Origin of the sequence: Streptococcus gwangjuense (assembly GCF_003627155.1) — a bacterium.
GTDB lineage: Bacteria > Bacillota > Bacilli > Lactobacillales > Streptococcaceae > Streptococcus > Streptococcus gwangjuensis.
This window is the reverse complement of sequence record NZ_CP032621.1, coordinates 173,014-230,272: the sequence shown is the minus strand read 5'-3', so window position 1 is coordinate 230,272 and position 57,259 is coordinate 173,014. Positions and strand designations below refer to the sequence as shown.

At 42.6% G+C, this 57,259-nt stretch carries 59 protein-coding genes and 1 riboswitch (2 of these 60 running past the window's edge); of the genes, 14 read left to right on the top strand and 45 right to left on the bottom strand.

What is annotated here, in order from left to right; genetic code table 11:
* The 17 genes from rsmB to D7D53_RS00960 all read right to left on the bottom strand — a co-directional run.
* Positions 1-104, bottom strand: the beginning of a protein-coding gene (rsmB, locus tag D7D53_RS01040) for a 16S rRNA (cytosine(967)-C(5))-methyltransferase RsmB (RefSeq protein WP_162927857.1). 1,210 nt of this gene lie to the left of the window's left edge; only the first 104 of its 1,314 coding nucleotides appear in the window; its start codon is at positions 102-104; its stop codon lies off the left edge, out of view.
* Positions 97-1,032 (bottom strand): methionyl-tRNA formyltransferase, encoded by a 936-nt coding sequence (gene fmt / locus D7D53_RS01035; RefSeq protein ID WP_120769854.1) that lies wholly within the window; start codon positions 1,030-1,032, stop codon positions 97-99. The genes rsmB and fmt overlap by 8 nt, the downstream gene beginning before the upstream one ends.
* A 12-nt stretch (positions 1,033-1,044) precedes the next feature.
* Entirely contained in the window at positions 1,045-3,441 is a 2,397-nt protein-coding gene (locus tag D7D53_RS01030) for a primosomal protein N' (RefSeq protein WP_120769853.1), read from the bottom strand.
* 65 nt (positions 3,442-3,506) lie between these two features.
* A complete protein-coding gene (gene rpoZ, locus D7D53_RS01025; protein WP_000979235.1) occupies positions 3,507-3,821 on the bottom strand; it encodes a DNA-directed RNA polymerase subunit omega in 315 nt (104 codons plus the stop codon).
* Positions 3,822-3,845: 24 nt separating this feature from the next.
* Positions 3,846-4,472 carry a guanylate kinase gene (gene gmk, locus D7D53_RS01020; RefSeq protein WP_000775041.1) on the bottom strand — a complete coding sequence of 209 codons (627 nt, stop codon included), beginning with the start codon at positions 4,470-4,472 and terminating at the stop codon, positions 3,846-3,848.
* Positions 4,473-4,601: 129 nt separating this feature from the next.
* Positions 4,602-6,215, bottom strand: a complete 1,614-nt coding sequence (locus tag D7D53_RS01015) for a ribonuclease Y (protein ID WP_120769852.1) — start codon at positions 6,213-6,215, stop codon at positions 4,602-4,604.
* Positions 6,216-6,417: 202 nt separating this feature from the next.
* The gene (locus D7D53_RS01010; RefSeq protein ID WP_120769851.1) at positions 6,418-7,515 is read right to left on the bottom strand and encodes a nucleotidyltransferase; all 1,098 of its coding nucleotides are present in this window, start codon (positions 7,513-7,515) and stop codon (positions 6,418-6,420) included.
* A 9-nt stretch (positions 7,516-7,524) separates the two neighbouring features.
* Positions 7,525-8,265 (bottom strand): class I SAM-dependent DNA methyltransferase, encoded by a 741-nt coding sequence (locus D7D53_RS01005; RefSeq protein WP_281268646.1) that lies wholly within the window; start codon positions 8,263-8,265, stop codon positions 7,525-7,527.
* Between the two features lie 108 nt (positions 8,266-8,373).
* Positions 8,374-8,727 (bottom strand): ribosome silencing factor, encoded by a 354-nt coding sequence (gene rsfS / locus D7D53_RS01000; protein WP_120769850.1) that lies wholly within the window; start codon positions 8,725-8,727, stop codon positions 8,374-8,376.
* Between the two features lie 12 nt (positions 8,728-8,739).
* The gene (locus D7D53_RS00995; RefSeq protein WP_120769849.1) at positions 8,740-9,240 is read right to left on the bottom strand and encodes a cysteine hydrolase family protein; all 501 of its coding nucleotides are present in this window, start codon (positions 9,238-9,240) and stop codon (positions 8,740-8,742) included.
* Positions 9,241-9,834, bottom strand: coding sequence for a bis(5'-nucleosyl)-tetraphosphatase (symmetrical) YqeK (gene yqeK, locus D7D53_RS00990; RefSeq protein WP_120769848.1), 594 nt, complete (start codon positions 9,832-9,834; stop codon positions 9,241-9,243).
* A complete protein-coding gene (locus D7D53_RS00985; RefSeq protein ID WP_120769847.1) occupies positions 9,834-10,463 on the bottom strand; it encodes a nicotinate-nucleotide adenylyltransferase in 630 nt (209 codons plus the stop codon). Before D7D53_RS00985 ends, yqeK begins: the two co-directional genes overlap by 1 nt.
* A gap of 49 nt (positions 10,464-10,512) precedes the next feature.
* On the bottom strand, positions 10,513-10,824 hold the full coding sequence (yhbY, locus tag D7D53_RS00980) for a ribosome assembly RNA-binding protein YhbY (RefSeq protein ID WP_000060169.1): 312 nt from the start codon (positions 10,822-10,824) through the stop codon (positions 10,513-10,515).
* A 214-nt stretch (positions 10,825-11,038) separates the two neighbouring features.
* A complete protein-coding gene (gene yqeH / locus D7D53_RS00975; RefSeq protein ID WP_120769846.1) occupies positions 11,039-12,145 on the bottom strand; it encodes a ribosome biogenesis GTPase YqeH in 1,107 nt (368 codons plus the stop codon).
* Positions 12,146-12,147: 2 nt separating this feature from the next.
* Positions 12,148-12,675 (bottom strand): YqeG family HAD IIIA-type phosphatase, encoded by a 528-nt coding sequence (locus tag D7D53_RS00970; protein ID WP_000963748.1) that lies wholly within the window; start codon positions 12,673-12,675, stop codon positions 12,148-12,150.
* Between the two features lie 14 nt (positions 12,676-12,689).
* A complete protein-coding gene (locus D7D53_RS00965) occupies positions 12,690-13,598 on the bottom strand; it encodes a magnesium transporter CorA family protein (protein WP_120769845.1) in 909 nt (302 codons plus the stop codon).
* A 51-nt stretch (positions 13,599-13,649) separates the two neighbouring features.
* Positions 13,650-14,216, bottom strand: a complete 567-nt coding sequence (locus D7D53_RS00960) for a mechanosensitive ion channel family protein (RefSeq protein ID WP_061650891.1) — start codon at positions 14,214-14,216, stop codon at positions 13,650-13,652.
* Between the two features lie 151 nt (positions 14,217-14,367).
* On the opposite strand from D7D53_RS00960, the gene sstT reads away from it, so the two are divergent.
* Positions 14,368-15,573: a serine/threonine transporter SstT gene (sstT, locus tag D7D53_RS00955; protein ID WP_120769844.1), complete on the top strand. Its 1,206-nt coding sequence runs from the start codon at positions 14,368-14,370 to the stop codon at positions 15,571-15,573.
* Between the two features lie 67 nt (positions 15,574-15,640).
* Complete coding sequence (locus D7D53_RS00950) at positions 15,641-16,594, top strand: aromatic acid exporter family protein (RefSeq protein ID WP_120769843.1); 954 nt, start codon at positions 15,641-15,643, stop codon at positions 16,592-16,594.
* A 289-nt stretch (positions 16,595-16,883) separates the two neighbouring features.
* Here the strand turns inward: D7D53_RS00950 and D7D53_RS00945 are convergent, their stop codons facing one another.
* Complete coding sequence (locus D7D53_RS00945) at positions 16,884-18,428, bottom strand: peptide chain release factor 3 (RefSeq protein ID WP_120769842.1); 1,545 nt, start codon at positions 18,426-18,428, stop codon at positions 16,884-16,886.
* A 298-nt stretch (positions 18,429-18,726) separates the two neighbouring features.
* Positions 18,727-18,801: a hypothetical protein gene (locus D7D53_RS10110; RefSeq protein WP_232610068.1), complete on the bottom strand. Its 75-nt coding sequence runs from the start codon at positions 18,799-18,801 to the stop codon at positions 18,727-18,729.
* A 293-nt stretch (positions 18,802-19,094) separates the two neighbouring features.
* Here D7D53_RS10110 and gatC point away from each other — a divergent pair, with 293 nt between their 5' ends.
* The 6 genes from gatC to nusB all read left to right on the top strand — a co-directional run bounded on the left by gatC (position 19,095) and on the right by nusB (position 23,823).
* Complete coding sequence (gene gatC, locus D7D53_RS00940; protein WP_000705419.1) at positions 19,095-19,397, top strand: Asp-tRNA(Asn)/Glu-tRNA(Gln) amidotransferase subunit GatC; 303 nt, start codon at positions 19,095-19,097, stop codon at positions 19,395-19,397.
* Positions 19,397-20,863, top strand: a complete 1,467-nt coding sequence (gene gatA, locus D7D53_RS00935; protein ID WP_120769841.1) for an Asp-tRNA(Asn)/Glu-tRNA(Gln) amidotransferase subunit GatA — start codon at positions 19,397-19,399, stop codon at positions 20,861-20,863. Before gatC ends, gatA begins: the two co-directional genes overlap by 1 nt.
* Positions 20,863-22,305, top strand: coding sequence for an Asp-tRNA(Asn)/Glu-tRNA(Gln) amidotransferase subunit GatB (gene gatB / locus D7D53_RS00930; RefSeq protein ID WP_120769840.1), 1,443 nt, complete (start codon positions 20,863-20,865; stop codon positions 22,303-22,305). Before gatA ends, gatB begins: the two co-directional genes overlap by 1 nt.
* Before the next feature lie 128 nt (positions 22,306-22,433).
* On the top strand, positions 22,434-22,994 hold the full coding sequence (gene efp, locus D7D53_RS00925) for an elongation factor P (protein WP_000568643.1): 561 nt from the start codon (positions 22,434-22,436) through the stop codon (positions 22,992-22,994).
* A gap of 21 nt (positions 22,995-23,015) precedes the next feature.
* Positions 23,016-23,405 (top strand): Asp23/Gls24 family envelope stress response protein, encoded by a 390-nt coding sequence (locus tag D7D53_RS00920; protein WP_000510575.1) that lies wholly within the window; start codon positions 23,016-23,018, stop codon positions 23,403-23,405.
* The gene (nusB, locus tag D7D53_RS00915) at positions 23,398-23,823 is read left to right on the top strand and encodes a transcription antitermination factor NusB (protein ID WP_000203638.1); all 426 of its coding nucleotides are present in this window, start codon (positions 23,398-23,400) and stop codon (positions 23,821-23,823) included. The genes D7D53_RS00920 and nusB overlap by 8 nt, the downstream gene beginning before the upstream one ends.
* A gap of 112 nt (positions 23,824-23,935) precedes the next feature.
* Here the strand turns inward: nusB and D7D53_RS00910 are convergent, their stop codons facing one another.
* The 13 genes from D7D53_RS00910 to D7D53_RS00850 form a co-directional block, all read right to left on the bottom strand.
* Positions 23,936-24,703 carry an acetyl-CoA carboxylase carboxyl transferase subunit alpha gene (locus tag D7D53_RS00910; protein WP_049487035.1) on the bottom strand — a complete coding sequence of 256 codons (768 nt, stop codon included), beginning with the start codon at positions 24,701-24,703 and terminating at the stop codon, positions 23,936-23,938.
* On the bottom strand, positions 24,700-25,566 hold the full coding sequence (gene accD, locus D7D53_RS00905; protein WP_120769839.1) for an acetyl-CoA carboxylase, carboxyltransferase subunit beta: 867 nt from the start codon (positions 25,564-25,566) through the stop codon (positions 24,700-24,702). The genes D7D53_RS00910 and accD overlap by 4 nt, the downstream gene beginning before the upstream one ends.
* Positions 25,567-25,602: 36 nt before the next feature.
* Complete coding sequence (gene accC, locus D7D53_RS00900) at positions 25,603-26,970, bottom strand: acetyl-CoA carboxylase biotin carboxylase subunit (RefSeq protein ID WP_120769838.1); 1,368 nt, start codon at positions 26,968-26,970, stop codon at positions 25,603-25,605.
* Positions 26,971-26,981: 11 nt separating this feature from the next.
* Complete coding sequence (fabZ, locus tag D7D53_RS00895; RefSeq protein ID WP_120769837.1) at positions 26,982-27,404, bottom strand: 3-hydroxyacyl-ACP dehydratase FabZ; 423 nt, start codon at positions 27,402-27,404, stop codon at positions 26,982-26,984.
* Positions 27,401-27,886, bottom strand: a complete 486-nt coding sequence (gene accB / locus D7D53_RS00890; protein WP_049492973.1) for an acetyl-CoA carboxylase biotin carboxyl carrier protein — start codon at positions 27,884-27,886, stop codon at positions 27,401-27,403. Before accB ends, fabZ begins: the two co-directional genes overlap by 4 nt.
* 2 nt (positions 27,887-27,888) lie before the next feature.
* On the bottom strand, positions 27,889-29,124 hold the full coding sequence (gene fabF, locus D7D53_RS00885) for a beta-ketoacyl-ACP synthase II (protein ID WP_120769836.1): 1,236 nt from the start codon (positions 29,122-29,124) through the stop codon (positions 27,889-27,891).
* A 21-nt stretch (positions 29,125-29,145) separates the two neighbouring features.
* Positions 29,146-29,877: a 3-oxoacyl-[acyl-carrier-protein] reductase gene (gene fabG, locus D7D53_RS00880; protein ID WP_120769835.1), complete on the bottom strand. Its 732-nt coding sequence runs from the start codon at positions 29,875-29,877 to the stop codon at positions 29,146-29,148.
* A 40-nt stretch (positions 29,878-29,917) separates the two neighbouring features.
* Complete coding sequence (fabD, locus tag D7D53_RS00875) at positions 29,918-30,841, bottom strand: ACP S-malonyltransferase (RefSeq protein WP_120769834.1); 924 nt, start codon at positions 30,839-30,841, stop codon at positions 29,918-29,920.
* A complete protein-coding gene (fabK, locus tag D7D53_RS00870) occupies positions 30,834-31,808 on the bottom strand; it encodes an enoyl-[acyl-carrier-protein] reductase FabK (protein WP_120769833.1) in 975 nt (324 codons plus the stop codon). Before fabK ends, fabD begins: the two co-directional genes overlap by 8 nt.
* Positions 31,809-31,925: 117 nt before the next feature.
* Positions 31,926-32,150 (bottom strand): acyl carrier protein, encoded by a 225-nt coding sequence (locus D7D53_RS00865; protein ID WP_000257838.1) that lies wholly within the window; start codon positions 32,148-32,150, stop codon positions 31,926-31,928.
* Between the two features lie 59 nt (positions 32,151-32,209).
* The gene (locus D7D53_RS00860) at positions 32,210-33,184 is read right to left on the bottom strand and encodes a beta-ketoacyl-ACP synthase III (RefSeq protein ID WP_120769832.1); all 975 of its coding nucleotides are present in this window, start codon (positions 33,182-33,184) and stop codon (positions 32,210-32,212) included.
* The gene (gene fabT, locus D7D53_RS00855; RefSeq protein WP_000386356.1) at positions 33,184-33,618 is read right to left on the bottom strand and encodes a fatty acid biosynthesis transcriptional regulator FabT; all 435 of its coding nucleotides are present in this window, start codon (positions 33,616-33,618) and stop codon (positions 33,184-33,186) included. Before fabT ends, D7D53_RS00860 begins: the two co-directional genes overlap by 1 nt.
* Positions 33,619-33,711: 93 nt before the next feature.
* Positions 33,712-34,497, bottom strand: a complete 786-nt coding sequence (locus tag D7D53_RS00850; protein ID WP_120769831.1) for an enoyl-CoA hydratase — start codon at positions 34,495-34,497, stop codon at positions 33,712-33,714.
* Positions 34,498-34,706: 209 nt separating this feature from the next.
* Here D7D53_RS00850 and D7D53_RS00840 point away from each other — a divergent pair, with 209 nt between their 5' ends.
* The 3 genes from D7D53_RS00840 to serS all read left to right on the top strand — a co-directional run bounded on the left by D7D53_RS00840 (position 34,707) and on the right by serS (position 37,933).
* Positions 34,707-36,071, top strand: coding sequence for an aspartate kinase (locus D7D53_RS00840; protein ID WP_084864830.1), 1,365 nt, complete (start codon positions 34,707-34,709; stop codon positions 36,069-36,071).
* A 2-nt stretch (positions 36,072-36,073) separates the two neighbouring features.
* Entirely contained in the window at positions 36,074-36,445 is a 372-nt protein-coding gene (locus D7D53_RS00835) for a DUF956 family protein (RefSeq protein ID WP_000079350.1), read from the top strand.
* 213 nt (positions 36,446-36,658) lie between these two features.
* The gene (serS, locus tag D7D53_RS00830) at positions 36,659-37,933 is read left to right on the top strand and encodes a serine--tRNA ligase (RefSeq protein WP_120769829.1); all 1,275 of its coding nucleotides are present in this window, start codon (positions 36,659-36,661) and stop codon (positions 37,931-37,933) included.
* Positions 37,934-37,957: 24 nt separating this feature from the next.
* Here serS and D7D53_RS00825 read toward each other — a convergent pair whose 3' ends face one another.
* From D7D53_RS00825 to zapA, 8 genes are all read right to left on the bottom strand, one after another.
* A complete protein-coding gene (locus D7D53_RS00825) occupies positions 37,958-38,857 on the bottom strand; it encodes a TDT family transporter (protein WP_120769828.1) in 900 nt (299 codons plus the stop codon).
* Between the two features lie 110 nt (positions 38,858-38,967).
* Positions 38,968-39,516: a carboxymuconolactone decarboxylase family protein gene (locus D7D53_RS00820; protein WP_004256949.1), complete on the bottom strand. Its 549-nt coding sequence runs from the start codon at positions 39,514-39,516 to the stop codon at positions 38,968-38,970.
* A gap of 131 nt (positions 39,517-39,647) precedes the next feature.
* Entirely contained in the window at positions 39,648-40,970 is a 1,323-nt protein-coding gene (locus tag D7D53_RS00815) for an alanine/glycine:cation symporter family protein (protein ID WP_049487020.1), read from the bottom strand.
* Positions 40,971-41,060: 90 nt separating this feature from the next.
* Positions 41,061-41,149: riboswitch (glycine riboswitch) on the bottom strand.
* Between the two features lie 192 nt (positions 41,150-41,341).
* Positions 41,342-43,984: a DEAD/DEAH box helicase family protein gene (locus D7D53_RS00810; protein ID WP_120769827.1), complete on the bottom strand. Its 2,643-nt coding sequence runs from the start codon at positions 43,982-43,984 to the stop codon at positions 41,342-41,344.
* A gap of 3 nt (positions 43,985-43,987) precedes the next feature.
* Complete coding sequence (locus tag D7D53_RS00805) at positions 43,988-45,847, bottom strand: DNA methyltransferase (RefSeq protein ID WP_042751663.1); 1,860 nt, start codon at positions 45,845-45,847, stop codon at positions 43,988-43,990.
* Positions 45,848-46,031: 184 nt separating this feature from the next.
* Positions 46,032-48,368 (bottom strand): endonuclease MutS2, encoded by a 2,337-nt coding sequence (locus D7D53_RS00800; RefSeq protein WP_120769826.1) that lies wholly within the window; start codon positions 48,366-48,368, stop codon positions 46,032-46,034.
* 103 nt (positions 48,369-48,471) lie between these two features.
* Positions 48,472-49,020 carry a CvpA family protein gene (locus D7D53_RS00795; protein WP_049493013.1) on the bottom strand — a complete coding sequence of 183 codons (549 nt, stop codon included), beginning with the start codon at positions 49,018-49,020 and terminating at the stop codon, positions 48,472-48,474.
* Positions 49,017-49,319, bottom strand: coding sequence for a cell division protein ZapA (gene zapA, locus D7D53_RS00790; protein ID WP_120769825.1), 303 nt, complete (start codon positions 49,317-49,319; stop codon positions 49,017-49,019). Before zapA ends, D7D53_RS00795 begins: the two co-directional genes overlap by 4 nt.
* An 86-nt stretch (positions 49,320-49,405) precedes the next feature.
* Here zapA and rnhC point away from each other — a divergent pair, with 86 nt between their 5' ends.
* The 3 genes from rnhC (at position 49,406) to recD2 (ending at position 53,385) form a co-directional block, all read left to right on the top strand.
* Entirely contained in the window at positions 49,406-50,287 is an 882-nt protein-coding gene (rnhC, locus tag D7D53_RS00785; RefSeq protein ID WP_120769824.1) for a ribonuclease HIII, read from the top strand.
* A 3-nt stretch (positions 50,288-50,290) separates the two neighbouring features.
* Positions 50,291-50,905 carry a signal peptidase I gene (gene lepB / locus D7D53_RS00780; protein ID WP_120769823.1) on the top strand — a complete coding sequence of 205 codons (615 nt, stop codon included), beginning with the start codon at positions 50,291-50,293 and terminating at the stop codon, positions 50,903-50,905.
* Between the two features lie 113 nt (positions 50,906-51,018).
* Positions 51,019-53,385, top strand: a complete 2,367-nt coding sequence (gene recD2 / locus D7D53_RS00775; protein ID WP_120769822.1) for an SF1B family DNA helicase RecD2 — start codon at positions 51,019-51,021, stop codon at positions 53,383-53,385.
* Between the two features lie 152 nt (positions 53,386-53,537).
* Here recD2 and tig read toward each other — a convergent pair whose 3' ends face one another.
* From tig to liaF, 5 genes are all read right to left on the bottom strand, one after another.
* On the bottom strand, positions 53,538-54,821 hold the full coding sequence (gene tig / locus D7D53_RS00770) for a trigger factor (RefSeq protein ID WP_120769821.1): 1,284 nt from the start codon (positions 54,819-54,821) through the stop codon (positions 53,538-53,540).
* A gap of 92 nt (positions 54,822-54,913) precedes the next feature.
* Entirely contained in the window at positions 54,914-55,570 is a 657-nt protein-coding gene (locus D7D53_RS00765) for a DNA alkylation repair protein (protein ID WP_120769820.1), read from the bottom strand.
* Complete coding sequence (locus tag D7D53_RS00760; protein ID WP_120769819.1) at positions 55,571-56,203, bottom strand: response regulator transcription factor; 633 nt, start codon at positions 56,201-56,203, stop codon at positions 55,571-55,573.
* Positions 56,204-56,216: 13 nt separating this feature from the next.
* On the bottom strand, positions 56,217-57,212 hold the full coding sequence (locus tag D7D53_RS00755) for an envelope stress sensor histidine kinase LiaS (protein WP_120769818.1): 996 nt from the start codon (positions 57,210-57,212) through the stop codon (positions 56,217-56,219).
* Positions 57,209-57,259: the 3' portion of a cell wall-active antibiotics response protein LiaF gene (gene liaF, locus D7D53_RS00750; RefSeq protein WP_120769817.1), read on the bottom strand. Its footprint extends 648 nt past the window's final position; the window shows 51 of its 699 coding nt (coding positions 649-699); the start codon falls outside the window, past its right edge; it ends in the stop codon at positions 57,209-57,211. The genes D7D53_RS00755 and liaF overlap by 4 nt, the downstream gene beginning before the upstream one ends.

Sequence of the window (57,259 nt, the reverse complement as noted above, 5' to 3'; positions counted from 1 at the left end):
CCCTTGAGATGCTTATTTAAGGCGATGTTTGAGTATGCTTGATTGATAAAAACATCCTCTAATACTGCTAGAGCTAAACTTCTAGCCGTTTCTACTTTAGTCACCAAATCGTTCTCCTACAGTCAATGTCCGTCCAACTCCGTTGAGGAAGGAAGCAATGTCCATCTTAGGTTTACCAGCTGGCTGCACTTGTTTGAGGGATAGAGCCCCTTCTGCCGTTGCGACAATCAATTCTTTCTTACCAATAGAAAGGATCTCACCTGGATTTCCCTTACCTTCCACTAGTAGTGCTTCATAAATCTTAAAGCGGTCGCCCTTAAGGAAAGTATGGGCAACAGGCCACGGATTCATCCCACGGATTTGGTTGAAAAGTTGACGATTGGTTTTATTCCAGTCCAGTTTTTCTTCTTCTGGCTTGATATTTGGAGAAAAGGTAACTTGGCTTGATTCCTGCGGTTCAGGTTTGATGTCACCAGCAATGTAGGCAGGCAAAGTGTCCAAAAGCAAATCGCGACCAACAAGAGCTAATTTCTCAAACAAGGTTCCAACATTGTCCTCATCCGTAATCGGAATACTACGACGAGAAATCATATCCCCTGCATCCATTTCCTTAACCATCTCCATAATGGTCACACCAGCTTCCTCATCCCCTTGAATCAAGGCATAATGGATAGGCGCACCACCACGGTGTTTTGGAAGAAGAGAAGCGTGAACGTTAACAGCAAAGTCCATGCTATCAAGGAGTCTACTTGGGAGAAACTGCCCAAAAGCAGCAGTCACAATTCCATCTGCTCCTAGTTTCATAATCTCTTCCATCTCTGGACTTCCAGATAATTTTTCAGGTTGGTAGATAGGAAGACCTTCTTCCTTGGCAGCCTGCTTGACTGATGTTTCTTGGATCACTTTTTTACGGCCTACAGCACGGTCTGGCTGGGTTACAACAGCTAGAACCTCATAACGGTCATCTGTCAAAAGCCCTTTTAAAACTGTTGCTGAAAAGTCGGGTGTCCCCATAAAGATTAATTTTGTCATATCTTCTCCTTCTTATAAAAATTGCTGTGGCTCATGGTCAATGCTGAGACGGAGCTCACTATTTTCCCGTTCTTGAGTCAGGGCCAAGACCTGATTGAGGGTCGGCCCCAGCTCATTTTCTAAACGGTATTTAATTAAAATCTGGTAATGATAGAGGTTGTGGGTACGAGCAATCGGTTTTGGCGTCGGTCCAAGGATGTTACTGGTTTCAGACAAACCTGACCGCAAAATGTTCATGACTTCATAGGCACGTTTGACCACCTCTTCTTCTTTCTTGTGAGAAAGGGTAATGCCAATGGTGAAATAGTAAGGTGGATAGCCTAGTTGTCGTCTGATACCCATTTCATAGGTATAAAAGCCTTCGTAATCCTGATCTTTGGCAAAACGAATGGCATAGTGCTCAGGATTGTAAGACTGGATCAAGACCTGCCCAGCTTTTTCCGCACGACCTGCACGGCCTGCCACCTGAGTCAAGAGCTGGAAGGTTCTCTCAGAAGAACGGAAATCTGGTAGATTCAATGCCGTATCCGCATTGAGAACTCCGACTAAGGTCACATTGGGAAAATCCAATCCCTTGGCAATCATCTGAGTACCCAGTAAAATATCTGCTTCTCCTCGCCCAAACTGGTCAAGAAGAGCTTGGTGACTACCTTTCTTACGAGTCGTGTCCACATCCATCCGCAAAACGCGGGCCTGCGGGAAGAGTTCTGCCAGCTCATCATAAGCCTTCTGTGTCCCCGTCCCGTAGTAACGAATACTTCGACTCTTACAGTTAGGACAGACCTGAGGAATGTCCTTTGAAAAACCACAATAATGGCAGTTCATGGTCTTGGTATCCATGTGCAAGGTCAAGGAAATGTCACAGTTGGGACAAGTATCTACCGTCCCACACTCCCGACACATGACAAAGCTAGAATAACCACGGCGATTGAGCATGAGAACCACCTGCTCTTTTTTAGCCAGACGGTCCTGAATCGCTTCTAGCAAAGGTGGCGTAAAGTTTGACGTCTCATTTTGTCCGATATAGTCTCGAAAGTCAATCACTTGAACCTCAGGGATTGTAGCCAAAGGATTGGCACGTTGGGTTAGACGTAAGTGTTGATAGACACCTTTGCCAGCACGCGCCCGGCTCTCTAAGCTCGGCGTTGCAGACCCAAGCACCAGAGCCGCTTGATTATACTGGGCCCGTAAAATAGCCACTTCTCTGGCATGGTAACGAGGATTACTATCCTGCTTATAAGTTGCTTCATGCTCTTCATCGATAATCATGACACCTAGATTTTTCAGCGGAGCAAAAATGGCCGATCTGGCACCAACAACAACTTGAGCGTCTCCGCGCTCCACCTTGCGCCATTCATCATACTTTTCACCATTGGACAGGCCTGAGTGAAGAATGGCCACCTTGTCCCCAAAACGTGATATAAAACGCTCCGTCATCTGTGGAGTCAAGGAAATCTCAGGCACCAGCAAAATAGCTGTTTTTCCCTTATCCAAGGCCCCTTGGATAATCTGTAAATAAACCTCGGTCTTCCCACTTCCTGTAATCCCTTGAAGGAGGAAGGGAGGTTGATGACTGTCAATCGCACTCACAACCGCATCACGCGCCTGTCTTTGCTCTGGATTCAATTCCAAAGGCTGACTTGCTTCAATCCCTTCAAAATAAGCAGCCGAGCGTTGCACTTCCTTTTGGACTATGGTCACAGCACCTTGTTCCACAAAGAAATTGACTTGCTCCCGCGAATAGGACTCTAACAAACTAGCCAAGGAAGCACTCTCAGGATGAGAAAGCAAATAGTCTCTCAGTTCTAACTTTTTCTTGGCGCGTGTAGAAATCTCTACACTTTCTAATTGAGCAAGGTCTACCTCATACCAAGACTGGGTCTTGACCTTCTTTTGATCGACTGCCTGATACTCCAAAGCAAGCAGGCCTTTTCTAGTCAAACGCATCATTTCGGCCTGTTTGGAGATGTCTAGAGAGGAAAAGGCAAGTGAATCTTCTGAACCAAACAGACGCTCTCTGTCTTCCTGACTCAGACCTTCCAGAGGATAGAGAATCTTGTCATAGCTAGAATTTAGAAATCCTGGCAACATAGCCTTAAGTATAGAGATTTTGTAAGAAAAGACAGACTTACGGAGCTCCTCAGCCAGCCAGAGTTGTTCTTGCGTCAGAACAGGGGAAAAATCCAACACCTCGGCAATATCTTTTAAATCTTGCTCCATCTCCGCTTCATCTGATTGGGAGTCCAAACCAAGAACAATCCCTTGAATCAGGCGATTCCCCTTACCAAAGGGCACATGAACCCGCATCCCAACTTCCAGCATTCCCAGAAATTCCTCTGGAATCCTGTAACTATAGGGCTGGTCCGTCTGCATCAAGGGCACATCTACAATAATCTTGGCAATCGCCATCTTCTCACCTCCTCCTTGTCAGTATATTCTTGCAATAGAAAAAATAAGATTGAGTCCCCCCAACCTTAAATTTTTTCACCATCTTCTTTTTCTTTAGCGATTTGCTCTTTGATTTTCTTTTCTTCTTCTTCTTTGCGGCGTTTTTCTTCTTCGATACGGCGACGCACTGCTTCACGTTTTCCTTCTGGATCTGGGTGAATTGTAACGTTTCCTGATTCGATTTCTTCTAAAGCGCGAAGAGTTGATTTTTCAGATTTGAAACCTTGAGTTGCAGGCGCACCTGCTTCCAATTCGTGGGCACGTTTTGCTTCCAAGATTACGAGTGAATATTTTGATGGAACCTTGTCGAGCAAGGTATCAATAGAGGGTTTTAACATCATTTGCTTGTACCTATTTTCTAAATTTTATCGGGTAGTTGGAGATTTTGGTAACATCTCCTGATAATGACCAATGACACGATCCACACGAAAGTGCTCTGCTTCGATCACACGTTTGACACGCTCAGCAGCTAGGGGCACCTGATCGTTGACAATCGCATAATCATACTCACGCATGAGGGCAATTTCTTCCTTGGCCTTTTCGATTCGTTGGGCAATCACTTCTGCACTGTCTGTTCCACGACCTACCAAACGATCTTGCAATTCATCCAAATCTGGTGGTGTCAGGAAGATAAAGACAGCATCTGGAACCTTTTTCTTGACCTGAAGAGCACCCTGAACCTCAATTTCAAGGAAGACATCGATTCCCTTGTCCAAGGTTTCATTAACATAGGTCAGAGGAGTTCCATAGTAGTTGCCGACATATTCTGCGTATTCCAACATCTGTCCTTGACGAATCAGCTCTTCAAACTCTTCTCGAGTACGGAAGAAATAGTCAACACCGTCCACTTCTCCAGGACGTTGTGCGCGTGTCGTCATCGATACAGAGTATTGAAATTGGTTTTCAGAACTCTCAAAAATCTCTCTTCTAACCGTTCCTTTTCCAACCCCTGAAGGACCAGAAAATACGATTAGTAAGCCTCGGTCTGCCATTGTGTCTCCTTTTAGTCAGTCTGTGAAATTACATTTCTCTAGAATAACGGCAAAAAGCCAGATTATCCTTTACAGTCTTTCTATCTAGTGTAACAAAAAAGCAGTAATTTTTCAACTGCTCTTTCTTATTTATTTGGCATAATCTACTGCACGAAGCTCGCGAATCACGGTTACCTTGATATTTCCTGGGTAATCGAGATTGTTTTCAATTTTCTCACGAACTTTGTGAGCCAAGATTGTGACTTTGTCGTCCTTGATTTGTCCTGGATTGACCATGATACGGATTTCACGTCCTGCTTGAAGGGCAAAGCTATTTTGTACCCCTTCAAAGCCGTTCGCAATTTCTTCCAAATCATGAAGACGCTTGATGTAGCTTTCAAGAGACTCACTACGAGCACCTGGACGTGCCGCACTCAAGGCATCTGCTGCAGCAACGATTACTGCAATCACGCTTTCTGGTTCGACATCACCGTGGTGACTAGCAATCGTATTGACCACAACTGGATGTTCCTTGTACTTACGAGCCAATTCCATACCAATTTCAACGTGACTACCTTCAACCTCGCGGTCAATAGCTTTCCCGATATCGTGAAGGAATCCAGCACGACGGGCAAGAGCCGCATTTTCACCAAGTTCACTCGCCATGATACCAGCCAACTTAGCAACCTCAATCGAATGACGCAAGACATTTTGTCCATAAGAAGTACGGAACTGCAAACGTCCCATAATCTTCATCAAGTCTGGATGAAGGTTTGGCGCACCAATCTCATAGGCAGCAGCCTCACCATATTCACGGATTTTATTGTCAATCTCTTGACGGTTTTTCTCAACTAACTCTTCGATACGAGCTGGATGAATACGACCATCCTTGAGCAACATTTCCATAGTCATACGGGCAATCTCGCGACGAATCGGATCAAAACCTGACAAGGTCACCACTTCTGGTGTATCGTCGATAATCACATCGACCCCTGTCAAACTTTCAAAGGTACGAATGTTACGACCTTCACGACCAATAATGCGTCCCTTCATAGTATCGTCTGGCAGATGAACCGTTGAGTTTGTTGACTCCGCCACATACTCACCAGCAATACGTTGCATAGCTTGAACCAGGATGTCCTTGGCCATTTTGTCAGAACGTTCCTTGACCTCTTGCTCAGCTTCGCGAATACGGCTGGCAATCTCCTTGGTCAAGTTCTCCTCTGTCTGTGCCAAGATAATATCTCGTGCTTCTGCCTGAGACAGGGCACCAATACGCTCTAGTTCTGCTTCTTTTTGTCTTTCGACTTCCTCTAATTGCTCTTCACGCGCATCAAGGTTTTTCGCTCTATCAGAAATACTTTGTTCTTTTTGTTCAAGTGTTTGTTCCTTACTCGTCAAATTGTCGTCCTTACGGTCGAGGCTAGTAGCTCTCTCTGTCAAGCGACTTTCGATTTGTTTGAGTTCTTGACGTTCTGACTTAAATTCAGCGTCCACTTCTTCACGGTATTTTCTGGCTTCTTCTTTGGCCTCCAATAGTGCTTCTTTTTTAAGAGACTTACTTTCACGTTTGGCTTCATTAACAAGTAAATCCGCTTCACGTTCAGCTTGTCCACGTAAATTAGTTGCTTCTTGTTCAGCATTTAAAAGCATCAACTCTGCAGCTTCCTGAGATGATTTCATCTTAGCTGAGATGCTGACATATCCAATGACTAAACCAATGATGACGGCAAAAACAGCAATCGCAAGCGACATGATCTCCATGTTTTTACCTCATTTTATTGTTATTCCGAATGACATACATTCTTTTACATTCTACCATAAAAAAGTGATTTTCACAAACCTAAAATAGAATATGTTTTGGGGAATTTGGAGTTTATTTTACTAAAATATATCTGTGCAATCCTTATTTCTTAGAAATAGTTGCTTAGTAGAGATTTGAGAAAAAGCCTACTTCGCAGTAGACTTAGTTCTTTTCTATTCTAATCGGTACTCTTCCAAAATTCTGTTCTGCTATACTTGGATTTCCTAGTTGGTAAATCTGGTCTGCCTTTTGAGTCATGACATCCCAAGGTTCTTTGCCAATTCGGCTGACTAGACTGACCTGACCTTTCAAAGACTTGAGATGCTGTCTGCCTTTTTCGGTAAAACCAAGGATATGAATGGCTTCTGGCAAGTTACCTTCTCTAGCTTGCACCAAGATATAGGTTAAGAGACGTCTAATACGCGCCTTAGTGTAGCGTTTGGTCGCAACCACCTCGACCAATTCTTCCACAGACTGGGCTGTCTTGATAGCTTCCTTAATGCGCACAGCCATTTCTTGATTGACCTGATAGATCGTTGTTAAGTCTGGATTTGACAAGATTTGATAGCGGAGCATAGGAAAGTAGTCTTCCCAGCTCACCTTACTGGCCTGCTCAAAGAGGGCAACAGAAGGCATAAAGCGTTCTAAGAAATCTTTGTCCCTCTGGTGCTGACGCAGAGCTGTCGCAGAGGCAAAGTCCACATCCTTATCCACAGAATGATAACCCGCCCCCTGACGCTGAATCGGATGCAGCCTGATGTTTCGTCCTGCAACTGCCTTGGCATAGGCCAGAGCAAGGACATGATTGGGTGTATTGCCTGAAAAATCAAGACCTGCAAATTCCTTCCACATGGCCTGAGTTTTCTGGGGATAGGAAAGAGAATCAGGCAGATTTTCCACAAATTTCTCCATCTCAGCACCTTTCTCTGTGTATAAGTCAGCGATTTTCTGGTAATCCAGAACTTCCTCCGTCCCAAAGGCTAAGTTATCAATCCCTAACTGAGCTAAGATATCCACAGCACCTTGACCAAAGAAATCTGCTGCCTGAACACTGACTAAAAAGGGCAATTCTACTACCAAATCTGCGCCATTTTCCAGAGCCATCTGGGCCCGTGTCCACTTGTCAACGATAGCAGGCTCTCCTCGCTGCATAAAATTACCAGACATGGCAACAATTTTCAGCCCCTCAGCCTGATCCAGCATGTATTTATGCCCATTATGAAAAGGATTAAACTCCGCGATAATACCTGTTATGGTCATGCTAATCTCCTACTTCTGCGCCACAAAAAACCAACGGGCACTGGTTTCTGTTGGTTCTTTGTCCTCAAAGTCGGCATAGAGTTTGAAGGACTTGAAACCAGCCTGTTCCAGCAAAATATCATAGGTCAGAACCTCATAAGTCCGCTCCTCATGCACTTCATCGTGGCGACTAAAGGAACCATCCGCTTCCTTGATAAAGAAGGTCAACTCATGCACGATGGAGTGAGGCGCCGCATCCTCGTAGGTATCCCAGAGCATGGCGAACTCTTCCGCATTTTCATGGTAAGAATAGCCTGGAAAAACCTCATCAGTCTGGTAGGTTGAATGCACATCAAAGATAAAGACACCATCTTCGTTGAGGGCATTATAGACTTCCTTAAAGACGTCTCCTACTTCCACTTCATCCTGCATGTAGCAGATTGAGTCCGAATAACAAGTGACAAAATCATATTGACCTGCCTTGGACAAATCCAGCATATTGCCTTCCATAAAATCAATCTTTTGCTTTGCGGAAGCAGCTCTCTTCTCCGCAATCTTCAACATATCCGCGCTCAAGTCGAGTCCTGTCACATCAAAACCAGCTTGAGAAAAACGGACAGACTGGATACCTGTTCCACAAGCCAATTCCAAGAGTTTCTTTCTCTCCTTTGTCTTAGGCAAATGACGCATAGAAAAATCTGTCCATTTATCATATAAACTATCGTCCATGACCGCATCATAGACCGCTGCAAAGGTTTCATAAGTTGCCATAATCATGATACCAAGAGCCTCCATGGCAAACACCACTCGCCCTTTACCTTTCAATCAATTTTCTAAAATAAGCAAAGAAACCCAGTTGACTACAACTGAGTTCACCTTCTAAGCAAGAGCTTCTGAAATATCTACTGACTCTGCCTCATGCCATAGCTTCTCTAGGTTATAGTGGGCACGCATTTCTTCTGAGAAGATATGCACAACGACAGCACCGAGGTCCAGCAAAACCCAGCCTCCAGTTGCATCTCCTTCGATATGACTTCCTTTAAAGCCTGCTTGAGCTACTTTTTCACGGATATTGTCAGCGATAGCGTCCAACTGACGGCTATTCATCGAGCTAGTGATAACAAAGTAGTCCGTCACGCTGGTCAAATCTTGTACGTCAAGTGCGAGGATATCCTCCGCACGTTTCTCATCAGCCGCTTTCACGACTAGTTCTAGTAATTCTTTTTCGTTCATTTAGTCCTCTTTCTAGAAAATATGTTTGTAATCTAGGACATCTGCAAAGCGCCCCTCCCAAATGCCCTCATAAAATTCATTTATCGTTTCTGCTGGAATGTCTTTCCCATCAAACGTTGTGCAAGTTCCTTCTGGAATAATAATCTGATAGCCATATTCAAAGGCAACCTTGACAGAGGTATCCACACAATATTCTGTCTGCATACCACATAAAACTAATTTTTCAATCCCCTGTTTATCCAAGTATTCTTTTAAACCAGTTTCTTTGAAAATACTGTTATACTTCTTCTGAAAGACCTTTTCATTAGGTTTTCGACTTAAAAGCTCAGATAACTGCCAATCTTCTGATGTTTGAGCTTCAGCGTTCTCAATATGTTGAACATAGACAATTTCAATATTCTTGCTTCTAGCCTGGTTTTGTAAATAAGAAATTTTTTCCAATAGACTATTTGTCTGAAAACCAGTTTCCACTAAAATATTCTGAACATCAATGATTATAAAAGCCGTCTTCATTTAGTCCTCTTTCAAATAGTGCACAAAGGCGTTATAGGTTTCAAGGGTTTGGGGATAGATGGGGAATCCCTGATGAGCTAGATGCTCCACAGTACGAGCTGTTTCATAGGCCACCGCCTTATTAAGCGATAGACTTGCAATCTCACGCGCCTGGTCCACTCCCGGAAAGGCACGATTGTGCTCGATATAGTCTGCTACATAGACGACCTTGTCTAAGTCTGTCATCTGGTCAGCCCCGACTGTATGGATTTCAATGGCTCGCAGGATTTCTGAATCATGCAAATCCAAATCTTCCTGAATCTTGTAGATACCAACCATACCATGCCAAACATTATTACCCCAGTTTTTGAGGTCAGGGTCTAGTTGATAACGGTCAATCAAGTCTAGAAATTCCTGATCTGACAGCTTTTTAGCATAGTCGTGGAGAAGTCCTGCAAGACCAGCTTTCTCGGCATCAACCCCAAATCTCTCGGCTAGCTCTATGGCTGCACTCTCCACCCCCAAACAATGGGTTAAACGTTTTTCGGGTAGAAGCTCTGCCATTTTTTCCAACAAAGCCTCACGAGAGCAGTTGATATAGTCTTGATAGGCCATCAGTAGAGATCCTCCTTCTCGATGTAATCTAGCACCGGCTGAGGTAGGAGAAAGTTGGGTTTTCGACCTTGGGCAAGGAAATCACGCACCATGCTGGACGAAATATCCATGAGAGGCACATCCACCCAGATAACAGGATAGGAAGTCCCTGCCTTGTAGCGTGGACGCTGAACCCCTACAAACTGAACCATGTCGACCAGCTCATCAATTCGATACCACTTAGGCAGATAGTCCACCATGTCAGCACCGATGATAAAGTAATAGTCTGTATCTGGATGTTGCTCTGTTAAGATTTTCATGGTGTCGTAGGTGTAAGAAATACCCTTGCGCTCTAACTCGATGGTTTCAATGGCTAGGCCTTCAATCCCCTCAATCGCCAACTCAAGCATCTTGAGACGATGGTGCTCAGGGATGGTTTCCTTTTTATCTACATGAGGAGGTTGGTACTCAGGCATGAGCAACACCTGATCCAATCCCAACTGTTGCCGTACTTGGTCCGCAACAATGAGATGGGCATTGTGAATAGGGTTAAAATTCCCCCCTAAAATCCCGACTTGCTTGCGTTTTTTCTCCTTGATTTCTGGCTCCAACTCTACCTTGGTAAAGGGAGTCAATAATTCGATTGCCATAGGCTAGTCTCCTTTATTTCTCTGTAAAAACAGTTGTCTGGAGTAGGTTTTAGATTTCTTTGACTTTTTTAGAAATCTTGCGATTCTCTTTCTTGCTAGATTGTTTAAACAAAATCAAGATGCGTCCGATTTTTTGGACTGTATCCACACCGATTTCTTCTTCCAAGATTTCAGCTACTTCGTGGATGTTTTCATCTGTATTCTGCAAGAGCGTTACTTTGATTAATTCACGAGCGTCAAGAGCTTGACGAACGCTGGTTTTGATTTGGTCGTTAAGTCCATTTTTCCCGATTTGGATGATGGGTTTGAGGGTGTGTGCCTGGCTGTTGAGGAAGGCACGTTGTTTTGATGTTAATGACATAATTTCTTTAAAAGAGTTTCTTTTTATACTTTTCTGAAGTGGTGACGGACGTCAGCAAAGTCCTTCGGACTTTCATGACTAAAATTTGAGCCTAAGGTCTCAAATTTTCCGCAGTTGGTACAATCACTTGTACCAACTAACACCACAGCGAAAAGTATTCTCTATGGGGCTCGCCTTGCTCGCCCGAATTCAGACAACCCTTTCCTTTCTTTGTTTAAATAATTGCTTTTCGTGTGACTACTGCGACGCCTTCTGGTGCCCAGACGGCGACTTTGGCGGTGCCTGTTACGCGGATCCAGCCGAGTCCAGAGATGACTAGGTCTGTCTTGTCCTTGATGGTAAAGACATGTTGGACTAGTTTTGGAAAATCTTCTTTTTCCTTGCTATTTGGTGGTGTCAGAAGTGTTCCGACGTGCTTATCGTAAAAGGCACTAGCGCCTTCTAACTTGGTACGATGGAGTTTGAGTTCATTATCAAAGAAGGCTGTGAAACCTTGCTTCTCACCTGCAATGAAGTCAAAGCGTCCCAAACCGCCTAAAAACAGGGTTTGCTCAGGGTTAAGTTGATAGGTTTTTGGCTTGATTTCCTTTTTAGGGCTGACATACTTGAGGTTTTTAGCCGTCAAGTAGTGGGCCATCTGGTGGCGGTGGATGATTCCCGGCGTATCGTAGATATAAGAGCCGTCATCAAGCGGAATCTCAATCTTGTCCAAGGTTGTCCCTGGGAAACGCGAAGTCGTAATGACATTCTGATCACCCGTGATTTCTTGGATAATAGCATTGATAAGGGTTGATTTTCCAACGTTGGTTACGCCGACCACATAGACATCACGGCCCTTACGATAGTGTTCAATCTTGTCAATGACTTCCTTAATGGCTTGCTTATTTTGTGCCGAAGTTAGGACGACATCGACTGGACGAAGACCTTCTTCGTGGGCACGTTCCATGAGCCACTGGCTAATCTTGCCCGGTTTAACAGACTTGGGTAGAATATCTTTTTTATTTCCCACTAAGAGGACATCATTACCCGATACAAAACGTGGTAAGCCTGGGATGACAGAGCCATTAAAGTCAAAGATATCAATGACATTGACCACCAAGGCATCACTGTCTCCCACCTCGTGCAAGAGCTTGAGGAAATCATCGTCCGTCAACTTGACATCCGTGATTTCATTGTAGTGGCGGAGACGGAAACAGCGTTGGCAATAGACTTCGCCAGTCTCCAAACCTTTTTCGAGTGCTGACTGGGGAGTAAATCCAAGACCAGCCTTGTCTGTCGTCTGAATGGTTGCTCCACAACCAATACAGAGAATTTCTTCCATAATTAAATTCCTTTTTTATATGTAATCGGTCCGTACTTTTCAGTGATTTTTCGCATGACACGACGCTCACGAGCTCGGTTAATTTGAGTTTTGATCGAGTCATGTTGTACCAAGGGTTTGACTAAAATCGAGCGAATGCCAGCACGGTGGGCTGCTCGAATATCTGTCATGAGCTGGTCACCGACCATGACCACTTCGCTTTTCTCATAGTGAAATTCCTTCATGGCACGGTCAATCCCAAATGTGAAGGGCTTCAGAGCCCAATAAACATAATCAATTCCAAACTTCTCAACTGCACGTTGAACTCGTTTTTTGGTGTTATTTGAGACCACGATGATGCGAATACCCGCGTCCCGAAGATCATGTAGCCATTGCTTCATCTCTGGCGTCCCATCAGGGTTATTCCAAGCGATGAGAGTATTGTCCAAATCGACCAAAACAGCCTTGATTCCCTGCGCCTGCAGGCTTGGAACTGTCAGATCATAAACTGCTTCCACAGCAAAATCTGGCATGTAATTTTCAATCGCCATTCTGGCTCCTTTTCTTAACTTTTTTTCGCAATTTTCCTTAATAACAATGACAAGACAATCCACAATCCTGCACTGGCTAAACTGATGTAGAGCCAAGCATGGGGCTCATCTGTTAAAGGTAGGGGAACATTCATTCCGAAAAAGCCTGTCACGACTGCCAAAACCGCTAGCAAGACTGAGATGATAGTCAAGGTTGTCAAATTATCATTCAGGTTGTTGTTTAGGATGTTGTTGTAAGATGCTGATAGTTGTTGGAGAACTTGAGAAATCAAGTCTGTCATGGATACCAATTGATGAGCCTCAATCATAGCATCATCAAACTGTTCTCTCTCAATCTCGTTAAAACTGCGATAGAGGGCATGCCCTTGAATATGCTCCAGCAACATGCGATTTTGCTTTGCAGCCGCAGTGAGGTAAACCATACCAGTCTCCAAGTCGGAAAGGGCAAAGAGGTTTTTCTTGGTCGTCCTCTGGCGCAAGAGGCCATTGACTTCATCCTTACTCTTGTCCATCTGCTCGATGACAGGATAGTAGGCATTGCTGATGATTTCCAGACTAGCAAAGAGAAACTTGTAAATCGAAAGCGTGTCATGACTCTCCAGATAACGGGTCATCTGTTCAATGACATAGGCGTTCTTGGTATTACTAATGGTAATCAGGCGTCGATGTTCCACTATAAAGGTCATGGGAAAGGCTTCGTAATATGCCTTATCCTTTTTCAAGTTCAAGACATTGTAGATAAAGGTCACAGTCCCATTTTCACGGTGATAATCCATATGGGCACGCTCATTTCTATCCAGTGCGTATTCAATGGTTTCCTTATCCAAACCGTAGATTTCAGAAAGGTCCTCTAGTTTTTTCAACTTGTCCAAATCTAGGTTAATCCAGGCGCAACCATTGCCCAACTGTTTTTCTAAAAACATCTTCTCTCCTTTACCAAACTCTTTCTATTGTACCATAAATCTGCTAAAATTTCAGGCCTGGTCTGTCCGAGAGAAATTGCTGACGACGGTGATATTCCGATTGGGAACGAAGTGCAGAACCTGGTCTTCTCCTCTGAGTTGCGTTGTTCGAATGCCGACACTGACAACCTTGCCCGATACAGTAATAGGACCATTTGTCAAAACAACTTCATCTCCTACATCCAGTTGACGTTCAAAGAGGATGAAAAAGCCATTGATGACATCAGACAGAAAACCTTGGGCTCCCATCCCAATAGCCACCCCAGCAATCCCAGCTCCAGCAAGCAAACTAGAAACTGGCAAACCCAAAATAGACAAGATACAATAAAGCAAAAAGAAATAAAGGGTATAATTAAACACATTCTCTAATAAACGTGAAATGGTTTTCTGACGCCCGACATCATGACGAGACATTTTTAGAGAAGGTTTGACAATTCTCTGCACCATTGTATGAAGCAGTTTTTTAGCTATATAGAAGAGTAAAAATAGGAATAACAGAGAAAGTAACTTGGTTAAGATATTCTCAATAATCGTTGTTATATCAAGCTTATTGAGGTAGGTTTGAAAAAATTCTTGCATAGAAAACTCCTTTCATTTATTATACCATACTTTCACAAGTGATGAATCTCCATAAATATTCAAAAATAATAGCCGAAATAGACAGAAAATTCTTGATTTTAGCTCATATTTATACTATAATCATAAACATTACACAACAAAGGAGATTGTTATGAAAAAAATCATTCATGCTTGGAATAAGGCAAGCCTAATCAAACGGATTTTGATTGGTATGCTTATTGGAGGAACCCTAGGTCTGACACTTCCTAACATTTCAGGAATTGGTCTACTCGGAGATCTCTTTGTTGGCGGTCTAAAAGCCATCGCACCTATTCTAGTCTTTGCCCTCGTTGCTAACGCCCTTTCCCAACATCAAAAGGGACAAGATAGCAACATGAAAACGGTTATCTTCCTTTACTTGGTAGGAACCTTTGCAGCGGCACTTGTTGCTGTCTTAGCAAGTTTCATCGTCCCTATTGAAATTGCCTTGAATAGTGCCAATACAGAAATTACACCACCAGATGGGATTGGCCAGGTTCTCAGCAACCTCTTGCTCAAACTGGTTGACAATCCAGTCAATGCCCTTGTCACAGCCAACTACATCGGTATCCTATCTTGGGCAGTTGTTTTCGGGATTGCTATGAGAGAGGCCAGCAAAAATAGTAAAGAATTGCTGAAAACTATGGCTGATGTAACTTCTAAGATTGTCGAATGGATCATCAACCTAGCTCCATTTGGAATCCTTGGCCTTGTCTTCAAAACCATCTCCGATAAGGGAATCGGCAGTTTAGCTAACTATGGAATCTTGCTTGCCCTCTTGGTGACAACTATGCTCTTTGTGGCTCTGGTAGTCAATCCACTAATAGCCTTCCTCTTTATGAAGAGAAACCCTTATCCCCTCGTTTGGAAATGTTTGCGTGTCAGCGGTGTGACAGCCTTCTTCACTCGTAGTTCTGCGGCTAACATCCCTGTCAATATGAAACTTTGCCAGGATCTCGGACTAGATCCAGATACCTATTCAGTTTCTATCCCACTTGGTTCTACTATCAACATGGCCGGGGCAGCGATTACCATTAACGTTCTAACCCTTGCTGCAGTAAATACTTTGGGAATTCCTGTTGACTTTGCAACAGCCTTTGTCCTTAGTGTAGTAGCAGCCATCTCAGCCTGTGGAGCTTCTGGTATTGCCGGAGGATCCCTCCTTCTTATCCCAGTTGCTTGTAGCCTTTTTGGTATTTCAAACGATATTGCCATGCAAGTTGTTGGGGTTGGATTTGTGATTGGTGTCATCCAAGACTCATGTGAAACAGCCCTCAACTCTTCTACAGACGTCCTCTTTACTGCCGTTGCCGAATACGCAGCAGCCCGTAAGAAATAACTCATAAAGACAAGCCTGCTCAGGTCTTGTCTTTTCCGCTTTTATTCGAACTTACTAGGAAATCCATATGTCTATTAGCCAACGTACGACCAAGCTCATCTTAGCTACCTGTCTTGCCTGCCTTCTTGCTTATTTTCTCAATCTCTCCTCAGCTGTCTCGGCTGGAATCATCGCCCTCTTGAGCCTATCCGATACCCGTAGAAGTACCTTAAAACTAGCCCGCAATCGCCTCTTTTCCATGCTTCTAGCTTTGGTTATCGGAGTTCTGGCTTTTCACTTGAGCGGATTTCATATCTGGAGCCTTGGCCTCTATCTGGCTCTTTATGTTCCCCTAGCCTATAGGATGGGCTGGGAAATTGGCATCACACCAAGTAGCGTGTTGGTTAGCCATCTCTTGGTACAAAAATCAACCTCTCCAGACCTTTTAGTCAATGAATTCCTTCTCTTTGCAATCGGTACAGGATTTGCCTTACTTGTCAATCTCTACATGCCTTCACGAGAAGAGGAAATTCATCATTACCACACATTGGTAGAAGAAAAGTTAAAAGATATTCTCCAGCGCTTCAAATATTATTTATCCAGAGGGGATGGACGCAACCGAGCACAGTTGGTTGAAGAATTGGACACCCTTTTGGAAGAAGCCCTCAGACTGGTCTATTTGGATCACTCAGACCACCTCTTTCACCAGACTGATTACCATATTCACTACTTTGAGATGAGACAGCGACAAAGTCGCATCCTGCGAAACATGGCCCAGCAAATCAACACCTGTCGCCTAGCTGCCAGTGAAAGCCTGATTTTAGCCCAACTCTTTTCAAAAATTGCAGGTCAACTGAGCCAGACCAATCCTGCTTCTGATTTACTAGATGAAATCGAACGCTATCTGGAAGTCTTCCGTAACCGCAGTCTGCCTAAGACCAGAGAAGAATTTGAAACCCGCGCCACGCTCCTACAACTCCTACGTGAAGCAAAAACCTTCATCCAAGTAAAAGTTAATTTTTACCAAAAATATGGACAGTAAAAAAGAAAACTTCAGAACAATCACAAAAGGTGAATATCTGAAGTTTTCTTTTATTTATAAGTTATTACCATAAAGGTTAATAGTAAAACGAATAAGGTCTAATATTCAACATCTCTTTATAGAAGGCTAAGGTAAAACCCTACATACTTTGCTATCTTATTATTCACGACACTGAGTTTTGCAAATCGATTCCATTTGCCAAACGTAGTTAGTGAAGCGTTTAGGTAGACCGCCATAGCGGTTACCGTCAAATGACAGCAACTTTATGTTGCTAGTCATTTGTAACGATTTACATTTTTTCTTCCAACTCTACGTCTGGATACTTATCCGCAAACCAGCGGAGGGCAAAGTCATTTTCAAAGAGGAAGACTGGTTGGTCAAAACGGTCTTTTGCCAAGATATTGCGACTTGATGACATCCGTTCATCCAAGTCCTCTGGCTTAATCCAACGAACTGTCTTTTTACCCATTGGGCTCATGACCACTTCTGCATTGTACTCGCCTTCCATACGATGTTTGAAGACTTCAAACTGGAGCTGACCGACTGCCCCCAGCATGTACTCGCCTGTTTGATAATTCTTATAAAGCTGAATGGCACCTTCTTGCACCAGTTGCTCAATCCCCTTGTGAAAAGATTTTTGCTTCATGACATTCTTAGCAGAAACTTTCATGAAAATCTCAGGTGTAAAGGTTGGCAGTGGTTCAAATTCAAACTTGTTTTTTCCAACCGTCAAGGTATCCCCAACCTGATAAGTACCTGTATCGTAAACCCCGATAATATCACCTGCCACGGCATTGGTCACATTCTCACGACTTTCTGCCATAAACTGAGTAACATTAGATAGTTTGGCACCCTTACCAGTACGAGGTAGGTTAACACTCATGCCACGCTCAAATTCGCCCGATACAATACGAACAAAGGCAATACGGTCACGGTGACGAGGGTCCATGTTGGCTTGGATTTTAAAGACAAATCCTGAGAAATCCTTGTCGTAAGGATCCACAATTTCTCCATCTGTTTTCTTGTGTCCATGTGGTTCTGGAGCAAACTTAAGGAAGGTTTCAAGGAAGGTCTGCACACCAAAGTTTGTGAGGGCCGAACCAAAGAAGACTGGTGTCAATTCTCCAGCCAGAATAGCTTCCTCTGAAAACTCATTCCCAGCTTCATTTAATAGTTCAATATCATCCTTAACTTGTTCGTAGAAAGGATTGCTGCCAAAAAGCTTGTCCCCAGCTTCAAGACTGGCAAAACGCTCATCCCCTTTATAGAGCTCCAAGCGTTGGTTATAAAGGTCATAGAGCCCTTCAAAGGCTTTCCCCATCCCGATAGGCCAGTTCATTGGGTAGCTAGCAATTCCTAGAACTTCTTCCAACTCTTGCAAAAGGTCTAGCGGCTCACGACCGTCACGGTCCAGCTTGTTCATAAAGGTAAAGACAGGAATGCCGCGGTGTTTGACAACCTCAAACAATTTCTTGGTTTGGGCCTCGATACCCTTGGCAGAGTCCACAACCATGACCGCAGCATCCACCGCCATCAAGGTACGATAGGTATCTTCTGAAAAGTCCTCGTGCCCTGGTGTGTCGAGGATATTGACGCGCTTACCATCGTAGTCAAACTGCATCACAGATGAAGTAACCGAAATCCCACGTTGCTTCTCGATATCCATCCAGTCAGACTTGGCAAAAGTCCCTGTTTTCTTCCCTTTTACCGTACCAGCCTCACGAATCTCTCCCCCAAAGTAGAGCAACTGCTCAGTAATGGTTGTTTTCCCCGCGTCCGGGTGAGAGATGATAGCAAAGGTACGACGTTTCTTAATTTCTTCTTGAATATTCATAAGTTCTCTTTCTTTGATTATCTATTTTTCTTGTTTCAATAGCTAAGAATGATTTTTACATTGGATTTTACCATTCCTTTCAACACTCCATTATATCGGATTTTAGCATTTTTTTCAATTTCTATTTTATATCAGAAACTGCTAAAGCATAACAATTCCACTTGCAATTTTTAAAATAAATGTTACAATGAATATAGAAAAAGGTGTTGCGTCAACAACACCCCACAGAGCCGTTTAAGACGGTGGCTGTAATTACATAACTAAAAAATAGCTCGTTAACTCGCCAAAGTTAGGACGGCTATTTTTTTGTCTCTTTTACCAATTCAAGGATGAACTTCAGGAGCGTGATAACAAAGTTACCAGCTACAAACATGAGTGTCAAAACCTCAAAGGGTGACAAATCTGGTTACTCCTTTCTACTAAGATTTTACGGGTTCTGCACATAAGCATCACCATCCTTTCGATTTCGTAACCACCGTCTTCACTTCTCTGTTACACCATTGTACCATATAATTCCCCCTTTGAAATCCTCTTTTCAAATTAATCACCATTAAGACACATTCTCTAGCCTCCACCTGTCTTTTTTCACCTTTCCCTCCCTTATTTATAGGAAAATATGGTAAAATAGAACAGACTAAAAATCATCATTTCACGAAAGGATGCAAGATGAAAATTACGCAAGAAGAGGTAACACACGTTGCCAATCTTTCAAAATTAAGATTCTCTGAAGAAGAAACTGCTGCCTTTGCTACGACCTTGTCTAAGATTGTTGACATGGTTGAATTGCTGGGCGAAGTCGACACAACTGGTGTCGCACCTACTACAACTATGGCTGACCGCAAGACCGTACTCCGCCCTGATGTGGCCGAAGAAGGAACAGACCGTGATCGCTTGTTTAAAAACGTACCTGAAAAAGATAACTACTATATCAAGGTACCAGCTATCCTAGACGATGGAGGAGATGCCTAATGACTTTTAACAATAAAACCATTGAAGACTTACATAATCTCCTTGTCTCTAAGGAAATTTCAGCAACTGAATTAACACAAGCTACGCTTGAAGATATCAACTCTCGCGAAACAGCTATCAACGCTTTCGTCACAATCGCTGAGGAGCAAGCCCTTGCGCAAGCTAAGGCTATTGATGAAGCTGGAATTGACGCTGATAATGTCCTTTCAGGAATTCCACTTGCAGTTAAGGATAATATCTCTACAGATGGTATCCTCACAACTGCTGCCTCAAAAATGCTCTACAACTACGAGCCAATCTTTGATGCGACAGCCGTTGCCAATGCAAAAGCCAAGGGTATGATTGTCGTCGGAAAGACCAACATGGACGAGTTTGCCATGGGTGGATCAGGTGAGACTTCTTACTACGGTGCCACTAAAAATGCTTGGGACCAGACCAAGGTTCCTGGTGGTTCATCAAGTGGTTCCGCTGCAGCTGTAGCCTCAGGACAAGTCCGCTTGTCACTTGGTTCTGATACTGGTGGTTCTATCCGCCAACCTGCTGCCTTCAACGGGATTGTTGGTCTTAAACCAACCTACGGAACAGTTTCACGTTTTGGTCTCATTGCCTTTGGTAGCTCATTAGACCAGATTGGACCTTTTGCACCAACTGTTAAGGAAAACGCCCTCTTGCTCAACGCTATTGCTAGCGAAGATGCCAAAGACTCTACTTCTGCTCCTGTTCGCATTGCCGACTTTACTTCAAAAATCGGTCAAGACATCAAGGGCATGAAAATCGCTTTGCCTAAAGAATATCTTGGCGAAGGAATTGACCCAGAGGTTAAAGAAACCATCCTGAATGCGGCCAAACATTTTGAAAAACTTGGTGCTATCGTTGAAGAAGTCAGCCTTCCTCACTCTAAATACGGTGTTGCGGTCTACTACATCATCGCTTCATCTGAGGCTTCATCAAACTTACAACGCTTTGACGGTATCCGTTATGGTTACCGCGCAGAGGATGCAACCAATCTTGATGAAATCTATGTAAACAGCCGTAGCCAAGGTTTCGGTGAAGAGGTGAAACGTCGTATCATGCTAGGTACTTTCAGCCTTTCATCAGGTTACTATGATGCCTACTACAAGAAGGCTGGTCAAGTTCGTACCCTCATCATCCAAGATTTCGAAAAAGTCTTTGCAGATTACGACTTGATTTTGGGCCCAACTGCTCCTAGTGTTGCCTATGACTTGGACTCACTCAACCACGACCCAGTTGCTATGTACTTGGCTGACCTCTTGACCATCCCAGTCAACTTAGCTGGTCTGCCAGGAATTTCGATTCCTGCTGGCTTCTCTCAAGGTCTACCTGTTGGACTGCAATTGATTGGTCCTAAGTACTCTGAGGAAACCATTTACCAAGTTGCTGCTGCTTTTGAAGCAACAACAGACTACCACAAACAACAACCCGTGATTTTTGGAGGTGATAACTAATGAACTTTGAAACAGTCATTGGACTTGAAGTCCACGTAGAGCTCAACACCAATTCAAAAATCTTCTCACCTACTTCTGCCCACTTTGGAAATGACCAAAACGCTAACACTAACGTGATTGACTGGTCTTTCCCAGGAGTTCTGCCAGTTCTCAACAAAGGTGTTGTCGATGCCGGCATCAAGGCTGCTCTTGCCCTCAATATGGACATCCACAAAAAAATGCACTTTGACCGCAAGAACTACTTCTACCCTGATAATCCAAAAGCCTACCAGATTTCTCAGTTTGATGAGCCAATCGGTTACAACGGCTGGATTGAAGTGGAACTAGAAGATGGTACGACTAAGAAAATCGGTATCGAACGTGCCCACCTAGAAGAAGACGCTGGTAAAAACACCCACGGTACAGATGGCTACTCTTATGTTGACCTTAACCGCCAAGGGGTGCCCTTGATTGAGATTGTATCTGAAGCAGATATGCGTTCACCTGAAGAAGCCTATGCTTATCTAACAGCCCTCAAGGAAGTCATCCAGTACGCTGGTATTTCTGACGTTAAGATGGAAGAAGGTTCTATGCGTGTGGATGCCAACATCTCTCTTCGTCCTTATGGTCAAGAGAAATTCGGTACCAAGACTGAGTTGAAGAACTTGAATTCCTTCTCAAATGTCCGCAAGGGGCTTGAATATGAAGTCCAACGTCAAGCTGAAATCCTTCGCTCAGGTGGTCAAATCCGCCAAGAGACACGCCGTTACGATGAAGCCAACAAAGCAACCATTCTCATGCGTGTCAAGGAAGGTGCTGCAGACTACCGCTACTTCCCAGAACCAGACCTACCTCTCTTTGAAATCTCAGACGAGTGGATTGAGGAAATGCGTACAGAGTTGCCAGAGTTTCCAAAAGAACGCCGTGCTCGCTACGTCTCTGACCTCGGCTTGTCAGACTACGATGCTAGCCAGTTGACTGCAAATAAAGTCACTTCTGACTTCTTTGAAAAAGCTGTTGCTCTTGGTGGTGATGCCAAACAAGTTTCTAACTGGCTCCAAGGTGAGGTTGCTCAGTTCTTAAATGCCGAAGGTAAGACACTGGAACAAATCGAGTTGACACCAGAAAACTTGGTTGAAATGATTGCCATCATCGAAGACGGCACTATTTCATCTAAGATTGCCAAGAAAGTCTTTGTCCACCTTGCTAAAAATGGCGGTGGCGCGCGTGAATACGTGGAAAAAGCAGGTATGGTTCAAATCTCAGATCCAGCTGTCTTGATTCCAATTATCCACCAAGTCTTTGCCGATAACGAAGTCGCAGTTGCCGACTTCAAGTCAGGCAAACGAAACGCAGATAAGGCCTTTACAGGATTCCTTATGAAAGCAACCAAAGGCCAAGCCAACCCACAAGTTGCCCTTAAACTCCTTGCCCAAGAATTGGCCAAGTTGAAAGAAGATTAATATATAAAAAACCAGCCCTGAGGTTGGTTTTTTCTCCCCTACCATCTCCCAATAACTATTTTGGCTTTATTTCCAGAAGATTTTATGGTAAAATGAAGAGTAATAATATTTATTAAAGAGGTAAAAACATGATTGAAGCAAGCAAATTGAAAGCTGGTATGACATTTGAAACTGCAGACGGAAAATTGATCCGCGTTTTGGAAGCTAGCCACCACAAACCAGGTAAAGGAAACACAATCATGCGTATGAAATTGCGTGATGTCCGTACTGGTTCTACATTTGATACAAGCTACCGTCCAGAAGAAAAATTCGAACAAGCTATTATCGAAACTGTGCCAGCTCAATACTTGTACAAAATGGATGAAACTGCCTACTTCATGAACACTGAAACTTACGACCAATACGAAATTCCAGTCGTAAACGTTGAAAATGAATTGCTTTACATCCTTGAAAACTCTGATGTGAAAATCCAATTCTACGGAACTGAAGTAATCGGTGTAACTGTACCAACTACTGTTGAATTGACAGTTGCTGAAACACAACCATCTATCAAAGGTGCTACTGTCACAGGTTCTGGTAAACCAGCAACTATGGAAACTGGACTTGTTGTCAACGTTCCTGACTTCATCGAAGCTGGACAAAAATTGATCATCAACACTGCAGAAGGAACTTACGTTTCTCGTGCCTAATCTCTAGAAAGAGGTCATTCTATGGGAATTGAAGAACAATTTGGCGAAATCGTTATCGCTCCACGTGTACTTGAAAAAATCATTGCCATCGCAACTGCTAAAGTTGATGGTGTCCACTCATTTTCAAATAAATCCGTATCTGATACCCTATCAAAACTCTCTCTTGGTCGTGGCGTCTACTTAAAAGAAAGCAACGAAGAACTAACTGCTGACATCTATCTCTACCTTGAGTACGGTGTGAAGGTACCAAAAGTGGCTCTTGCTATTCAAAAAGCAGTCAAAGATGCTGTCCGTGATATGGCTGATGTGGAACTTGCTGCTGTCAACATCCATGTTGCAGGAATCGTTCCAGATAAAACACCAAAACCTGAGTTGAAAGATCTATTTAACGAGGACTTCCTCAATGACTAGTCCATTATTAGAATCTAGACGTGAACTTCGAAAATGCGCTTTTCAAGCTCTCATGAGCCTTGAATTCGGCACAGATATGGAAACAGCTTGTCACTTTGCCTACACGCATGACCGTGAAGATGCAGATGTGCAAATCCCTGCCTTTCTTCTGAACTTGGTTTCTGGCGTTCAAGCTCAAAAAGACGAGTTGGATAAACAAATCAATCAGCACCTCAAGTCAGGCTGGACAGTTGAGCGCTTGACCTTGGTCGAAAAAAACTTACTACGCTTAGGTATCTTTGAAATCACATCATTTGATACACCTCAGCTGGTAGCAGTCAATGAAGCCATTGAACTCGCTAAGAATTTTTCAGATCAAAAATCAGCCCGCTTTATCAACGGACTGCTTAGTCAATTTGTAACTGAAGAAAATGAATAATCGAAAGGTGTTTGGTCTTCCAAGCACCTTTTACTTCGTCCTTGATACAGAGTCAGAACCACATAAAAACTAGAACTGACTGCCAGTTCTAGTTTTTGCGTATTCTGAGGTATTAGTATTTTCTAAATCGTTGATAGCGTTCTTCCAACAACGCTTCTAACGGTTTTTGCGAAAGTCTAGCTAGCTCAGCTTGGAGTTCTTTTTTGACATTCTTAATTAATTCTTTGCTAGAAAGTCCTGCTTCAGAAATCACCTTGTCCACCACGTCCATTTCTAGCAGTTCATGAGAAGTGATTTTCATCAGCTCTGCCGCTTCCATGGCACGAGTTCCATCCTTCCATAGAATGGAAGCAAAGCCTTCTGGGCTGAGAATGGCATAGATAGAATTTTCCAGCATCCAGACACGGTCTGCAACTGCTAGAGCCAAAGCTCCACCTGAACCACCTTCACCGATAATGATAGCGATAATCGGAACTTTCAGATCACTCATTTCCATAAGATTGCGAGCGATAGCTTCCCCTTGACCGCGTTCTTCCGCTCCCACACCAGGATAGGCACCTGCAGTATTGATAAAGGTCACAACTGGACGGCCAAATTTTTCAGCCTGTTTCATCAACCGTAGGGCCTTGCGATAGCCTTCTGGATGTGGTTGTCCAAAATTCCGTTTTAGATTGTCTTGCAAGCTCTTGCCTTTTTGGATACCAACCACTGTGACAGCTTGATCTCCAAGCCAGCCAATACCACCGACAACTGCACCATCATCACGAAAAGAACGGTCACCGTGTAATTGGATAAATTCATCAAAAATGCCTGTCGCAAAGTCCAAGGTTGTCAAGCGACTCTGCTCACGCGCTTCTCTGACTATTTTTGCAATATTCATCTAGGACACCCTCCATGCAATCTGACTAGGCTAGCAATCGTATCTGGCAAATCTCTTCTTTTGACAATAGCATCCACAAAGCCATGTTCCAATAGGAATTCTGCCTTTTGGAAATCCTCAGGTAAGCTTTCACGAACCGTATTTTCAATCACACGACGCCCAGCAAAACCAACCAAGCTCTGTGGTTCAGCTAGAATAATATCTCCTTCCATAGCGAAAGAAGCCGTTACACCACCTGTCGTTGGATCTGTCAAAATAGTCAGATAAAAGAGACCTGCATTTGAATGGCGTTTAACTGCTGCAGAAATCTTGGCCATCTGCATAAGACTCATGATTCCTTCCTGCATACGGGCTCCACCAGACGCTGTGAAGAGAACAACTGGCAACTGTTCAACAGTCGCATACTCAAACAAGCGAGTGATTTTTTCACCTACAACCGTCCCCATAGAAGCCATGATAAAATTGGAATCCATAATCCCAAGAGCCACAGTCTGACCTTTAATAAGAGCAGTTCCTGTCACAACAGCTTCATCCAGTCCTGTTTTTTCACGCATAGTTGCTAGTTTCTTTTGATAACCAGGGAAATGCAAGGGATCCTTGCTTTCAATCCCTGTAAACAATTCCTTAAAGGTTCCCATATCAATCGTCAAAGCCAAGCGTTCTTGGGCAGAAATACGAAAGGTATAGCTACAATGCGGACAGATACGTTCACTTCCCAGATCCTTCTGATAAATGGTATACTTACAGCCAGGACACTGGGAGAATAATTCATCTGGAACCTCTGGCTTGGCTTGAGGTTTTTCCCTAACCGAACGATTGGGATTAATTCGAATATACTTATCTTTTTTACTAAATAGAGCCATTGATTCCCCTTTTCGGTTTAAACTCTTGAAGTCATTTTATTCTTTTTCTTGATACTTAGGTAAGAATGTTTCCATCAAGAAAGAAGTATCGTAATCTCCAGCAATAACATTGCGATCTGAAATGAGGTCAAGCTGGAAATCTGCATTGGTCTGCACTCCTTCAATCTCTAATTCATAGAGGGCACGTTGCATTTTCATCAAGGCGTCAAAACGATTTTCACCGTGAACGATGATTTTAGCAATCATACTATCATAATAAGGTGGAATGGTATAGCCTGGATAAACTGCTGAATCCACGCGCAAGCCAACTCCACCACTTGGCAGATGGAGATTAGTAATCTTACCTGGACTAGGAGCAAAGTTGAAGGCTGGATTTTCTGCATTGATACGACACTCGATGGCATGACCGCGTAGGACAATATCTTCTTGCTTAACAGACAGAGGCTGACCTGCCGCAATGCGAATCTGTTCCTTAACGATATCCACACCTGAAACAAATTCTGTTACCGGATGTTCTACCTGAACACGAGTATTCATTTCCATGAAATAGAAATTGCCACTTGCTTCATCAAGCAGAAACTCAATGGTCCCTGCATTCTCATAGCCAACAGACTCTGCCGCTCGAACAGCAGCAGCACCGATTTCATGGCGCAACGTTTTTCCGATTGCAATCGAAGGACTTTCTTCCAAAACCTTTTGGTTATTCCGTTGAAGAGAACAATCCCGTTCCCCCAAGTGAATCACATTCCCGTGCTCATCTCCTAGGATTTGAACCTCGATGTGACGAGCTGGATAGATGACCCGTTCTATGTACATGGCACCATTGCCATAATTGGCCTTGGCTTCACTAGAGGCAGTTTCAAAGGCTGATACGAGGTATTCTGGTTTTTCAACCTTACGAATCCCTTTACCACCACCACCTGCTGAAGCCTTGAGCATAACAGGATAGCCAATTTTTTCAGCAACAATCAAAGCTTCCTCAGAGTTATGCACTTCTCCATCCGAACCTGGTATAACAGGCACGCCTGCTTTGATCATCTGAGCGCGCGCATTAATCTTATCCCCCATCATATCCATAACATGGCCAGATGGACCGATAAACTTGATTCCCACCTCTTCGCACATAGTTGCAAATTTGGAATTTTCACTGAGAAATCCAAAACCGGGGTGAATGGCTTCTGCCTCAGTCAAGACTGCAGCTGATAGAACCGCATTAATATTGAGATAAGACTCTGTAGGCTTACCAGGACCGATACAAACCGCTTCATCTGCCAAAAGCGTATGAAGGGCTTCCTTATCAGCAGTTGAATAAACCGCCACCGTTGCAATCCCCAATTCACGCGCCGCACGGATAATACGAACCGCAATTTCACCACGATTGGCAATTAAAATTTTTCGAAACATGGAGAACCTCCTTAGTTCCCTATTGCAAAGGTAAGAGTACCACTAGCTGCAAGCTTGCCATCCACTTCAGCCTTTGCTTCAACCACGGCAATGGTGCCACGACGTTTTACAAAAGTCGCTGTCATAACCAATTGGTCACCAGGTACAACTTGCTTCTTAAACTTGACCTTATCCATACCAGCGTAAAAGACCAGTTTCCCCTTATTTTCAGGTTTTGATAACTCCAATACACCAGCTGTTTGCGCCAAGGCTTCCATAATCAGAACACCTGGCATGACAGGGTATTGAGGGAAATGACCATTAAAGAAGGGCTCATTGATGGTCACATTTTTGATGGCAACAATGGTGTCCTCGCGCACTTCCAAGACACGGTCTACTAGTAGCATAGGATAACGGTGGGGAAGGGCTTCTTTGATTCCTTGAATATCGATCATTTGATACGTACCAATCCTTTACCAAACTCAACCATTTCTTCGTTAGAAACGAGAATTTCCGTTACCACACCATCCTTAGGTGCTGGAATTTCATTCATGACTTTCATGGCTTCGATAATCACCAATGTTTGACCTTTTTTAACACTATCACCAACTGTTACAAAGGCAGGTTTATCTGGACCAGCAGCCAAGTAAGCCACCCCAACAAGTGGACTCTCTACAACATCTCCCTCAGCAGCTACGCTTGCTTCTGCTGATGACGAAGTTTCTTCTATTACAGTTTCTACTGGAGCAGATGTAGGAGCTACTGGACTTGGTGTTGCTAGAACAGGCGCTGGAGCGGCTTGAGATGCAACTTCAGACACCAGTCTAGCTTCATTCTTGCTAAACTGCAACTCATCCGTCCCATTTTTATAAGAAAATTCTCTCAAACTTGACTGGTCAAATTGGGCCATCAAGTCTTTAATATCGTTTAAATTCATAGTTATTTATTCTCCCAACGTTTGAAAGCAAGAACTGCATTGTGGCCACCAAAACCAAAAGTATTTGAAATGGCGTATGGAATTTCTTGCTCCAAGCCTTGTCCATAAACGACATTGGCTTCGATATAATCTGATACTTCACTTGTTCCAGCTGTCATTGGTACAAAGTTATGACGCATGGCTTCGATTGTGACAATAGCTTCTACCGCGCCTGCAGCACCCAGCAAATGTCCTGTGAAAGACTTAGTTGATGATACAGGTACTTCCTTACCAAGAACAGCTACGATCGCACCACTTTCTCCTTTTTCATTAGCAGGAGTTGACGTTCCGTGAGCATTGACATAGGCTACTTGCTCTGGAGAAATCTCAGCTTCTTCCAAGGCTAGTTTGATGGCCTTGATAGCTCCCTGACCTTCTGGATGAGGAGAAGTCATATGGTAGGCATCACAAGTATTTCCGTAACCAACTACTTCAGCAAGGATGGTTGCCCCACGTTTTTCAGCGTGTTCAAGACTTTCAAGAACCAACATCCCTGAACCTTCACCCATAACAAACCCATTGCGGTCCTTATCAAATGGAATAGAAGCACGAGTTGGATCCTCTGTAGTAGAGAGAGCTGTTAGGGCTTGGAAACCAGCAATAGCAAAAGGTGTGATAGAGGCTTCTGAACCACCTACCAACATAACGTCTTGGAAACCAAATTTAATTGAGCGGAAGGCATCCCCAATCGCGTCATTTGATGAAGCGCAGGCAGTATTGATAGATTTGCAAACACCGTTTGCTCCAAAACGCATAGCAACATTTCCTGAAGCCATATTTGGCAAGGCTTTTGGAAGGGTCAATGGTTTCACACGTTTTGGTCCTTTGTCATTTAGGCGAAGCACTTGATCTTCAATTTCCTTGATTCCACCAATACCAGAGGCAACGATAACACCAAAACGATCTTTATCAAGAGCCTCTACATCCAAATTGGCATGATTAACAGCTTCTTGGGCTGCATACAAGGCATATAAAGAATAATTATCAAAACGATTGGTATCTTTCTTAACAAAGTATTTATCAAAAGGAAAATCTTGGATTTCTGCCGCATTATGCACATCAAAGTCACTATGATCAAATTTTGTTATTGGACCAATTCCGATGTTTCCAGTTGTCAAACTATTCCAAAATTCTTCTGGTGTATTTCCGATTGGAGATGTTACTCCATAACCTGTTACCACTACGCGATTTAATTTCATCTTTTTCACCTCTAGCTTCTGCTACATACTTAAGCCACCATCAATGGCAACTACTTGACCAGTTAGATAATCTTGGCCTGCTAAAAATACTGTCAAATCTGCAACCTGCTCTGCTTGCCCAAATTCTTTCATAGGAATTTGTGCCAGCATAGCATCTTTTACCTTGTCTGATAGAACAGCTGTCATATCGGACTCAATCATTCCAGGTGCAATAGCATTAACCCTGATATTGCGATTGGCCACTTCACGCGCCACAGACTTGGTAAAACCAATCAAACCAGCCTTAGAAGCTGCATAGTTAGCTTGACCGATATTTCCCATCAAACCAACAACACTAGACATATTAATGATAGCACCTTCTCTGGCTTTCATCATCGATTTCAAGACTGATTGTGTCATGTTAAAAGCTCCAGTCAAGTTAACCTTGAGCACTTTTTCAAAATCCGCTTCTGTCATCTTGAGCATCAGGGTATCTTGGGTAATCCCTGCATTGTTGACCAAAACATCTACTGAACCTAGCTCTGCAATAGCTTGCTCAACCATACGTTTAGCGTCTGCAAAATCTGATACATCTCCTGAAATAGGAACCACCTTGACACCATAGTTTGAAAACTCAGCGAGCAATTCTTCTGAAATTGCACCACGACTGTTTAAGGCAATGTTGGCTCCTGCTTGAGCAAACTTATGGGCAACGGCAAGACCAATTCCACGACTCGAACCTGTAATAAAGATATTTTTATTTTTTAGTTGCATTCTTTTCTCCTGTTTCCTCTTGTATTTGTGGGAGAAGGGATTACTCGTTTTCTAGCAAGGCTTCCAAACTCGCCTGATCTTCAACATTGGCTAGTTTAGCCGTTTTATCAATTTTTTTGACAAAGCCTGACAAGACTTTCCCTGGGCCAATCTCGATAAAGTTGGTTACTCTTGCTTCTTGCATAACTGCAATACTTTCATAGAAACGAACTGGTTCCTTGACCTGACGCGTCAAGAGTTGAACTATATCTTCTTTTTGCATGACAGCAGCTTCTGTATTGCCGACTAAGGGACAAGTGAAATCTGAAAAACTTACCTGAGCTAGAGTTTCAGCTAGTTTCTGGCTAGCAGGCTCAAGGAGAGCGGTATGAAAGGGACCTGACACCTTGAGGGGAATCAAGCGTTTAGCCCCTGCTTCCTGCAAGAGTTCGACAGCTCGATCAACTGCAACCACTTCTCCACCAATCACGATTTGTGCAGGTGTATTATAGTTGGCTGGGGTAACCACTCCAAATTCAGAAGCTTTTTGACAGGCTTCTTCAATGACCTCTACTGGCGTATTGAGAACTGCCACCATCTTGCCAGAGCCAGCAGGGGCCGCTTCTTCCATATAGGATCCACGCTTAGCTACCAAGGCAACCGCATCTTCAAAATCCAAGGCGCCACTGGCCACCAAGGCAGAGTATTCTCCAAGAGACAAACCAGCAACCATATCAGGCTGATAGCCCTTTTCTTGCAATAAACGGTAGATAGCAACCGATGTCGCTAGAATGGCTGGTTGCGTATAGCGAGTCTGATTGAGTTTTTCTTCTTCCCTATCAATAAGATAACGCAAATCATAACCGAGCACCTGACTCGCTTGATCAATCGTTTCTGTGACAATAGGGTAGTGATCATAGAGATCCCGTCCCATACCTAGATACTGGGCACCTTGGCCAGCAAACAAAAAGGCCGTTTTAGTCATTTCTTACAACTCCTGCCCAACGAGAGGCTTCTTCTTGAATTTTCTTAGCTGCTCCGTAATACAAATCTTTTAGGATTTCTTCAACGGTTTCTTCTTTGGAAACAAGCCCAGCAATCTGACCTGCCATGACAGATCCGCCATCTACATCACCGTGAACAACTGCTTTGGCTAGTGCACCTGCTCCCATTTGTTCAAAAATTTCCAAGTCTGGATTTTCTTGTTTAAAGGCATCTTTCTCAGCTTTTTCAAAATCACGAGTCAATTGATTTTTAATAGCTCGAACAGCATGTCCAAAGTGTTGAGCTGAAATTGTAGTATCAATATCTCTAGCTTTTAAAATTTTCGCCTTATAATTTGGATGGGCATTAGACTCTTTTGCAACGACAAAGCGAGTTCCAACCTGAATAGCTTCTGCACCTAGCATAAAGCCAGCAGCAGCACCTTCACCATCCGCAATCCCTCCTGCAGCAATAACAGGAATAGATACAGCAGCAGTAACCTGGCGCACCAAGGTCATGGTTGTTAATTTCCCAATGTGTCCTCCAGCTTCCATTCCTTCTGCAATAACAGCGTCCGCACCGATTTTTTCCATGCGTTTAGCTAGGGCAACACTTGGCACAACAGGAATAACCGTAATACCAGCTTCATGGAAACGTTCCATGTATTTGCTTGGATTTCCTGCGCCTGTTGTCACTACCTTAACACCTTCCTCGATAACGAGGTCTACAATATCTTCCACAAAGGGAGACAAGAGCATAATGTTGACACCAAAGGGTTTATCTGTCAATGATTTGATTTTATCAATATTTGCCTTGACAACTTCTTTAGGGGCATTCCCCCCACCGATAATCCCTAGTCCTCCAGCCTTGGAAACAGCCCCTGCCAAATCACCATCAGCAACCCAGGCCATCCCTCCTTGGAAAATAGGATAATCAATGTTCAATAATTCTGTAATACGCGTTTTCATAGTGCCTCCATCGTTTCTTGCTTACGTAATAGTTCGATACCGTCATAATTTGACAATCAAACTATTGCCTAAACAAGAGGGAGCGGGTTTCCCTACTCCTTCTATCTTATATTCTGCTTATTTTGTTTGCTCTTCAACGTAGGCAACCAAGTCACCAACTGTTTTCAAGTCATCTTCTGCTTCGATTTGGATATCAAAAGCATCTTCGATTTCTGAGATTACTTGGAACAAGTCCAATGAATCTGCGTCCAAATCATCAAAAGTTGATTCAAGTGTTACTTCTGATGCGTCTTTTCCAAGTTCTTCAACGATAATTTCTTGTACTTTTTCAAATACTGCCATGATAGGACTCCTTTAAAATAAATAGTTTTTTTATAACAATGTGTTCACCACATGATTACCTAAATTGTAAGAATGAGCGTGCCCCAGGTCAAGCCTCCACCGAAGCCTGATAGTAGAACAGTCTGGCTACCATCTAAACGGATGAGGCCTTGTTCTACACACTCTGAAAGTAAAATCGGGATACTGGCTGCACTGGTATTGCCATATTCCATCATATTGGCTGGAAGTTTATCTCGGTTAACACCGATTTTTCTAGCCATTTTATCCAAAATACGGTCATTAGCCTGATGAAGTAGCAGATAATCCAAGTTTGTCGCCTCTATAGGAGATTCATCAATAGTCTGCTTGATAGACTTGGCTACGTCCCGAATAGCAAAATCAAAGACTGCGCGCCCATCCATCTTCAAAAATGAATCTGCACTTTCTTGATCTGAAAATGGAGAATGTAACCCCGAATGTCCATAAGTTAGACACTCGCTACGACTCCCATCACTATTGAGACTCTCAGCCAAAAAATGCTCTTTCTCGCTAGCTTCTAGCAAGACTCCACCAGCACCATCTCCAAACAAAACAGCTGTTGATCGGTCTGACCAATCGACTGCTTTAGAGAGGGTTTCACTACCAATCACCAAGCCTTTTTGAAAGCGACCAGAAGCGATAAACTTTTCAGCAGTTGAAAGAGCAAATACAAATCCACTGCAAGCTGCTGTTAGGTCAAAAACAAAGGCCTTATTAGCACCAATATTGGCTTGGACACGAGCAGCTGTTGAGGGCATCATCGAATCTGGAGTAATGGTAGCTAGGATGATAAAATCCAACTCCTCTCCTGTGATTCCAGCTTTTGCCATCAGTTTCTTGGCAACCTCTGTAGCTAAATCACTAGTAGATTCTGTTCTTGAAATATGTCTTTGACGTATTCCCGTCCGACTTGAAATCCACTCATCATTGGTATCCATAATCTGAGCCAAATCATGATTTGTAACCACTTGCTCTGGCACATAATGAGCAACCTGGCTTATTTTTGCAAAAGCCATTATCTCAAATCCTCCAAAAATTGATAAAGATTAGTCAAACCTTTGCTCATAACCTCCATTTCTTGCTTACTCATACCATCAATGATTTTTTCAACCATGGCCTTGTGGAAGCGTTTATGTAGCCTATGAACCAAGCGACCTTTCTTTGTCAAATGCAGATGTACCACACGTCGATCATGTTCTGAGCGAATCCGTTCAATGTAACCCTTGCGTTCGAGATTATTCAAACTAGTCGTAACTGTCCCAAGAGTCACCATCAACTCTTTTGACACTTGACTTGGTGTCACATCTGGAACTTTTCCAATCACATCAATCGTATGCATTTCTTTGATGGAGATATCCTTGAAACGACTACCCCTCAAGCTAACTTCCTCAATAACGAGGACATTGTTAAATATAGACGTTAAATATTCATTAATTCGTTGGTAGTCCAATCTTTCCTTCCCTCCTTTTCAAAAAAACTTTTAGAATCAAAACATTTGACAAGAAAATTATATCAAAGTTCAAAGAATGGTGCAAGTATTTTTTTATTTTCCTGTAAATTTAGGTCTTCTTCTTTCCGAATGAGCCCGAACTCCCTCTTTGAAATCCTCTGTTTGGGCCAAGGACGCCTGTAGGTTCAGTTCTAAAACAGCATAATCTTGCCAATCTTTAAATTGACTCTCCCACACCAACTTCTTAATGGCAGCATAGGAATTACTTGAGCCACGTCTTAATTTTTTAAGAAGCTGTTCTCTCGTCTTTTCAAGTTTATCAGCTTCACAGACACGGTAAACTAGGCCCCACTCTAAAGCTTTGTCTGCTGTTAAAGCTTCTCCTGTCATAGCTAATTGAACAGCACGCGTCACACCAATACTACGACTCAATAGATGAATCCCACCTGCATCTGGAGCTAAGCCAACTCCAACAAAAGCTTGGATAAATTTAGCCTTATCCGTTGCCAGACAGAAATCTGCAGCAACAGCCATATTCGCTGCGGCACCTGCAACAGCCCCATCAACCTCCATCAAGACAGGTTTAGCAATTTGCTTGATTTTATAAGAAATAGTATTGACCAATTCTGCGATTTTCGTCAATGATGGAATATCATCCTCATCCACCGCCCGCTTCATCTCTACTAAATCTCCCCCAACTGAAAAGACTTTGCCATTCGCGTTGATTAATACAAAATGCACAGCCGGATCCTCTTCTGCCAAACTCAGAGCTTCTAAAATCTCCTCACACATAGGAATATGAAAACCATTTGCGACCTCAGGACGATTCAAGGTAAGGATTGCCAAATCCTCTTCAAGCTGATAAATAACGTGTTCCATCTGGACTCCTTTTTGTTTTATAAGCAGTTTAAATTATTTTATTTTCAAAGTATATCTTTTTTAAAATCAGAAAGCAAGAAAAAATCAACTGAAAGTGTCTCAGCCGATAAGAAAGGCTCGCTTTGTCCTAGAAAGCATCTTATTTTCTTCATTGAAAAAAGGCTTTCTTTCTGCTATAATCGTATAAAATACTTACTTTAGGAGTTCTTATGAAAGTTGTTAAATTTGGAGGTAGCTCTCTTGCCTCTGCTAGTCAATTAGAAAAAGTTTTAAACATCGTCAAAAGCGATCCAGAGCGTCGTTTTGTAGTCGTTTCTGCGCCTGGTAAACGCAATGCTGAAGATACTAAGGTTACGGATGCCTTGATTAAATACTACCGTGATTATGTCGCTGGTAACGATATTAGCAAGAGTCAAAACTGGATTATCGACCGCTATGCCGCTATGGTTAGTGAATTGGGACTGAAGCCAGCTGTTCTTGAGAAAATTTCAAAAAGCATTCGCGCCTTGGCCACTCTTCCTATCGAAGAAAATGAATTTCTCTACGATACTTTCCTAGCAGCTGGTGAAAATAACAATGCTAAATTGATTGCTGCCTACTTTAATCAAAATGGGATCGATGCACGCTATGTGCACCCTAGAGAAGCTGGTATTGTGGTCACAAGTGAACCTGGTCACGCTCGCATCATTCCATCAAGTTATGATAAGATTGAAGAATTGACAAATACAAATGAAGTTCTTGTCATTCCTGGTTTCTTTGGAGTTACCAAGGAAAATCAAATCTGTACCTTCTCACGTGGAGGATCTGATATCACTGGTTCTATCATTGCTGCTGGTGTAAAAGCCGACCTCTATGAAAACTTTACAGACGTTGATGGTATCTTTGCTGCCCACCCTGGTATTATCCACCAACCACACTCAATCCCTGAGTTGACCTATCGTGAAATGCGTGAGTTGGCCTATGCAGGATTCTCAGTCCTTCATGATGAAGCTCTTCTACCTGCCTACCGTGGAAAAATTCCTCTAGTTATCAAGAATACCAACAATCCTGACCATCCAGGTACTCGTATCGTTCTAAAACACAGTAGTGATGAATTTCCAGTTGTGGGAATTGCTGGTGACTCAGGCTTTGTCAGCATCAACATGTCTAAATACCTTATGAACCGTGAGGTTGGATTTGGACGCAAGGTTCTTCAAATCCTTGAAGATCTTAACATCGGTTGGGAACATATGCCAACAGGTATCGACGATCTTTCAATCATCCTCCGTTCTCGCGAACTAACTCCTATCAAGGAAGAAGAAATCCTTCGTCAGTTGGTTCAAAAGGCTGAAGTAGACCATGCAGAAATCGAGCACGACCTTTCAATCATTATGATTGTTGGAGAAAAGATGAAGAGCCATATCGGTGTCACTGCTACTGCGACACGCGCTTTATCTGAAAATAAGATCAACATCCAGATGATGTCTCAAGGTTCTAGTGAAGTGTCTATCATGTTTGTTGTCCATAAGGACCAAGAGAAAGCAGCTATTAAAGCCCTCTACAATGCCTTTTTCGGTGAAAGTAAGGAAGACTAAGCATGGCTCAATCACTTAACAAAACAGTGCTCCTCAATACGACAGGTACCTCCTACCTCTCTATAGCTGGAAAAGTTGGGAAATTCCTTGTCGGAGATCAGGCTCTGGAATTTTACCCCGATGTCAATGTTGAACAATTTATCCAGATTCCTTGGAGCCATATCAACCAAATTGGAGCTAATGTTACTGGTCGCAAAATCAGTCGCCACTTCGAAGTCTTTACAGACAGAGGAAAATTCCTCTTTGCTTCAAAAGACTCAGGTGCCATTCTCAAAATTGCGCGTGAAAAATTGGGCAATGACAAGGTCGTCAAACTTCCGACCCTGATTCAAACCATTAGTCAAAAATTTAAAAATCTATTTGCAAAAAAGTAGAAACTTTAGTATAATCATAGCAACGGATAAGTAGGTTATCTTCTTCTTTCAGAAAGTCTGCGGGTGCTGCGAGCAGATAGGAGGGATAGGTGAAATTCTACCGTTAGTAACAATTGCATACACAATCAAGTGCACACCTGTGAAGTTGGATGGAACCGTGGCCCTGCCACTCCAACGCTTTGTCAGGTGTGCTTTTTTCATAAAGGAGTTCTTATGTTAGATATCAAACGTATTCGTACAGACTTTGATGCTGTCGCAGAAAAATTGGCTACACGTGGTGTAGATGCTGCTATCTTAAACGAGATGAAAGAAATCGATGCTAAACGTCGTGAGATTTTAGTCAAGGTTGAAACTCTCAAGGCTGAACGTAACACAGTTTCTGCTGAGATTGCCCAAGCTAAGCGCAACAAGGAAAATGCAGATGACAAGATTGCTGCCATGCAAACTCTATCTGCTGAAGTCAAAGCCTTGGATGCTGAATTGGCAGAAATCGATGCTAAATTGACAAAATTTACCACTACTCTCCCAAATATTCCAGCTGACAGTGTTCCTGTTGGGGCTGATGAAGATGACAATGTGGAAGTTCGCCGTTGGGGCACTCCACGCGAGTTTGACTTCGAACCAAAAGCTCACTGGGATCTTGGTGAAGATCTTGGTATCCTTGACTGGGAACGCGGTGGTAAGGTAACGGGCGCTCGCTTCCTCTTCTATAAAGGTCTCGGTGCTCGTTTGGAACGTGCCATCTACAACTTTATGTTGGATGAACATGGAAAAGAAGGCTATACTGAAGTCATCACACCTTACATGGTTAACCATGATTCTATGTTTGGTACTGGTCAATATCCAAAATTCAAGGAAGATACTTTTGAACTCAGCGACAGCAATTATGTTCTTATTCCTACAGCCGAAGTTCCTCTGACAAACTACTACCGTGATGAAATCCTTGATGGTAAAGACCTACCAATCTACTTCACTGCTATGAGTCCATCATTCCGTTCTGAGGCTGGTTCTGCTGGTCGTGATACTCGTGGCTTAATTCGTTTGCACCAATTCCACAAGGTTGAAATGGTTAAATTTGCCAAACCAGAAGAATCTTATGAAGAATTGGAAAAAATGACAGCTAACGCTGAAAATATCCTTCAAAAACTGAACCTTCCATACCGTGTCGTTGCGCTCTCTACAGGAGATATGGGCTTCTCAGCTGCTAAAACTTACGACTTGGAAGTTTGGATTCCAGCGCAAAATACCTACCGTGAAATCTCAAGTTGTTCAAATACAGAAGATTTCCAAGCCCGTCGTGCCCAAATCCGTTACCGTGATGAAGCAGACGGCAAGGTGAAACTCCTCCATACCTTGAACGGTTCTGGACTTGCAGTTGGACGTACAGTGGCTGCTATTCTTGAAAACTATCAAAATGCAGATGGTTCTGTGACCATTCCAGAAGTACTTCGTCCATACATGGGTGGAGCTGAAGTTATCAAACCATAAAAAATAAGGTTTAGCTATTTCTAGCTAGACCTTTTTTCGTAACCAATTCAGATAAGCGCCCAATACAAAGAATAAAATAATTAAGCAAATAGCGGTTTCAGCCAGTACCAAATAATCCAAAAATGGAAGTTTCAAGATTCCCTGAGCCATCTTGAGCGAAGTAGCTGTGATAATGGTTGGGAAGGTGAGGGCTGAGAAGGCTGGTTGAAAGCCTTGTTTTAAAATATTGGGCAGACGAGTCAAAACAAAGAAAAAGAAGAATTGGGAAGCCAAGATCATGACAATCAAGAGCCAAGTTGGTAGACTCTCTCCTCCAACTCGAACCAGGGAAGCCAAGAGTAGAGAGAAGGGAGCACAGTAGATTCCTTCTTGTCCAAGCAAGGCTAGTGGGAGTGGATGTTTCTTTAAATCGCTATAAATAAGTGGATAGAGATAGAAGGTTAGGAGAAAACCAAAACTCAAGGTCGCATAGGCAATTTCTATGATGCCTACCAGAGGATAAGTCAAGGCTGCCACTGCTATCCCCACATAGAGAACCGTCCAGCTTGGAGTCGCATGAACCCTCCGCCCCGGATAGGCAAATTTGATAGTGAAGCCAGCAATCAGAGCCACATCCAAGAGAAATGAAAACCACCAGAGCCCTTGCGCTACCAAAGGAAGATGAGGGAAGACGCGAAAAACATAGGTAGATAAAATCATCCCAGCCATGGGAAAGGTCGCCATTCCTGACAAAAGAGGGGGCTTGGTCAATTCTTGCTTGGTTTCCTTCCAATTAAAGAGATGCAGCATTAGAAAGTAAGTCCACAAAACCAAACCTGTCAGACTAAACAGATGGGACAGAACCGGCAACGTATCTAACATAAGATTTCCAGCTCCTGCCAAACCTAGCAAACAACCAGAAAATACCAAGGGGAGTTTTTTCATCCTAACCTCCAATAATCATGTTAGTTTCAGTATAGCATAAAAGCGATTAAATGAGGACTAAAAAAACGAAGTCCAATTATTTCAGACTTCATTTTTTACTCAGATAATGATTAAGCATAAGGTTGCAATTCTGGGTTAATTGGGGTATTAGCTAGGTTGTTGGCATAGTTACAGAGACTTGCTAGGCTGACACCAAGAACCACATCCAAGGCATTTTGTTGGGTGTAGCCAGCTTCTAAAAACTCAGACAAGGCTTCATCGCCAACACGTCCCTTGGTATTGATAACCGCCAAGGTAAACTTAGCTAGGGTGTCCAATTTAGGATCTGTTTCAATTGGAGTCCGATTGCGGAGGGCTTGAAGAAGGTCATCATTCATCTGGATTTGTTTGATTGAAAAAGCTGTGTGACCTGCGACGCAGAAGGCACAACCATTGGTTACAGCTGCCGTGATTTGCACCACTTCACGCTCAACGGGTGTCAGGCTGTTGCGACGGTTGATAGCTCCGACAGTACGGTAAGCCTCTAAAGCAGTGGGTGCATTAGCCAAGAGACCGATTAGGTTAGGAATATAGCCATTGTTATCTTTTTCTACTGTTTCTAGAACTTCTTTCACTTCTGCTGGTGCTGATTCTACTGTATGGATGGTAAATGTTGTCATCATAAAACCTCTTTTCATTTTGTTGAAACCTAGTCTATCACAGATTCTATACCGTGTATAATATATATTTTAAATTGCACTGATAGAAATTTTTTATGAAAGCAAAAAATCACACGCGAGGTGTGATTTCATTATTTATCAAAATACTTTTTAGTCTCAGCAATGACGACTGGCGACAAGACCAAGAGGGCAATCAAATTTGGCAGAGCCATCAAGGCGTTGACAATATCTGCGATAATCCAGACCATATCCAACTCGATAAATCCTCCCAACAAGACCATGAGCACAAAGACCACACGGTAGAGCCAGATAAAGCGAACCCCAAAGAGAAACTCAAAACAGCGTTCTCCATAGTAGTTCCAACCAAGAATCGTTGTAAAGGCAAAGAGCACAAGAAAGATGGTCAAAAGGGCAGGTCCAAAGTGTGAAAAGACTGTTGAGAAGGCTGACTGAGTCAAGGCAACCCCATTTAAGTCGCCACTCCAAACACCAGTCACCAAGATGGTCAAACCAGTCAGAGTACAGATAATAAGGGTATCAATAAAGGTTCCTGTCATGGAAATCAACCCTTGCTCTACTGGTTCATTTGTCTTAGCCGCAGCTGCTGCAATGGGAGCAGAACCCAGACCAGATTCGTTTGAGAACACACCACGCGCCACACCATTTTGAATAGCCATTCGAATGCTAGCCCCAGCAAAACCACCCACCGCAGCAACAGGACTAAATGCTGATGTCAAGATTAAAGCGATTGTGGCAGGGATTTTCCCAATATTAAAGAAAATAACTGTAAGAGTTCCCAAAATATAGATGATGGCCATAAAAGGAACAACTGTAGTTGAAACCTTAGAAATGGACTTGAGGCCACCAAAGACTGCAATCGCTACAAATACCGACAATACAAGAGCAGTGATGGCTGGCGAAATTGTTGTTGTATTTTGGATAGATTCTGTAATCGAGTTGACTTGGGTGAAGGTTCCGATTCCCAGCAAAGCTACTAGCACACCTGCCAGGGCAAAGAAGATGGCAAGTGGTCGCCACTTTTCTCCCATCCCTAGAAGGATATAGTGCATGGGACCTCCCGCTACTGCACCATGGTCATCCTTGGTGCGGTATTTGATAGCTAGTAGTCCTTCCGCATACTTGGTAGCCATCCCAAAGAAAGCGGCCATCCACATCCAAAAGAGGGCTCCTGGGCCACCAACCTTGATAGCCGTCGCCACCCCGATAATATTTCCCGTACCAACTGTCGCTGCGAGTGCTGTACACAAGGCCGCAAAGCTGGATACATCGCCATGCCCCTTGTCCTTAGTAAAAATAAGCTGGAAGGCCTTGGGCAGACGTAAAACCTGCAGAAGTCCTAGACGAGCAGTTAGGTAAATCCCTGTCCCGACCAAGAGAATCAAGAGGGGTGGGCCCCAAGCAAAAGCATCGATTGATTTAAGCAATTCTAACATTTCCTTCTCCTATCTTTTCAACCCCAAAAGAAAGAGCACATGCAAGATACATGTACTCTGGAATGCTTAGATAAATGCTAAAAAGCGGTCTATCCTAGCTCTGTCCTTTTACCTGAGAGTTTGAGCAGTTGCCTGCCTTGCCCCTTCGGTGCCTTTACGGTCTCTCCAGAGTTCCGTCCATTTACAGTCATGGAAAATCAAACGATTCCCCACTTCTATTAAACTTCATTCGGTGTTGGTATTTAATTGATTCTTATTTTACAAAAAATGTTGGCTTTTGTCAATGTGTTTTGGGAAATTCAATTTTTCTATTTTGAAATCGTTTAAAATTTCTTAAAATAATTTATGAAATCATAAACTCCCCATTTACGCTATAAATCTTTTAAATTACTATTTACAACTTCTCTGCTCATATCATTATTAAAGAAAGGAAGACCGACGATACGATAACGTTCATCGTCCAACAAAGTTCTTGCCTCATCTCTTTCAGTAATTTGCAGTAAGAATTTCTCTTTCCAGCCTTCTTTACTATTTTTGAAGGTATTATTACTATCCAAAAATTGACTTCCTTTTGGCTCAATAAAAATCTGCCAAGAAGTATTTCCAACTTTTTTATCATTTGCAAGCAAGATAAAGTCAGGCTCAAAAGCACGCCCTTCATCAAAACTATAGATTTTCACTGCTTTCTCATTTCGCAAAAGATAAATATCAGACCACTTTTCCTGCAAATCATTCATCAATTCGCGGATAGCACGCACCAGATATTTCTCCTCGCTTGTTCCAAAGTTATCATCATAGGCATACCAATCTAGCTGATCGATATTTTCAAAAATCTCTGTTTCAGATTTGGTTTTTTGTGACCGTCCAAACTCTGCATTCCCATTTACATTAACAGTATACTTTCTCAAAATATTCTCTTCAAAAACTTCACGTACAGGAACTGACTCAAAGTTAGCTGAACCATAAAAGCGTTCTTCAGTTGGAACAATATCTTTTTCAATGCTATATAAAAGCTGTTCTACAATATAGAGTTTCTGGTCTGAAGTTAACTCACTTATTTGTGATAAAGAAGATTCTACTATAATATTAACTTTTGAAAGCATTTCGATGAAGGCAGATACACCACTCAAGCCAAAGAAAGCTTTCTGTAAGTTTTTAAAGGTATACTGTTTATTGCGATTGATAGCTGCTCGAACAATATTGGAAGTAATTTCTTTTCCAAACTCAAAGTGTAAGGTGTTTACTGAATCCGTCGCAAAAACATCATCTTCTGAGAAAGCTTCAAAATCTCTTGTGCCGGAAGTCGGTAAATTGACCTCAAAGGAACTCGGAATGAAAGAGGTATCCAACAAACTTTCCTGTCGTTGTTCAACATATTCTTGATAAGAAAGACGTTTATTCATCCAAACAAGACCATCTGTATAGGTTCGTGTTTGTTTGAAAGATTCTTTGAGCTTTAATTCACGCTCTTCTAAATTGACATCATCAAAAATTCCAGACTCACGCAAGACTTGCTTTAATTCAGAAATATAGCGAGGATTGTTGGCAGAATGATAATGAAGCTGTTCTATGACACGAAGTTCATTGTTTTCATTTTCATCAAATTTACGAGTGAACTTCTCCTCGATTTGATTATCAATCACAAAGGGATAATAACGTGCTCCACGACCGATAAGTTGCTTTTCTGCATTGGTAGTGTTCCCTGCAACAAAACCGTTCTTTGTTGTCTTGCCATCACGAATATCGTAAAGACGAACAATATCAAAAAGATTCAAAACATCCCATCCTTCGTTAAGCATATCAACTGCAAAAATAGCACGAATTTCATTTGAAGGAAGTTCCAGAGTATTCAACTCCACTAAATTGTTGCTAGTCTTGTTTTTCCCATCAATCACGAGTAAGCGTTCACGGCGAAAATCTTCCTGCAATTCCTCAATTAAATCTTGAAAAGAAAGTCCAGACTCCTCAAAAAAAGTAAATGCTTTTTCCAAGATATTTTTTTGTTCCTCATCATTTGCAGTTAAGTTTTTTTGAGACTGTACTTGTTCTACTGACAAGTTGGCTAACATATCCAAAAAAGCCTCTAAGTTTCCTTTATTTTCAGCAATTTTTTGCGACTTAAACAAGACCAACGGTTTGAGGTTGATGCCATGTTTCAAGGCGATTTTCTTGCGGTATTGGCTGATAATGATTGCCTGCAACATACGAATTGGAAGTTCATTATCTACCAAGTGGAAAAGAACATCTTTAGAGTACTTATCCAAGCGGAACTCTTTCAAATCATACTTGAAAATCAAAGATTTTTCATATTTTTTGGCAATATCTGGATTTGCTAAGTCAATAGTTGCTGTAAATTCAAATAAAGAAGATTTACGGGCTGTACTTTGAATGTTTTCAATCGTTGACGTCCAGCTGTCGTTCTCATCTTTTTCTTTCTTACCGAGTCCAGCATTCAAGTGATGGGCCTCATCTGCCAGTAACACAAGCGACAAATCTTCAAATTGCTCATAAGTTAGGCGATTTTCCCTTGGGGTGTTTAAATCTTGGTGAAGTTTTTGAATGGTTGTAAAAACAATATTGATACTATCAGGCTGACTATCGGAAAAATCTGTCACTTCACGTACTCCCACCACTTGATTATCAATCGTTATTTTATCCGCAAACAAGTATTTTCCCATCTCATTAGGCAAGAAGTTTGCCCTTGTCTTGGTAAGGATATTGTCGTTATTAACAAAAAAAATAAAATTGCGTTCACCCTGTTTAAATTTTTCGAGGATAATCGCTGCCATCAGCAAAGTTTTTCCTGAACCGGTCGCCATATTGTAGAGGACTTGTTCTGGTTTTTTTCGATTCTTCTCATCCCTTTTGTAGTAAAGATACCTCCCTAACGCCTCTTTCTGGTAAGGACGCAGTGGAAATTTCAGATTTTGCGTGATATAGTCTGGAATGCTTGCCTTAAAGTCAATGAAGCCATTTTCACTAGCTTGCTTATAAATTTCATACACAAAAGCCATCACTTACTCCTCTCCATAGAAGTCTTTATTGAGTTTTTTCTCTTCTAGTGAAATGCCATAGTCGCTATCATCTATCTCTGAGTAATTAACATACAGGTTATTATTATCCACCAACTCCAGCAAGACTTGTTTTTGTTCAGCTAGTGAAAGTTTTTCGAACTCTGACTTTTTCAACTTTTTAGGGTCGACACGATAAGATAGGAACGAAGACTTTTTAGCCTGTTCAAATAGTTGAGATAGAGTTTCAGACTCTCTTGCCTCTAAGACTGTATTTTTAAAATCCTGGGCATCATTTTTGAGTTCGCAGTAGACAAACGAACCTCCACCCTGCCAGTCGACAGATTTTGAAATACCACCTTGTTCGCCCTCAATCACTTTTTCCAAACGTTTAACGGACACGGTCTCAATGTAGTCCATTTGTTCAATACCAATGTACTGGCGGTTCATTTTATGGGCAACGGCTGCTGTTGTACCTGATCCGAGGTGGTAATCTAGGACGATGTCTCCATCATCGGTCGTTAAATCAATAAACTTTTTAACCAGCTGTTCTGGCTTAGGGTAATCAAAAACTTTTTCTTTGAAAATTTCTTCTAAAACTTTAGTTCCCTGACCAGAAAAACTTTCATCAATCCAAGATGTAAAAACTGTTTGTTTCTTCCCATCACCTTTATATATTTTTTCGTAGAGCTCTGTTCTACCATCTTTTTCAAGTGACACTACCATATCATTTTTTATAGCTTCTTCAAGTCTATTTTTACTCCATCTCCAGCACCCATCATCTCCATTCGGTAAGATTGGCAATACTTTATTACCCTCAAATTCAACTTCATAGAAGAGGTTAGGGCGGTCTTCTCTTCGACTGTTGCTTCCCCATTTTCGAATAAGCTGAGTTTTATAGTTTCCTCGGCTATCTTCATAAGCATAGTTTGAAGTGTCTTCGATAAAAGCTTTATTCAAGATTGCTCGTTCTTTATTTTTGGCGTAAAAAATTATAGTTTCGTGAATTTGAGCAATATATTTACTATCTTGACGACCTCCTCGACCTTTCCAGACAATATTTGAGATAAAATTATTTCTGCTGAACACCTCATCCATCAAAACTTTTAGATATGCTTGTTCATTGTCATCACATTGTACAAAAATTAAGCCATCATCACTCAGCAACTCCCGAGCCACCTCTAAACGATTCTTCATAAAAATTAACCATGTTGAATGATTGAAGCTATCATTGTAATTAAAGCTATCATTACCTGTATTGTAAGGCGGATCAATATAAATGAGTTTGACTTTCCCAGCAAAACGCTTTTTCAAACTATGCAGAACGATAAGATTATTCCCTTTGATGATAAGATTATCAGTATCTTTTATCTCTTCCACGTTATGCTCGCCAGTTTCGTCATAACGTTTAAAGTTAGTCAAGACCTTATCATCCAGTAAACGATTGATTTCTGTTGGAGCGAGTGTTTCATTAAAGAAAACCTCTTGACGTTTCACATCGTCCTTGGTTTGCCCTCCCTCAAGCACACAATCTTTATAAGGAAAATTCAGCACAACTTCTTTATTTTCAGAAAGATAATTTCTGTCTGGCATCCCAAGACCTATTTTTGTTTTGTAGGCTGTAAAGCTGTCAGGCAAGAACTCCTTGTTATTTAGAAATTGCAAAAAGATATCTTTTTTAAAGACCAATACCCCATTTTGTAGCTTTGAAAAGAAATGATTGGTCATTTTTTCATTACTACTCAACTGATTGAGTAAGTCAGGACTGTACTGCCGTGCCAGCTCAGCCAGCTTATTTTTATTTAGCACACCATCCACTAAAAACTTAGGATTTTTAGAGAGAACCTGCTCTAATTCATGTTTCATATACGGAATCTCCTTCTCACTTAAAATTTGTGAAGAGCTGATAGTATTCCTTTATATGTATATATAAAGGAAGGGTATACCCTTCGGTTTTATTCAATTTTCTAGTTCTATTATAGCATATTTGAGCATGTTTAAAAGAAATGATAAAAAAGCTTGAGGAATCTTGTATTTCCTCAGGCTTTTCTTATCCTTTAAAAGTGACAATAGTCGCACCACTGCCTCCAGCATTTTGTGGGGCATAGCCAAAACTCTTGACATGTTTGTTTCTTTGTAGATATTTGGTGACACCTTCACGGATAACACCTGTTCCAATACCATGGATGATATCTACTTGAGCCATATTATTAAGCAAGGCTTGGTCGATAAAGGCATCTAGCTCATTCATGGCCTCTTCATAACGTTTGCCTCGAAGGTCCAGTCTGGCTTGTGGGCCACGACCAGAAGTTCGTTTCACGACATTGACCTGTTTCTTCTTGACTTGCTTTTCTTGCTGAGCTTGAACAAGGTCAAATTCTTTCTCTTCTAAGGTCATCTTAATCAAGCCGACTTGGGCTTCCCAGCGGCCATCTTTGAGTTGACTGGTCAGGGTACCACGCTGTCCATAACTGAGAACCACGATATCATCTCCCACCTTTGGAGCTCGTTTTTTCTTGGCCTTTTGAAGAACCTTGTTTTTAGACAAATCTACTTTTTCAGGAGCCAATTTTTTCAACTTGGCCTTGGCTTCAATGATTTCGTGGGGCTTGAGTTGGGATTTGCTGTGGAGATTTTTGAGAATCTGGTCACTTTCACTTAGGGCCATGTCCACAATCTCAGTAGCTTGTTCACGCGCCTTGTTAAGCTCGGTTTCCTTTTCACGATTGAGCTCGTTGTAAAGTTTTTTAAGCGCACGGTTCATCTTGAGATTTTCTTGCTCCACCTCACGGATATTGTCCAAACGTTTGCGACTCTCTAGCGTCTGCTCTTCCAGTTGTTCAATAATTCGATTGACATCATTATCCTGATCGACCTGCTGACTGGCATCCCCTACGATAACTTCAGATAGACCTAGACGTTTAGCAATTTCAAAGGCATTGCTTCGGCCAGGCACACCCTGCATAAAGCGATAGGTTGGGCGAAGAGTTGCAGTATCAAACTCCATGCTAGCATTTTGCACAAAGGCTGTCTCAATACCGTAGGCCTTTAGTTCCGGATAGTGGGTCGTCGCCATGGTCTTGACTTGACGCAGGCGAAGGTCCTCTAAAATAGCCATGGCAAGGGCAGCTCCCTCTTGAGGGTCTGTACCAGCCCCCAACTCATCCAAGAGTAAGAGGGAATGTTGGTTGACCTTGCCAAGAATATCCACGATATTGGTCATGTGGCTAGAAAAGGTAGACAAACTCTGCTCAATAGATTGCTCATCGCCAATATCAGCAAAGATTTCTTCAAAAATACCCACACGGCTTCCCTTATCTGCCAAAATCGGCAAACCGGACTGGGCCATAACCTGTGTCAAGCCCAGAGTTTTGAGCATGATGGTCTTCCCACCCGTATTGGGACCTGTAATAACAATCGCTGTTAAATCTTGACCAAAATGGACATCATTTGCAACGGCATTTTTGACCAAAGGATGGCAGACATGGAGCAGTTGAATCTCTTGATTTTCTGATAGCTGGGGAACTACTGCTTGCCTTTCTTGGATAAAGCGGACCTTGGCACGAATCAAGTCCAGATGGCCGATAATCCAAGCGTCATTAGCAATCTCAGCCGCATGAGGGCGGACACGCTCAGAGATTTCTTGGAGAATGCGAAGCATTTCATAGCGCTCATCTGCTCGCAAACTGGCAATTTCTTCACTCAGCTTGACCACCTCACGGGGTTCGATATAGACGGTATTTCCACTAGCAGAAATATCATGAACGACACCTGCAATCTTATTGCGATAAGTGTTTTTGACAGGTAAAACCTGACGACCATTTCGGCTGGCAACAATCCCTTCTGTCAACATCTGCGCTTTTTGCTTGAGCAAGTCTTGTAAAACATCGCGGACCTGACTCTCGCTATCATGGATTTTTCGACGGATTCGCGCCAATTCTTCACTGGCAAAATTTTCAATAAAACCTGCATCATTAAAGGCTTGGAGATTTCCTTGTAATTGCGGAAAATCGTGTAATTTTTCAAACCAAAGGGCTAATTCTTCCAAGCTGACATTTTCCAGATTAGCATAAAAACTTTGTAGTTCTCTGCTAGAAAGAAGCACGCGCTTCAAAAGTAGGAACTCCTCGATATTGAGGTCCGCTCCCATCTCCAACCGCTTGCAGACTCCTGCGATTTCCTTGGTTGCAAGAATGGTAAAATGCGGTTGCTCAACAAAAAGAGCCTGCATTTCCTTCATCTCAGCAAAAGCCTGTTTAATTTTATCTGCTTTGGCAGTCGGAGCTAGCTGTCTCAATTGCTCCAAGCCCTGTTCGGTCAACAAATGAGGTTCAAACAAGGCCTTGACCTTATTGAACTCTAATGTTTCTAATATTTTCTTATTCATCTTTATTTCCTTGTCTTTGAATGTCTAGGTGTGGTAGCTTTTTACATTCTGATAGATTCGAGTCAAATCTGTAAACAAAGGGCTAGGAAAATTCCTGCCCTTTTTATCCGATTAAATTTGTCACCCAGATTTGTTTGAGCCAACTGGTTGTTACCGGTATGCTCTGGATGATGTGTTTTGCGACGATACTCTTTTCAAGAGGATTTTGTATAGCTGCCATGGGAATGGTCGCCAAGATTGTCAAGGCCATTTGCAAGACAAATAAGGTCACCAACATGGACAAGATACCTGCTGAAACTTGGAACAACTTGCCACCCAGTTTTTTACTAGGAAGTAAGTGTAAAAGAAGACCGAGCAACCGACCGATACTATAGACAATCCCAAATACAAGCAAGTAGCCAATCCCTGCGTAAAAGACCTTATCCAGCTGAAAGAGTTGATCCGATGGGAAAAAGAAAGTTCCCTGACCTTCCTGCGGATTTGCATAAGGGAGGAGCAAATGAAATTGCTCTCCAAGTCCCTTATAAAACTGGCCAGCCACAAAAGCCGATGCCATGGCTGAAATCAGGTAATAAACCTGTAAGAGCAGGCCTCTCCGATAGCCGATATAAAATCCCCAAGCCAAGACCAATAGAAGAAGGAGTGAAATCATAAGGAATCCTCAATCTTGCTCTGTTCTTGCTTACAAGTCACAAGCTTGTGACGGAGTTCTTCTAATTCTTGCTCCTTATCATCAAATTCAATCTCACGGCTGAGCTGAGTTGATAAACAGTTGACTGCCAACAAAAGAGCGACTGTTTCATCATCTGCGCTAGGCATTTGTTCTTTAATTGCTTGGTATTTTTCTGTCGCAACCTTGGCAATTTCCTCCATAAAAAGGTTATCATGCTCGCTTGTCAAGGTTAATGATTTTTTCCCGAATGTAAATTTGAATCGATTTAGATTTGCCATAAAATTCACCTCACGATATTATACCAAAATTCGCTAATTTTGTCAGTTTTTACAAATTTACCTGCTTTTATGGTACAATAGAAACTATGGCAAGTATAACACTCACACCAAGCGAAAAGGAGATTCAAGCTTTTCTTGAACACTATCAAACCAGTCTGGCTCCCAGCAAGAATCCCTATATCCGCTACTTTTTGAGACTACCTCAAGCAACCGTTTCTATCTATACTTCTGGAAAGGTCTTACTTCAGGGGGAGGAAGCCGAGAAATATGCTAGTTTCTTTGGCTATCAAGTTGTAGAGAAAACCAGCGGACAAAATTTCCCTTTAATTGGAACAGATGAGGTGGGGAATGGTTCCTACTTTGGTGGGCTTGCAGTTGTGGCTTCCTTTGTCACACCTGACCAGCATAACTTCTTGCGAAAACTCGGTGTGGGGGATTCTAAGACTCTGACCGACCAAAAGATCCGTCAGATTGCCCCTATCCTCAAGGAAAAAATCCAGCATCAGGCACTGCTTCTCTCACCAAGCAAGTACAACGAAGTCATCGGAGACCGCTACAATGCTGTTTCTGTTAAGGTTGCCCTCCATAATCAGGCTATCTATCTCCTCCTTCAAAAAGGTGTTCAGCCTGAGAAAATTGTGATTGATGCCTTTACCAGTGCTAAAAATTATGATAAATATTTGGCTCAAGAGGCCAATCGTTTCAGCAATTCTATCAGCTTAGAAGAAAAGGCTGAGGGCAAATACTTGGCTGTCGCAGTTTCTTCTATCATTGCGCGTGATCTCTTTCTGGAAAATCTTGAAAATCTGGGACGAGAGCTGGGCTATCAACTTCCAAGTGGAGCTGGAACGGCTTCTGATAAGGTAGCTAGCCAGATTTTGCAAGCCTATGGTATGCAAGGACTCAATTTCTGCGCCAAACTGCACTTTAAAAATACTGAAAAAGCGAAAAAACGCTTAGAAAGGTAAGTTATGAATTCATTTAAAAATTTCTTAAAAGAGTGGGGATTGTTCCTCCTAATTCTGTCATTACTAGCTTTAAGTCGTATCTTTTTTTGGAGTAATGTTCGCGTAGAAGGGCATTCTATGGATCCTACCCTAGCGGATGGCGAAATCCTCTTTGTTGTTAAGCACCTCCCTATTGACCGTTTTGATATCGTGGTGGCCCATGAGGAAGATGGCAATAAGGACATCGTCAAGCGCGTGATTGGAATGCCTGGCGACACCATCCGTTACGAAAACGATAAACTTTACATCAATGACAAAGAGACAGATGAACCTTACCTAGCTGACTACATCAAACGTTTCAAGGATGACAAACTCCAAGGCACCTACTCAGGCAAGGGATTTGAAGGAAATAAAGGAACTTTCTTTAGAAGTATTGCTGAAAAAGCCCAAGCCTTCACAGTTGATGTCAACTATAATACCAACTTTAGCTTTACTGTCCCAGAAGGAGAATACCTTCTCCTCGGAGACGACCGCTTGGTTTCGAGTGACAGTCGTCACGTAGGTACCTTCAAAGCAAAAGATATTACAGGGGAAGCTAAATTCCGCTTCTGGCCAATCACCCGTATCGGAACATTTTAAGAGACCTAAGAGGCCGAGAATCAGCAATCTCAGCCTCTTCTTCTATCGTGAGAAGTAATCGTTTATTGACTATAATACCCCCCAACTCTCACCTATTCATACAAAGGAATTTTATGGAAGTTTATTTTTCAGGAACCATTGAACGGATTATTTTTGAAAATCCCAGCAATTTTTACCGCATCCTCCTCCTAGAAATCGACGATACGGACGCAGAGGATTTTGATGATTTTGAAATCATTGTCACGGGCGCCATGGCTGATGTGATTGAGGGAGAAGACTATACCTTTTGGGGACAAATTGTCCAGCACTCCAAGTATGGGGAACAACTGCAAATCAGCCGATATGAACGCGCAAAACCAACTAGCAAGGGCTTGGTCAAGTACTTTTCAAGTAGCCATTTCAAGGGAATTGGTCTCAAGACAGCTCAGAAAATTGTGGATACCTATGGCGACAATACCATTGACGAAATTCTGCAACACCCAGAAAAGCTAGAAGGTATCTCAGGACTCTCTGCTAAAAATCGCGAGGCATTCGTCTCTACTCTCCGCCTCAACTACGGAACCGAGATGGTTTTGGCCAAACTTGCCAACTACGGCATTCCCAACAAACTAGCCTTTCAGATTCAAGACTTTTACAAGGAAGAAACCCTTGATGTGGTTGAAAATTATCCCTACCAGTTGGTCGAGGATATAAAGGGTTTGGGCTTTACCATTGCTGATCAATTAGCGGAAGAACTAGGTATCGAAAGTCAGGCTCCTGAACGCTTCCGTGCAGGACTAGTTCATAGTCTTTTTCAGGCCTGTATGGAAACAGGGGACACCTATGTTGAAGCACGGGATTTGCTAGAACAAACCCTTACTCTCCTTGAGTCTTCCCGCCCCGTGGAACTGGATCCCAGCCAAGTGGCCCAAGAGCTCTCCTACCTGATCGAAGAAGACAAGGTTCAGCAGATTGATACCAAAATCTTTGATAACAGCCTCTTTTTCGCTGAGGAAGGTATCCGCAGTCACTTGGTTCGTATCCTTGAAAAAGGAAAACAGAAGAGCCAAGATTTAGAATCCATTCAAAAGCATATCACTACTGTCGAGCAAGAACTGGGGATTGAGTATGATAGCATTCAAAAACAGGCTATCTGTGATGCTATCCAGAATAAGATCTTTATCCTGACAGGTGGACCTGGTACTGGTAAGACAACTGTTATCAATGGTATCATTGCTGTTTACGCCCTTTTAGAAGGACTTGACCTCAGGAAAAAAAGCAATCTGCCGATTCTTCTTGCTGCTCCAACTGGTCGAGCAGCTCGCCGCATGAATGAATTGACAGGCTTGCCAAGTGCGACTATACACCGCCACTTGGGAATGACAGGTGACGATGATACCAGTCATCTGGAAGATTATCTGGATGCTGACTTTATCATCGTGGATGAATTTTCCATGGTGGATACTTGGCTGGCCAATCAACTCTTCTCCAACATCTCTTCTAACAGTAAGATTCTAATCGTAGGTGACAGCGACCAGCTACCGTCTGTCAGCCCTGGACAGGTTCTAGCAGACCTGCTTCATATTCCTTTGATTCCTCAGACTCGCTTGGAAAAAATTTACCGGCAAAGCGAAGAATCAACCATCGTCACCCTAGCTAGTCAGATTCGACAGGGTATCTTGCCAGCTGATTTCACCCAAAAAAAAGCAGACCGTTCCTACTTTGAAATTGCTAGTGGCCATATTCCTGCTACGATTGAGAAAATCTTAGGCGCTGCCCTCAGAAGTGGTATTCCCGCACGTGATATTCAGATTCTGGCTCCCATGTACCGAGGGACGGCAGGGATTGATGCCATCAACCAGCTCATGCAAGACCTCCTTAACCCACCACAAAAAGACCAACTCAGTTTTGAAGCTCCCCAGTGTCACTATCGCAAGGGAGACAAGGTCATTCATTTGGTCAACGATGCTGAAATCAATGTCTTTAATGGAGATTTGGGAGCTATCACAGATCTGATTCCTGGTAAATATACCGAGTCGAAGCAAGACGAGATTGTCATTGATTTTGATGGCAATGAAGTCTCTTACCCACGTAACGAATGGTACAAGATTCGTCTGGCCTATGCCATGAGTATCCATAAGTCCCAGGGAAGTGAGTTCCCTGTTGTCATCCTACCTATCACCAGTGCTAGTAGGCGTATGCTGGAGCGCAATCTCATCTATACAGCCATTACACGCGCCAAAAGCAAGCTTATCTTACTAGGTGAATTACAGGCCTTTGATTATGCTACCCAGCATATCGGAACTGCCCGAAAAACCTATCTGATTGAACGTTTCAGTGATCTAATTGAAAATGTTGAAGAAAAGCAACCAGCTATCTCTGAAACAGTCACATCAAGTACCTCCGAACAATCCTACATCCTAACCGAAGAAAACTGGGACAGCATCCCCGCCATGATTGGGATTACAGACGCAGACCTCAAAGAGATTTTTGGAAAATAGTGCATAAGAAAACCCACCAATTCAGGTGGGATTTTTGTTTATTAATACTCAATGAAAATCAAAGAGCAAACTAGGAAGCTAGCCGCAAGCTGTACTTGAGTACGGTAAGGCGACGCTGACATGGTTTGAAGAGATTTTCGAAGAGTATAAGATTATTTAACTGTTGCTGTGCTTGTAATCAATTCAACAGCTTTTTTAATTGTGATGTCGTGTTTCAACATATCAGCTGAAAGCAAGCTTTGTACTTGTGCAACTTCCATGTTGTAGTCTGCTGCCAATTGCTCAACTTCTTTTTGGATTTCTTCTTCTGAAGCATCAAATCCTTCAGCTTTGGCAACTGCTTCGATAACAAGGTTAGTCTTAGTACGTGACTCAGCTTCTCCCTCGTATTGTTTGTGAAGATCTTCTTGAGTAGTTCCAGTGATTTGGAAGTACATGTCAGGGTTGATACCTTGACGTTGCAAGTTTCCAAGGAATTCATTTACTGAACGGTGAACTTCTTCGTGGATCATTTCTTCTGGAAGTTCTACGATTTCAGCGTTTTCTACAGCTTTATCAATTGCTGCACCTTCAACGGCATCTTTGTAAGCTTCTTCTTTAGCAGCAGCCAATTCCTTGCGATATTTCTCTTTTAATTCAGCAAGTGTTTCAACTTCTTCGTCGATGTCTTTTGCAAGTTCATCATCAAGAGCTGGAACTTCTTTTGCTTTTACTTCGTGGATAGTTGTTACGAATTTAGCTTCTTTACCTGCAAGATCCTCTGCTTGGTAGTCTGCTGGGAATGTTACGATAACATCAACAGTTTCACCAGCTGAATGACCTACCAATTGGTCTTCGAAACCTGGGATGAATTGACCTGAACCAAGTCCAAGTGAGAAGTTTTCACCTTTTCCACCATCAAATTCAACACCATCGATAGAACCAACGAAGTCGATAACAACAGTGTCGCCGTTTTCAGCAGCAGCTTCCTTGATAACCAATTCAGCCAAGTTGTTGCGTTCGCGTTCGATACGCTCTTCAACGTCAGCGTCAGTTACTTCTTTTTCAACATCTACTGATACTTCAAGGTTTTTGTAGTCACCCAATCTTACTTCAGGTTTTGTAACGACTTCAGCAGTGATAACCCAGTCTTGACCTTTTTCCATTGAAGTTACATCAATTTTTGGTTGAGCAACGACTTCAAGACCAGCTTCTTTTACAGCTGCTTCATAAGCGTTTGGTAAAAGAGCGTTCATAACGTCTTGGTAAAGTGACTCTTCACCAAATTTTTTGTCGAAGATAGGACGTGGAAGGTGACCTTTACGGAAACCTGGAACATTAAGAGATTTCTTCACTGAGTTGAAGACACGGTCCAATTCTGGTTTGATTTGGTCTTGAGAGATAGTGAAAGTCAAGACACCACGGTTTGTTTCTTTGTTTTCAAATGATACAGACATTCTGTCATTTCTCCTTAAAATTTTTTAAATACAGTCTATTATAACATAAATGGGCGATTTTTTTCAAGTAATGAATGCGCTTTTCAATCACGCTAGAGGCACTTGCTTGCTTCTTTGATACTAAGGTCAGCCATTCTTTCCTTGTTTTTCTCAATGAAGCCTGCTACCCAAGTTGGATTGGTTTTGGAGTAGTCTCTTAGAGCCCAGCCAATGGCTTTATTGATAAAGAACTCTGCTTGGTTCAAATTATGAAGCAGAATCTTTTCCATTAATTGAACATTGGTCTTCTCTTTTCTTAACAACTGGTGGTCAATAGTGATCCGTCTCAGCCAGATATTATCTGATAGACTCCATTGGAGGATTATTTTTTCCAGTTCCGGCTTGTCATACACCAAACTCCCTACTACTCGATCTAGAATATCTACCGTATCCCACCAAGACTTGGTAACAACCAACTGCTCTAGCTTAGGCAAATCGCTGTCCTTTAGATAAGACTGCATGGCTTTCAAATAATTAGCAGCTACATATTGGTATTCTCTCGGCTCCTTTCTCCAGCAAGTATCTACAAAATCCCAATCGATAATCTTTGTTTTTTTCGCTTCTGGAAAGTATTTTTTATAGAGTTTATTTCTTTCTGGCGCCGCAACGCCTAGAAAGGAAAATTGATCGCGCATATAGGCCTCCATAGCCCCTGATTTTTTAGGATTCTTTGCTGCTTCTAGCTCCTCAAGTAAATCTGTTAGACTCATCTAAAAGTCCTCATGCCCCACCAAGTGGTGCTGAAAGGCATAGACTGCAGCCTGGGTACGATCGCTAACCTCAAGTTTGGCAAGAATGTTAGACACGTGCGTCTTGACCGTCTTGAGAGAGATAAACAGTTCGTCTGCGATACGCTGATTTTCGTAGCCCTTGGCGATGAGTTGGAGAACATCTCGCTCACGCGCAGTCAGGTCCTCATGTAGTTCTATGTGATTGCGGTGGTATTCGACTTTTTTGCTGACCTCTTGCTCAATTGCCAACTCGCCAGCAGCCACCTTACGGACAGCATGGAGAAGTTCGTCTGCACTAGACGTCTTAAGCATATAGCCTCTAGCACCAGCATTCAAGACAGGCATGATTTTTTCATTGTCCAAATAAGAGCTCACAATCAAAATCTTGGCTTCAGGCCATTCTTTGAGGATAGCCAAGGTCGCATCAATTCCATTCATCTCAGGCATGACAATATCCATGACAATGACATCCGGACGCAATTCCAAGGCCAAATCAATCCCTTGAGACCCGTTGGTAGCCTCACCCACAACTTCTACATCATCTTGGAGGTCAAAGTAGCTTTTTAAGCCCAATCGGACCATTTCATGGTCATCAACTAGTAAAATTTTCATCTTTACTCCTTTATCATTCCTTATCGAGCAGGGGAATACGGATGTCAACTGCCAGCCCTTGCTTGGGAGCTGTTAATAGCTGAACCGTCCCTGCCATATCTTCAACCCGCTCCTTGATATTGCGGAGTCCATAACTCAGGTCATCAAAACTCCCCAACTGGAAACCAATCCCATTGTCCACCACCTTCAGCTGCAATTCAAAATCCGTCTGATAGAGGTAAACATCCAAACAAGATGCCTGGGCATGGCGGAGGGTATTGCTGATCAACTCTTGCAGGATACGGAAGATATGCTCCTCGATTTTCTTAGGCAATTGCGTCACATTTTGCTTGAAACCAACCTTGAGATCACTCTTGTCCTCAAGCTCTTTTAAGAGGATTTGAATCCCTTCAACCAGACTCTTTTGCTCTAGTTCAACTGGTCGCAAATGCAAGAGCAAGACTCGCAAATCCTTCTGGGCAGTTTCTAAAATAGCTGTAACACTCTGCAACTGGGTCTGCATCTTTTCTCTATCCAATTTCAAAGCCTGCTGGCTGATACCCGATAAAATCATGTGGGCCGCAAACAACTCCTGACTGACTGTATCATGCAAATCCCGAGCAATCCGCTTTCTTTCCTTCTCAATGATTTCCTCTTCCTGAGCAAGGCTCTGATTTTCAGCCTTTTGAAGAGCCTCTGTCAAAAGGTTCAGTTTACCTGACAAGGACTTGAAACTGGCATCCAAATCTGGATCTGCAACCTGAACCACTTCTTGCCCTGCCAATATACGCTTGAGATTAGCCTGCATTTTTCTTAGAGAAAGCTCTTCAATACCTCGCCAAAACAGGGCTAAGAGGCAGGTCATGGACATGCTAAATACCAACAACAAAAAGACAAATTTTTCTGTTTTTTCGACATCCTGCAAGAAAATAGACCAGTCAAAATCAAGGATTTCCAGCAAGCTGTGGGAGAAAAATAAGACAAACAGGATAGAGGTGAGAGCAATGATTACATAAGCTTGTTTTTTCATCCTCTGACCACCTCCACATCTCCAATCATAGTGGTCAAGAAAATCTT

Excerpts from the sequence above, each read along its gene's own strand:
- rpoZ (WP_000979235.1), bottom strand. The coding sequence starts at position 3,821 with ATGATGTTAAAACCCTCTATTGATACCTTGCTCGACAAGGTTCCATCA.
- D7D53_RS00805 (WP_042751663.1), bottom strand. The coding sequence starts at position 45,847 with ATGAAACATGAATTAGAGCAGGTTCTCTCTAAAAATCCTAAGTTTTTA.
- D7D53_RS00795 (WP_049493013.1), bottom strand. The coding sequence starts at position 49,020 with ATGATTTCACTCCTTCTTCTATTGGTCTTGGCTTGGGGATTTTATATC.
- D7D53_RS01015 (WP_120769852.1), bottom strand. The coding sequence starts at position 6,215 with ATGGAGATCATGTCGCTTGCGATTGCTGTTTTTGCCGTCATCATTGGT.
- yqeK (WP_120769848.1), bottom strand. The coding sequence starts at position 9,834 with ATGGCCTATCAAGACTATATCAACTGCTCTCGTGAGGCTTTGTTGGAA.
- rsfS (WP_120769850.1), bottom strand. The coding sequence starts at position 8,727 with ATGAACGAAAAAGAATTACTAGAACTAGTCGTGAAAGCGGCTGATGAG.
- efp (WP_000568643.1), top strand. The coding sequence starts at position 22,434 with ATGATTGAAGCAAGCAAATTGAAAGCTGGTATGACATTTGAAACTGCA.
- D7D53_RS00835 (WP_000079350.1), top strand. The coding sequence starts at position 36,074 with ATGGCTCAATCACTTAACAAAACAGTGCTCCTCAATACGACAGGTACC.
- D7D53_RS00800 (WP_120769826.1), bottom strand. The coding sequence starts at position 48,368 with ATGAATAAGAAAATATTAGAAACATTAGAGTTCAATAAGGTCAAGGCC.
- D7D53_RS00945 (WP_120769842.1), bottom strand. The coding sequence starts at position 18,428 with ATGAATATTCAAGAAGAAATTAAGAAACGTCGTACCTTTGCTATCATC.
- D7D53_RS01005 (WP_281268646.1), bottom strand. The coding sequence starts at position 8,265 with ATGGCAACTTATGAAACCTTTGCAGCGGTCTATGATGCGGTCATGGAC.
- D7D53_RS00995 (WP_120769849.1), bottom strand. The coding sequence starts at position 9,240 with ATGAAGACGGCTTTTATAATCATTGATGTTCAGAATATTTTAGTGGAA.
- fabF (WP_120769836.1), bottom strand. The coding sequence starts at position 29,124 with ATGAAATTAAATCGCGTAGTGGTAACAGGTTATGGAGTAACATCTCCA.
- D7D53_RS00755 (WP_120769818.1), bottom strand. The coding sequence starts at position 57,212 with ATGAAAAAACAAGCTTATGTAATCATTGCTCTCACCTCTATCCTGTTT.
- tig (WP_120769821.1), bottom strand. The coding sequence starts at position 54,821 with ATGTCTGTATCATTTGAAAACAAAGAAACAAACCGTGGTGTCTTGACT.
- nusB (WP_000203638.1), top strand. The coding sequence starts at position 23,398 with ATGACTAGTCCATTATTAGAATCTAGACGTGAACTTCGAAAATGCGCT.
- sstT (WP_120769844.1), top strand. The coding sequence starts at position 14,368 with ATGAAAAAAATCATTCATGCTTGGAATAAGGCAAGCCTAATCAAACGG.
- D7D53_RS01030 (WP_120769853.1), bottom strand. The coding sequence starts at position 3,441 with ATGGCGATTGCCAAGATTATTGTAGATGTGCCCTTGATGCAGACGGAC.
- D7D53_RS00920 (WP_000510575.1), top strand. The coding sequence starts at position 23,016 with ATGGGAATTGAAGAACAATTTGGCGAAATCGTTATCGCTCCACGTGTA.
- D7D53_RS00760 (WP_120769819.1), bottom strand. The coding sequence starts at position 56,203 with ATGAAAATTTTACTAGTTGATGACCATGAAATGGTCCGATTGGGCTTA.
- D7D53_RS00825 (WP_120769828.1), bottom strand. The coding sequence starts at position 38,857 with ATGAAAAAACTCCCCTTGGTATTTTCTGGTTGTTTGCTAGGTTTGGCA.
- zapA (WP_120769825.1), bottom strand. The coding sequence starts at position 49,319 with ATGGCAAATCTAAATCGATTCAAATTTACATTCGGGAAAAAATCATTA.
- accC (WP_120769838.1), bottom strand. The coding sequence starts at position 26,970 with ATGTTTCGAAAAATTTTAATTGCCAATCGTGGTGAAATTGCGGTTCGT.
- D7D53_RS00910 (WP_049487035.1), bottom strand. The coding sequence starts at position 24,703 with ATGAATATTGCAAAAATAGTCAGAGAAGCGCGTGAGCAGAGTCGCTTG.
- gatB (WP_120769840.1), top strand. The coding sequence starts at position 20,863 with ATGAACTTTGAAACAGTCATTGGACTTGAAGTCCACGTAGAGCTCAAC.
- rnhC (WP_120769824.1), top strand. The coding sequence starts at position 49,406 with ATGGCAAGTATAACACTCACACCAAGCGAAAAGGAGATTCAAGCTTTT.
- accD (WP_120769839.1), bottom strand. The coding sequence starts at position 25,566 with ATGGCTCTATTTAGTAAAAAAGATAAGTATATTCGAATTAATCCCAAT.
- lepB (WP_120769823.1), top strand. The coding sequence starts at position 50,291 with ATGAATTCATTTAAAAATTTCTTAAAAGAGTGGGGATTGTTCCTCCTA.
- D7D53_RS00860 (WP_120769832.1), bottom strand. The coding sequence starts at position 33,184 with ATGGCTTTTGCAAAAATAAGCCAGGTTGCTCATTATGTGCCAGAGCAA.
- fmt (WP_120769854.1), bottom strand. The coding sequence starts at position 1,032 with ATGACAAAATTAATCTTTATGGGGACACCCGACTTTTCAGCAACAGTT.
- D7D53_RS00985 (WP_120769847.1), bottom strand. The coding sequence starts at position 10,463 with ATGGCAATCGAATTATTGACTCCCTTTACCAAGGTAGAGTTGGAGCCA.
- accB (WP_049492973.1), bottom strand. The coding sequence starts at position 27,886 with ATGAATTTAAACGATATTAAAGACTTGATGGCCCAATTTGACCAGTCA.
- fabZ (WP_120769837.1), bottom strand. The coding sequence starts at position 27,404 with ATGATCGATATTCAAGGAATCAAAGAAGCCCTTCCCCACCGTTATCCT.
- gmk (WP_000775041.1), bottom strand. The coding sequence starts at position 4,472 with ATGGCAGACCGAGGCTTACTAATCGTATTTTCTGGTCCTTCAGGGGTT.
- D7D53_RS00840 (WP_084864830.1), top strand. The coding sequence starts at position 34,707 with ATGAAAGTTGTTAAATTTGGAGGTAGCTCTCTTGCCTCTGCTAGTCAA.
- gatA (WP_120769841.1), top strand. The coding sequence starts at position 19,397 with ATGACTTTTAACAATAAAACCATTGAAGACTTACATAATCTCCTTGTC.
- serS (WP_120769829.1), top strand. The coding sequence starts at position 36,659 with ATGTTAGATATCAAACGTATTCGTACAGACTTTGATGCTGTCGCAGAA.
- D7D53_RS00960 (WP_061650891.1), bottom strand. The coding sequence starts at position 14,216 with ATGCAAGAATTTTTTCAAACCTACCTCAATAAGCTTGATATAACAACG.
- yhbY (WP_000060169.1), bottom strand. The coding sequence starts at position 10,824 with ATGTCATTAACATCAAAACAACGTGCCTTCCTCAACAGCCAGGCACAC.
- recD2 (WP_120769822.1), top strand. The coding sequence starts at position 51,019 with ATGGAAGTTTATTTTTCAGGAACCATTGAACGGATTATTTTTGAAAAT.
- D7D53_RS00965 (WP_120769845.1), bottom strand. The coding sequence starts at position 13,598 with ATGTTTTTAGAAAAACAGTTGGGCAATGGTTGCGCCTGGATTAACCTA.
- fabG (WP_120769835.1), bottom strand. The coding sequence starts at position 29,877 with ATGCAACTAAAAAATAAAAATATCTTTATTACAGGTTCGAGTCGTGGA.
- D7D53_RS01010 (WP_120769851.1), bottom strand. The coding sequence starts at position 7,515 with ATGACCATAACAGGTATTATCGCGGAGTTTAATCCTTTTCATAATGGG.
- D7D53_RS00865 (WP_000257838.1), bottom strand. The coding sequence starts at position 32,150 with ATGGCAGTATTTGAAAAAGTACAAGAAATTATCGTTGAAGAACTTGGA.
- fabD (WP_120769834.1), bottom strand. The coding sequence starts at position 30,841 with ATGACTAAAACGGCCTTTTTGTTTGCTGGCCAAGGTGCCCAGTATCTA.
- gatC (WP_000705419.1), top strand. The coding sequence starts at position 19,095 with ATGAAAATTACGCAAGAAGAGGTAACACACGTTGCCAATCTTTCAAAA.
- D7D53_RS00850 (WP_120769831.1), bottom strand. The coding sequence starts at position 34,497 with ATGGAACACGTTATTTATCAGCTTGAAGAGGATTTGGCAATCCTTACC.
- yqeH (WP_120769846.1), bottom strand. The coding sequence starts at position 12,145 with ATGGAAGAAATTCTCTGTATTGGTTGTGGAGCAACCATTCAGACGACA.
- D7D53_RS00950 (WP_120769843.1), top strand. The coding sequence starts at position 15,641 with ATGTCTATTAGCCAACGTACGACCAAGCTCATCTTAGCTACCTGTCTT.
- D7D53_RS00765 (WP_120769820.1), bottom strand. The coding sequence starts at position 55,570 with ATGAGTCTAACAGATTTACTTGAGGAGCTAGAAGCAGCAAAGAATCCT.
- D7D53_RS00815 (WP_049487020.1), bottom strand. The coding sequence starts at position 40,970 with ATGTTAGAATTGCTTAAATCAATCGATGCTTTTGCTTGGGGCCCACCC.
- D7D53_RS00810 (WP_120769827.1), bottom strand. The coding sequence starts at position 43,984 with ATGGCTTTTGTGTATGAAATTTATAAGCAAGCTAGTGAAAATGGCTTC.
- D7D53_RS00820 (WP_004256949.1), bottom strand. The coding sequence starts at position 39,516 with ATGACAACATTTACCATCCATACAGTAGAATCAGCACCAGCAGAAGTG.
- fabK (WP_120769833.1), bottom strand. The coding sequence starts at position 31,808 with ATGAAAACGCGTATTACAGAATTATTGAACATTGATTATCCTATTTTC.
- D7D53_RS00970 (WP_000963748.1), bottom strand. The coding sequence starts at position 12,675 with ATGGCGATTGAAAATTACATGCCAGATTTTGCTGTGGAAGCAGTTTAT.